Raw genomic sequence first — 42246 nt, forward strand, 5'->3', positions numbered from 1 at the left:
CTCCCGGCCCCACCGCCACCGGTCCGACCCGCCAGCGTGACGACCGGCGCGATCCCGGTGACGAACTACGAGGCCTACGAGTCGGCAGCCACCGACGTCAAGAGCACCCACCCTCGATGCGGCATCGACTGGAAGGTCATCGCCGGCATCGGTCGCGTCGAATCCCACCACGCCGACCAGGGCAACGTGACGCCCGACGGTGCGCTGCGCAGTGCGATCTTCGGCCCGCGCCTCGACGGCTCACTCGGGGGCAACGAGGTCATCAACGACACCGACGGCGGTTCGCTCGACGGCGACCCGGTCTACGATCGCGCGGTCGGCCCCATGCAGTTCCTGCCCTCGACGTGGAAGATGTACGCCGCCGACGGCAATCACGACGGGAAGTCCGACCCCCAGAACATCTTCGACGCCGCACTCACCACCGCGAACTACCTCTGCGACGAGAACCTCGATCTGCGCGACTCGTCGTCTCTGGTCACCGCGGTTCTGCGGTACAACAATTCGATGGACTACGTGAACAAGGTCCTCGGATTCGCCCGCGAGTACTGATCGCGCCCACCGCCCCCTGAGGTGCGCAGCGCATAAGCGACCCCCCGACCCCTGAGGTGCGAGGAGCGCAAGCGACGCCCCCACTGCTCCCTGAGGCGCGAGGAGCGCAAGCGACGAGCCTCGAAGGGCCGGCGACTGCCCTACTTCAGCTCTGCGTCAGAAAGGCCTGCAGCGCAGCCGAATACATGGGTACGTCGGCGGCACCCATGAGCTCTCGCGCCGAATGCATCGCGAGTTGTGGCGCACCCACGTCGACGGTCGCCAGTCCGGTGCGCGACGCGGTGATCGGCCCGATCGTCGATCCGCAGGGCAGGTCCGCGCGGTGGACGTAGCGCTGCATCGGCACGCCGGCCGCATCGCACGCCAGCGCGAAGACCGCCTCGCCCATGGCGTCCGATGCGTATCGGAGGTTCTGGTTCACCTTCAGGACCGGCCCGCCGCCGATGGAGATCCGGTGTCCGGGCTCGTGACGCTCGGGATAGTTCGGGTGCGTGGCATGCGCCATGTCGCCCGACAGGCAGATGCTCGCGGCCATGGACCGCAGGAAGTCCGCGCGTGATCCGCCCCGCGCCAGGACGATTCGCTCACAGATCGAACCCAGGAAGTCCGACGCCGCGCCTCGTTCGGAACCGCTGCCGACCTCTTCGTGATCGAACAGCACCAGCATCTTCGTGTGGTTCGACGACCCGGCGTCCAGCAGCGCCCACAGCCCCGCATAGCAGGTGCCCTGATTGTCGAGACGTGGTGCGCTGAGCAGGTTCTCGTCGGCGCCGATGATCGCCGACGGGGCGATGTCGTGGGTCATCAGTTCCCAGCCGAGGAGCGAGTCGGGATCGATCCCCGCGTACTCCGCCACCCAGTCGAGTACAGGCGGTGCGGCGTCGTCCAGACCCCACACACCGTTCACGTGGCGCTGTGGGTCGAGTGCGACGCCCTTGCGGTCCTCGGACAGGTGAATGGCGAGCTGCGGCACGCGAACCACGGGCTCGGTCACGTGCACCAGCGTGTGTGCGACCCGATCCCCGGAGCGATACGCGAGCCGACCGGACAGCCCGAGATCGCGATCGAGCCACGAGTTCAACCAGGCCCCGCCGTACGGCTCGAGTGCGATCATCGCGATACCCGCCGACGACCGATCGGGATGCTGCTTCAGACGCAGGTTGGGACTGTCGGTGTGGCCGCCCACGATCCGGAACGCCGACGACTCCCCGGCCTCCCAAGCGATGATCGATCCGCCACGGATCACGTAACACCGCGCCGAAGTGCCGCCCAGGTCGGCACCGGACCACTCCTGATCCTCGAAAAGCCGCGTGTACCCGGCACTCTCGAGTTCCGCGGCGACCGTCGCGCACACATGGAAGGGCGAGGGCGAGGCGTCGATGAACTGACCCAGCCCGCGTGCGGTCGCGGTGGTCGGCAGTGTCGGGGATGCGGACATCTGTGCTCCGGAGGTGGGGCGCCGCGTACTCACACCGAGGCGAGGACCGAGTCGATCACCGAGTAGAAGAGGCCGAGACCGTCGTCGCTCGGACCGGTGAGCGGCTCGGTGGCGTGCTCGGGGTGCGGCATCAGGCCGACGATCCGCCCGTTCGGGCTGGAGATACCGGCGATCTCGAGGGCCGAGCCGTTGGGGTTGCGCTCCGGGAACCGGAACACGACCAGGCCCTCCCCTTCGAGTTCCTCGAGCTTGCGCTGCGAGGCCACGTAACGACCCTCGCCGGACTTCAACGGGATCAAAATCTCCGCGCCCTGTTCGAACCGGGTCGTCCACGCCGTCGTGTTGGACTCCACACGCAACCACTCGTCACGGCAGATGAAGTGGAGTCCCTCGTTGCGGGTCAGCGCACCGGGCAGCAAGCCGGCCTCGCACAACACCTGGAAACCGTTGCAGATGCCGAGGACCGGCATCCCCTTGCCCGCCGCCTCCACGACCGAACCCATCACCGGGGCGAATCGCGCGATGGCCCCGGCACGGAGGTAATCGCCGTACGAGAAGCCGCCCGGCACGATGATCGCGTCGACTCCCTTGAGGTCGGCGTCGCCGTGCCACAACGACACCGGCTCGGCACCGGCGAGCCGGACCGCGCGTGCGGCGTCGACGTCGTCGAGGGTTCCGGGGAAGGTGATGACCCCGATACGTGCTGTCATGGCTGCCCTCTACTCCGCGACGCGCGAGACGTTGAAGTTCTCGATGACCGTATTGGTCAGGAGTTCCTCGGCGATGCGCTCGAGAGTCGTGTCATCCACCGAATCGTCGACCTCGAGTTCGAATCGCTTGCCCTGACGGACGTCGCCGATACCGCTGAACCCGAGCCGACCCAGGGCACCGACGATGGCCTGGCCCTGCGGGTCGAGAATCTCGGCTTTGGGCATCACGTCGACCACCACTCGCGCCATGGACCGCTCCTCAAATGTCTGCTGGTCGGTTGTCGCCTGATCGGTGATTCCCGATCAGTTCACGCCGGTCAGCTTACCGGGTACGCCAAATCGCCTCAGAGCACGGATTCGATGGCGGCGATGACCGTCGGGTCGGTGGGCTCGGTGCGCGGACGGAAGCGGTTGACGACCTCACCGTCGGCGTTGACGAGAAACTTCTCGAAATTCCACTGGATGTCGCCCGCCTCGCCGTCGGCGTCGGCGTGCCGGGTGAGTTCGGCGTACAGCGGGTGACGATCGTCGCCGTTCACGTCGGTCTTCTCCAGCAGCGGAAACGTCACACCGTAGGTCGCCGAGCAGAAGGTGGCGATCTCCTCGGCGGTGCCGGGCTCCTGACCCATGAACTGGTTGCAGGGCACACCGACGACGGTGAGGCCCTTGTCGCCGTAGGTCTTCGCGAGCTCTTCGAGGCCGGCGTACTGCGGCGTGAGTCCGCACTTGCTGGCGACGTTCACCACGAGAAGCGGTCCGCCGAAGTCGTTCAGCGAGACGTCGGAGCCGTCGAGTCCGGAAACCGGGATGTCCTTGATGTTGGCCATGAACGCAAGATTAGACGGCCGACGCGGGCCCGACGGGAGACGGGCATCACAGCGCTCGTCACCTATGCGCAAGGTCACCCATAATTGCGTTCCTGCAATAGTTGCATCGGGGTTAGCATTTTCGGGTGCCCGGGGAGTGTGAAGTGAGCAGCGGCGCCGAGGAATCGGTGAACGCCGCGTCGTCGGCACTCAACACATTCCTGGACCGGCTCATCGACCTGAGCCGGCCCGAGGCCCTGGAAAGTCTCGCAGCCACGGAGATCACGTTCTCCCAGTTGCGAATCCTCTCCGCGCTCGGTTGTCACACCGGACCGATGTCGGTCAACGCCATCGCCGAACAGGTGCAACTGTCCCTGGCGGCCGCTGGCCGGACGGTGGACAAGCTGGTCTGCGGCGGCCTGGTCGACCGTCGCGAGGATCCGACCGACCGCCGGGTCAAGCGCATCTCCCTCACCGACGGGGGCCGGCGCTACCTGGAGACCCACCTCGCGGTGAAGCACGAGACCGTCCGGCATTTCGTCGCCAACCTGCCGGCCGACATGCGGGACGAGCTCTGCGCCGCACTACGTCCGATCGTCGACGACGCCGTCGACCACTTCTGTCTGCCCGATCGAATAGGAACACCCGAATGACTTCATCCACCGGTGGCCACCTGCACGAAGGCCCACCAGACACCAAGCTGGACCGGCACGTCCTGCTGGTCGCCGGCGTGGTCGTGCTCGGCGCGATCATGTCGATCCTCGACGTCACCGTGGTCGCCGTCGCGCAGAACACCTTCCAGCAGGAGTTCGGCACCGACGCCGCAGGAGCCGCCTGGACGGCGACCGGCTACACACTCGCCCTCGCCGCCGTCATCCCGCTGTCGAGCTGGGCGGCCTCGCGATTCGGCACCAAGCGGGTGTATCTCGTCTCGCTCGTGCTGTTCACGCTCGGTTCGGTCCTGTGTGCTCTCGCCCCGAACATCGGCGCGCTCGTCGCGTTCCGTGTGATCCAGGGTCTCGGCGGCGGCATGCTGATGCCGGTCGGCATGATGATGCTGACCAAGGCCGCCGGCCCGGAACGTGTCGGTTCGGTCATGGCGGTTCTGGGCATCCCGATGCTCCTCGGCCCGATCTCGGGTCCGATCCTGGGCGGCGTGCTCATCGAGCAGCTGAGCTGGCACTGGATCTTCCTGATCAACGTCCCGATCGGCGTGATCGCCCTCGTCTACTCGTGGATCGTCCTGCGTGACGACGCCGAGACCACGCGCCCGTCTTTCGACGTCGTCGGTCTGCTCCTGCTGTCACCCGGCCTCGCGCTGTTCCTGTTCGGCATCTCCTCGAGCGCCGAGCACCGCACCTTCATGTCCGGGACGGTGCTGATCCCGATGATCGTCGGTGCGATCCTGATCGTCGCGTTCATCCTCCATGCACTCCGCAAGAAGAACCCGCTGCTCGATCTGCGGCTGTTCGCCAATCGGACGCTGAGCGTCGCCGTCGTGACGATGGTGCTGTTCATGGTCGCCTTCTTCGGTGCCGCACTGTTGTTCCCGCAGTACTTCATCGGCGTGCGTGGCGAGTCCACCTTGGCCGCGGGCCTGCTCCTCGCCCCACAGGGCATCGGCGCGATGGTGACGATGCCGATCGCGGGACGACTCACCGACAAGATGGGTCCGGGCAAGTTCGTACTGGTGGGCATCGTCCTGATCGTGCTGGGACTCAGCACGTTCATGTTCCTCGGCGCCGACACCTCCTACTGGCTGATCTGCGGTTCGCTGTTCGTCCAGGGCCTCGGTATGGGTATGACGATGATGCCGATCATGTCCTCGGCGCTGGCCACCCTCAGCAACAAGCAGGTGCCCGACGGATCGACGCTGCTCAACGTGATCCAGCAGTCGGCGACGTCGATCGGCACCGCGGTGATCTCGGTGATCCTGGCCGCCAGCCTGGCGAGCAAGCCAGAGGCCGGTCTCGCGATCATGGCGAACACCTCCGACGCACCGCTGCCCCCGGGCGTGCCGAATCCGCTGCCGGAGTCGTTCTTCGAGACCGCTGCCGACGTGTTCTCCAACACGTTCACCATCTCGGTGGTGCTGATCGTCCTGACGTTGATCCCGGCGTTCTTCCTGCCCCGCAAGAAGATCGCGTCGCCGCTCACCGAAGAGGACATGGACCGCGGTCCGATCATGATGCACTGACGCCAGTCAGAACTGGCACCACGAATGCACAGAGCCCCGCCGGCATCGCGCCGGCGGGGCTCTGTGCGGTTCTGTCGAACAATGGGGTCAGTCGTCGAGCGCGCCCGACTGCTGGAGGATCCACGCGAGCTCGAAGGCGACCTCTTCCCACTGCTTGTATCGGCCGCTGACGCCGCCGTGTCCCGCCGACATCTCGGTCTTGAGCAGGATCGGGTTTCCCGACGTCGACTTGTCCTGAAGCCGCGCAACCCATTTCGCGGCCTCGGTGAACAGCACCCGGGTGTCGTTCAGTGAGGTCAGCGCGAGGATGGGCGGATACGGCTTCGCCTCGACGTTCTCGTAGGGCGTGTAGGTCTTCATGTACTCGTAGACCTTCGGATCGTGGAGCGGGTCGCCCCACTCGTCCCACTCGATGACGGTGAGCGGCAACGACGGATCGAGGATCGAGTTCAGCGCGTCGACGAACGGAACCGACGCGAGGATGCCGTTGAACAGCTCCGGGGCCAGATTGGCCACCGCGCCGACGAGCAGTCCGCCGGCCGAACCACCTTCGGCGACCATCTGCTGCGGTGTCGTCCACCCGGCTTCGACGAGATGGCGACCGGCTGCGACGAAGTCGGTGAAGGTGTTCTTCTTGCTGAGTTCCTTGCCGTTCTCGTACCAGTACCGGCCCATCTCACCGCCGCCGCGGATGTGGGCGAGGACGAAGACCATGCCCCGGTCGAGCATCGACAACCGGGCCACCGAGAAATACGGATCGATGCTCGCCTCGTAGGAGCCGTAACCGTAGAGCAGGAGTGGGGCCGGCCTGGACGCGTCGGTCTCCTTGCGCCGCAACACCGACAGCGGGATGCGGGTGCCGTCGTCGGCGACCGCCCATTCGCGGGACTGCACGTAATCGGCCGGGTCGTAACCACCGAGGACCGGTTGACGCTTGAGGAGTGTGCGCTCACCGGTGGCGACGTCGAGCTCGAACAACTCGGCCGGCTCGATGAAGCTTCCGTACCCGATCCGGAGTTTCGGAGCACTCCACTCCGGGTTGGCCGCGAGACCCGCCGAACTCAACTCCTGGTCGAAGGCGACCTCGGCGAAGTCCGACTCCGACGGCATGCCGTCGATGTCCCGCAGGTCGGCGATCGCCAGACGCGGCAACGCATCCCGTCGGTACGACAGCACGAGGTAGTCGGCGAAGGCGTCGAGGTCCTCGATGCGTCGCTGCGGGTCGTGTGCGATGAGTTCCCGGCGGGCGGAGGGGTCGTCGACGGGTGCGAGGTCGATGGCGAAGTTCTCCGCCTTCTGCCCGTCGCGGACATCGTTGTGGACGATGACGAGGTAATCGTCACCCCCGATGACCGCATGCTCGACGCTGTACTCCACACCGTCGACACGTGGTGCGACACTCACGAATTCACCGGTCGGATCGTCGGCGGGGAGCAGGTAGCTCTCCGAGGTGATCTTCGATCCGACCCCGATGACGAGATACTTGTCGCTGCGCGTGGTGCCCATGCCGACCCAGAACCGCTCGTCGGGCTCGTGGAAGACCTTCACGTCGTCGGTCCCGGCACCGATGTCGTGGCGCCACACCGTGTCCGGACGCCACGCGGCATCGACCGTCGAGTAGAAGACGTGTCGGGCATCGGCCGACCACACCGCACTCCCCGAGGTGTCGGCGACCTCGTCGGGCAGAAGGTCACCGGTGCGAAGATCCTTGATGCGCAGCGTGTATCGCTCGTCCCCGACGACGTCGGTGCTGTAGGCGAGCCAGTTCCCGTCGTCGCTGACGGTCAACGCGCCCAGACTGAAGAAGTCGTGCCCCTCCGCCTCCACGTTGGCGTCGAGCAGGATCTCCTCGCCGGGAAGCGGATCGTCGCCGACCTCCGGGGGTACCCAGTCGTCGTCGGAGCGAATGGGGCACCGGCAGGACGTCGCATACTGCTTGCCCTCGTGGGTGCGACCGTAGTACCAGAACCGCCCGCGCCGGTTGGGCACCGACATGTCGGTTTCCTTGGTGCGGCTCTTGATCTCGGTGAAGATCTGGGAGCGCAGATCGGCCAGCTGCTCTGTGTGCGCTTCGGTGAACGCGTTCTGCGCCTCGAGGTAGGCGATCACCTCGGGATCGTCCTTGTCGCGCAACCACTCGTAATCGTCGACGAAGGTGTCGCCGTGGTGGATGCGCTCGGTGGGAACCTTCTTGGCCACCGGCGGGGTCACCTCGCGGACGCTGGCATCGTTCTTCTCGTCGGTCACGAGACCACCTCCGCATCGGGCCAGTCGGCAAAGGACTTCTGCGAGATCCACTCGTAGGCATCGATATAGCGCTGCCGCGTGCGGTCCACGACGTCGTCGGGCAACTCCGGCGGCGCCTCGTCCGACGCTCTGTCCCAACCGGATTCGGCGCTCGTGAGCCAGTTCCGCACGATCTGCTTGTCGAAGCTCGGCTGCACCTTGCCCGCCTCGTAGGTGGCGGACTCCCAGTAGCGAGACGAGTCGGGGGTGAGCACCTCGTCGGCGAGAACGAGATCGCCGTCGGGTCCGCGACCGAACTCGAACTTCGTGTCGGCGAGGATGATTCCGCGTTCGGCTGCGACCGCCGCGCCGCGCCCGTAGATGTCGAGGGTCGCCGCGCGCAGAGCCTGCGCCAACTCCTCCCCTTCCTGCTCGACGACCCGCTCGAAGCTGATGTTCTCGTCGTGCTCGCCCTGGGCGGCCTTGGTCGCGGGCGTGAAGATGGGCTCGGGGAGTCTGCTCGCCTCCGTCAGTCCCGCCGGGAGCTCGACACCGCACACGGCGCCGGTGGCCTCGTAGTCGAGCAGACCCGAGCCGGTCAGGTAGCCACGGGCGACACACTCGACCTGCACCATCGGCAGTCTGCGCACCACCATCGACCGCCCGACGACGCGAGCCGGGATCCGCTCGTCGTCCGGGCCACCCGCGAGGTGGTTGGGCACACCGAGCTCGTCGAACCAGAAGAAGCTCATCGCCGTGAGGATGCGTCCCTTGTCGGGGATCGCGGGACTCAGGACGTGGTCGTAGGCGGAGATCCGGTCGGACGCCACCAACAGCAGGGTGTCGGCGTCGATCTCGTAGATCTCGCGGACCTTCCCCGACGCCAGATGGCGGTAGGACTGCAGTTCAGGACGCATGGACTCGACCCTAGAGGGTGGGGCGCACCCGCGGGGCGGCAGGGACCTTCCGCCGGTGCGCGTCGGCGGGCCCCTCTGACATCCTGGACCGATGGACGCGTCGCCCCACATCACCATCACCTACTGCACCCAGTGCAACTGGCTGCTGCGGGCGTCGTGGATGGCATCGGAGCTGCTGAACACCTTCGGTACCGATCTCGGCTCGGTCACCCTCGTCCCCGGCACCGGCGGGGTGTTCGTCATCGACGTGGACGGGACGCGGATCTGGGATCGAAAGAGCGACGGCGGGTTCCCCGGCGCCGCCGAACTCAAGCGACGCGTTCGCGACACCGCGCTTCCGGACTGGAATCTCGGCCACTCCGACGCCGCCGCCCCCGAGTGACCCTCACTCGACAGGTGCGCTACCTGACACCGATCAGCGCTAGCTAGAACTAGCGCACGTGGCACCGAAGTAGCGCTTCTGCGGAGACCCATTCACTGCGTCGCCCGCTCCCCCCGCGCACACCTCAGCGAACAGGGGCACGGCCCTTAGAGAATCGGCGCCGGGGCGTAACCGGCGGCGTCGGGGTACTGCCCGATGATCTTCTCCGCGGCCGCGATGACGTCGGCGACCTGTTGCTCGGCCGCTCCCACGAAGGCGGTCTTGTCGGCGAGCAGTGCGTCGAGCTGCGCACGGTCGAGCGGGAGACGCTCGTCGGCGGCGAGGCGGTCCAACAGGTCGGGTTCGCGACCCTCTTCGCGCATCGCCAGAGCAACCGCGACGGCGTTCTCCTTGATCGCCTCGTGGGCGGTCTCGCGCCCGACCCCCGCGCGCACCGCGGCCATGAGGACTTTGGTGGTCGCCAGGAACGGCAGGTAGCGGTCGAGCTCGTTGGCGATCACCGCGGGGTAGGCGCCGAACTCGTCGAGGACCGTCAGGAAGGTCTCCATGAGTCCGTCGATCGCGAAGAACGCGTCGGGGAGCGCGACCCGACGCACCACCGAACAGAACACGTCGCCCTCGTTCCACTGGGCGCCGGCCAACTCGGCGGCCATCGACCCGTAGCCGCGCAGGACCACGGCGAGTCCGTTGACGCGCTCGCAGCTGCGGGTGTTCATCTTGTGCGGCATCGCCGAGCTGCCGACCTGGCCGGGCTGGAAGCCCTCGGTCACCAGTTCGTGACCGGCCATGAGCCGGATGGTGTGCGCCAGCGAGGACGGCGCGGCAGCGATCTGCACCAGGGCCGAGACGACGTCGTGATCGAGCGACCGCGGGTAGATCTGGCCCACCGAGGTGAAGGAGCGGGCGAATCCGAGGTGGTCGGCGACGCGCGACTCGAGATCGGCGAGCTTGACGGCATCGCCGCCGAGCAGGTCGAGCATGTCCTGCGAGGTCCCCATCGGTCCCTTGATCCCACGCAGCGGGTAGCGGTCGATGAGGTCGCGCAACCGGGTGAGCGCGATCATGAGTTCGTCGGCCGCCGAGGCGAATCGCTTGCCCAGGGTGGTGGCCTGGGCCGCGACGTTGTGGCTGCGGCCGGCCATCACGACCGACGAGTAGTCGGCGGCGCGGGCGACGATGCGAGCCAGCACCGCGACACCGTGGGCGTGGACATGCTCGAGCGATCGCAGGATCTGCAGCTGCTCCACGTTCTCGGTGAGATCGCGGCTGGTCATGCCCTTGTGGATCTGCTCATGGCCGGCGAGGGCGTTGAACTCCTCGATGCGCGCCTTCACGTCGTGGCGGGTGACCCGTTCGCGGTCGGCGATCGAGGCGAGGTCGACCTGCCCGACCACGCGCTCGTAGTCGGCGATGGCGTCGGCCGGGACGTCGATGCCGAGGTCCCGCTGGGCCTTGAGCACCGCGATCCACAGTTGCCGTTCGAGTTCGATCTTGGTGCTCGCCGACCACAGCTCGGTGAGCTCGGCGGAGGCATAGCGGCTGGCCAGGACGTTGGCAATGGCAGGCTTCGACACCCGCCCAGTGTAGGTGGCCGCCGATCAGATCCTCAAAAACCGCCGCAGGGACCCGAGCCCGGCCACGGGATGGGTCAGAACGCCACGCAGGTGCCGTTGGAGCCGTAGCCCTGGCGGACGCGGACGAACGTCGGCTGCGAGACCTTGCCGTTCTGCACCGCGTACAGATACTTGTCACCGATGCGATGGGGCACCCAGGTGGTCGACGCCAGCGCGCCCTGCGGTAGGTCCCGTCCGACCAACCGCGGCGGAACACCGGCCCTGACCTCGTAGAACTCGACCCAGCCCGACGAATTGACCGGCATCGTGAGCGGATACGTGCACCCGGTGCCGTAGACGGCCGACGAGAACGCCGCGGACGCGTCGACACGGCCGGCCGGAGCCGCCTGCGCCGACGGTGCGAGCGCCGTCCCGACGAGACCCAGCGCGGCCAGAACCGGTACGACGAGAGCCGCGACGAACCCGGCCCGCGGTCGTCGTCGACGAGGCCTTGATCCCCCGCGACCGCGCTGCGCCATCGACACGCGATCCACGATTTCTCTCTCCGCCGACATCCGATCCCCCGACATCCGAAACCTCCCGCCGAATGGTGACCTGAGGCCCCATCGTGTCATCGGCCGTCGCCTCGTGCGGCCCTTTCGGGAGCTTTCCGGGGCGGGCGGCCGCGAGCCCGTCACTCCCGTGGCGCCAGGACGTCGACGACGTCGAGCAGGGCGTCGCGCACCGCGTCGACGGGCCGGACCGCCGTCTGCCCCAGCGCACCGACGATGGCACCGTCCTCGATGCCGATCAGCTGGGCGATGTGGACGGGGTCGGCCACGCGATGCGACTTGACGAGCACCTCGCAATGGTGAAGCGCGAGCGACTGTCCGCGGACCGCGACGACCTCGCGCAGACGCGGATAGCGGGCGGCGAGGGCGATCATCTCGTATCGCGCGGACAGCTGCTGGATCGTCGTGTCCGATCCCACGAAGACGTCCGCCAGCGCGCTCGCGGTGGCGCTGCTGCCACGGTGTCGACGCGGAAGAGCGTTGCAGCGCGCGGCGACTGCGATCTCGTCGTGGCTGCACAGGTTGGCGGCGGCCTCGGCCATCAGGTCGTCGAGCGAGCCGAAGTAATAGGTCGTCGACGCCAGCGGGAGCTGTGCACGTTCGGCGACCGCGCGATGGCGCACGGCATCGAAGCCGCCTTCGAGCAGCAGTTCACCGGCGGCCTCGATCAACCGAGACCGCCGACGCGCACCCTTGGGTGTCGCCGCCGACGTCATCATGCGTTCATGCTGCCAAAGGGCCGGTACCGCCGTATTGCTTTTACCAAAGCAGCGCGCGCGCAGTCGCATTCCCGTATAAGAACGTGCAATCCTCGGCGGGATCGCGATCCGATCGCGAACGTCAGTCGGACGTCGGACACGGGGTTTGGCCCGCCCCGCCCGCGGTTACCGTGAGCCCATGCAGTTCGACGGCCTCCACGCTGTCGCCGATTACTCGGCGCTCTACACCTGCCTGCGGCAGGTCGCGTTCGCCGACTTTCTCCGCGAACGCCTCGGCACGTTCGCCGTACGGTGCGACCCGACCGAGCGAACGGTCGACTTCACCTCCCTCGACGCCACCGGCCCGGCCGGGCGTCGCGTGGTGCGGTCGCGCGCCACCCTCATCGCGGTGATCGAACCCGCGGCGATCGTGTGGGGCTGGGCTCATCCCCGAGGGGATCCGTCCGGACCCGCATCCGCCTTGCGGGAGGCGGGCGCCCGGTTCGGTATCGACGACTTCGCCGTCCCGCGAATAGAGTTGCCGCCGAAGCTGTCTCGCGACGAAGCCGCGGACCGGCGCACCGAGGCCGTCGACGTCGTCGCCGCAGCGGCGGTCGAGAGCACCGGCATCAGCCCCTACTGCACGGCGCGCCTCGACGACGGGGAGAACAGGGTCGACGGCAAAGGCAGGGTCGACGGGGACACCGGTCAGGGCGGCGACCTCGCGGTGTTCCTGCTCGACGACATAACCCTCCCCGAGCCGAGCTTCGCCGACTTCGCGACCCGGATGCCGTCGATGATGAGATCACTTGCCGTCAACGATCATCGGGTCGCAATCCACGGCATGGCGGCGCGCCAGGGCTGGCACATCAATTGGCGCGCCGGTACCGACGGCGGGCGGTCCCCGATCTGCGACGTCACCGACGGTGTCTCCGTCGCGCACGTCGAGTTCGACCGTCGTGCCCGCCCCGTCGACTTCAGCTGCGACCTCGCGGGGCGGTCCTGACCGACCGCCGGCGACACATTCCGCATGCGACCATCGTCAGATGCCGACCGCCGACCGCGACATCCCTCTCCTCTCCCGGGCGATCGAGCTCGCCGCACAGGCCCGCGCCCGGGGTGACCATCCGTTCGGGTCGTTGGTGGCCGCGCCGGACGGCACCGTGGTCGCGGAGGGACGCAACTCGGTCGACACCGATCGAGACCCCACCGGCCATGCCGAGACCAACGCGGTCCGGGCCGTCGGCCACCTGGACCCGGCCGAATTGTCCGCGTACACGCTGTACACCAGCACCGAACCCTGTGCGATGTGCGCCGGCGCGATCTACTGGGCGGGCATCGGAACCGTGGTGTACGCACTCGGTGAGGACGAGTTGCGGTCGATGACCGGCGACGACCCGGCCAACCCCACGCTCGCGGTGCCCTGCCGTCAGATCTTCGCCGCAGGCACCCGGGACATCGCCGTGCGCGGTCCGTACCCGCTCGACACGGCGCGCGAGGTCCACGCCGGGTTCTGGCACCCCGGCTCCTAGGGCGGCCCACCGTCGTCGAGTTCACCGATGCGCGTCTCGCGCAGCGCATCGACACTGCGCTCGGTGTCCCCCGAACAGACCCCATCAAGGGCGAGAATGAGACGGATCTCTCAGGTGCGGGCGCGCCCGCGGGCGTGACGTTGCCACGAGGCGGGGGTCGACGATTACCCTGTTGACTCGATGACCGACGTGCCACTCCACCCCCGCGACACCGACGAGCGCACCGCTGCCCGATCCGGGCACCACGCTGCTACCCGCGTCGGGCGTCGCGCCGTGCTCGCAGCCGGTCTGGGTGCGGCGACGCTCGGGGTCGCGGCGTGCGCCGACTCTGCTCCGCCGACCTCGGTGCAGGCACGCAACATCGAGGGCCGCGCGGACGACGAACTGCCCGTCGAAGCGTCTCCCCCGCCCGTCACGGGTGGCCCACCGCTGGTCACCGGGAGCTTCCGTTCCGCGCGGATGGGCGGGCGCGACACCCGGTGGGCCGTCGCCCGGCCGAACGGGGTGACCGGCAGACTGCCCGTCGTCGTGGTGCTGCACGCGCTGAACACCAACGAGAAGTCGATCTTCGGGCCGAAGCTCGAGATGCAGACGGTGATGCAGCAGTACGTCGACGCCGGGAATGCGCCGTTCGCGCTCGCTGCCGCCGACATCGGCCGCAACTACTACCACCGACGCACCGACGGCACCGACGGCGGTGCGATGGTTCTCGACGAGTTCCTGCCGATGCTCGCGAGCGATCCCGACCTGAATCTGTCGACAGACCGGATCGGGTTGTTCGGATGGTCGATGGGCGGATACGGCGCCCTGCGGCTCGCGGCGATGCTGGGGTCCCCGCGCGTCGCGGCGGTGGCGGTGAGCTCGCCCGCGATGTGGGCCGACCCGCGCAACTTCCCGCCGCGCGCCTTCGACAGCCTCGCCGACTACCAGGCCAACTCACTGTTCGGTGCCCAACCCAAGTTCGCGAAGATCCCGCTCCTGATCAACATCGGTTCGAGCGACCAGTTCTACACCTACACCCGCCAGTGGGCGGCCGGCCTGCGTCCCCCGGCTGCCTTCGGCACCGCGGCGGGCGGTCACACCAACCGGTACTGGCGCAGCGTCCTGCCGGAGCAGGTCGAGTTCCTCGGCCGCAATCTCGCCGTCTGACCACACCCTCGCTCACCGAATCCGTTCCCGCTCAATCGATTTCGGTGAGCGGGAACGGATCATGTGAGTGAATCAGATGCTGATTCGACCCTCGAGCGCATTTCGGCCGATGTCGGTGCGGAAGTGCGAGCCGGGGAGTTTGATCTTCTCGATGCGCGCGTAGGCCTGTTCGCGGGCCTCGGCGAGGTCGTCACCCGTACCGACCACGGCGAGCACACGTCCGCCGGCCGAGACGATCGCACCGTCGGCGTTGCGTGCGGTCCCGGCGTGCAGCACGCCGGCGGCCTCGGCACCGGTGATGACGTCGCCGGTGCGCGGTTTGCCGGGGTAGTACTCGGCGGCCACCACGACCGTGACCGCGGCACCCTCTCGCCATTCGAGTGGCGGCAGGTCGGCGAGAGTGCCGGTCGCCGTGGCGTGCAACGCCCGGCCGAGCGGCGACTCGAGCAGGGCCAGCACCGCCTGGGTCTCGGGATCGCCGAAGCGACAGTTGAATTCGACGACGGCCGGTCCGTCCTGCCCGATCGCCAGACCGGCATACAGCAGCCCGGAGAACGGAATCCCGCGTCGAACCATTTCGGCGGCAACGGGTTTGACGACCTCGTCGACGATGCGCGCGGTCATCTCGGCCGGCAGCCAGGGCAGCGGGGTATAGGCACCCATGCCGCCGGTGTTGGGGCCGGCGTCGTTGTCGCCGACGCGTTTGTGATCCTGCGCGGGCAGCAGCGGCACCACGGTCTCACCGTCGACGAGACAGAACAGCGACACCTCCGGCCCGTCCAGGAAGCTCTCCAGCAGGACGGGGTGGCCGCTCTCGAGACATTCGGCGGCGTGGTCGCGGGCGGCGTCACGATCGGTCGTCACCACCACACCCTTGCCCGCCGCGAGGCCGTCGTCCTTGACCACCCAGGTGGGACCGAAACGGTCGAGCGCGGCATCGAGACGACCCGGGTTGTCGACGACCTCGGCATGCGCGGTCCGCACACCCGCCGCGTTCATCACGTCCTTGGCGAAGGCCTTGGACCCCTCGATCTGTGCGGCCGCCGCACTCGGGCCGAAGGTCGCGATCCCCGCGGCGCGCAGGGCATCGGCGACCCCGACCACCAACGGCACCTCGGGCCCGATGACGACGAGATCGGCGCCGACCTTCTGCGCGAGCGCCACGACCTCGTCGCTCGACACGGCGTCGACGGCGTGGTTGGTGGCGATCGCCGCGGTGCCGGCGTTACCGGGGGCGACGTGCAGATCGGTGACCGACGGGTCGTTCCGGAGGCCGATGAGAAGGGCATGTTCGCGGCCGCCCGAGCCGATCACGAGTACGCGCACGCCCATGACTCTAAACCGTGGCCCTCCAGAGGCGTCCGGGGTGCCGGACGGGCGCGGCCCCGATCAGCCGCCGTCGCTGCGCAGGGTCGCGAGGGCGCGGTCCCGGCGCCGTGCACCGACCACCTCGTCGACGACGACCATGGCCACCGGCGCCAGCGTGGCGATCGCGATCGTCACGATCACCGACACACCCGCGGCGCACAGGATCATCGCCGACGCGAGCACGCCGATGACCGCCAGCGCCTGGACCACGCTGATCGGGTCGAATCCGAGCAGGTAATCGGAGAGCACGACGATGCCGAGGCAGTAGACCGCCAGCGGTGCGACGACGCTGGCGACGACCACCTCGTCGGAGACACTGGCGTGGTGTTCGAGGTAGAGCGCCGCGACGTGCAGCCCCACCCCCACGCCGACCGCTGACATGAACAGCACGATGTGCCCGTAACCCCACGGGAATGCCTTCTCCCGGTGGGCGTGCAGCACCTCGCCGCTGGGGATCGCGCTGTAGATCCACCACATGGCGAAGGTCGCGGTCATCGTCGTGAAGCCGAGGAGCGCGGTCTCGAAGGTCCACCCGAACCCGGCGACCTGCGCCCCCAGGAGCGCGACGACGCCGACCACACCCTCGCCGAGGGTCACGATCGTCAGGAGTCCGTACCGCTCGGCGATGTGATGGGCGTGCCAGGGCGTCCGCCCGGTCCGGGTCTCGGCGATGTAGGGGCCCATCATCTCGATCAGGACACCGATGAGCATGCCGCAGACCGTCATCAGCAGCGGCATGTCGGCGACCAGCACGATCACCCACCACACCTGCGCGAGCACTGTCGCGCCCGCATAGACCAGACAGGCACGACGGTGCCGTTCGCTCTGCGACGCCGCTCTCAGCCACTGGATGACCATGCCGACGCGCATCACGATGTAACCGAGCACGAGGACGCGGTTGTCGATGTCGCCGCCGGCGGCGACGGAGGTGAAGACCGCGGGCATGCCCACCGCGATGATGGCGACACCGATCATCTGGATCAGGGTGACCAGGCGGAAGACCCAGTCGTCGGTGTCGAACGCCGACGCGAACCAGGCGAAGTTGATCCACGCCCAGATGGCCGAGAAGGTGCAGAGGAAGAAGCCGATGAAGGTCGCCGCGTAGTGGCCCTCGGCGAACTGGTGGCCGGCCAGGGTCGTCGCCACGGAGAAGCCCACCACGAAGACCAGGTCGTAGAACAACTCGAGTCCGGTCGCGACGCGACCGTCCTGGTGCGGATCGCGACCGGTCATCGGCAAGATGCGAGACCGAGGTGCCCGGGATCGAGGCGGGTCGGATCGGGTGGCCGGACCCGTGCCGCGGTCGAGTGGTCTCGTGGGATCGTCGCCCGTTGTCACATCGCGACTCTAGATCCTGTCCACCCGAACGCAACGAGGGGACGTGCCGGGTGCACGTCCCCTCGTTGCCGAACCGCTCCCCGCCGACGACGGGGGCGGTGTCAGCCGGCGGGCTGGGTCAGGTCGTACATCGTCACACCGTCGACGGTGACCGCGGTGTAGTTCTCCTGCACCCAGCTGCTGATCTGCGACGACGGGGTGGACGAGTCGCCGCCCATACCGCCACCGCCCATACCGCCGCCACCGATGAAGTAGTGGATCTTCTTCGCAGCGACGAGCGCCTGAAACTCGGCCAGTGTCGGTGAGGGGTCGCTGCCGTTGAAGCCACCGATCGGCATGACCGAGTGTCCGGTCTCCAGTTGGTACCCCGAGGCGGACTGCGATCCCACGGCTGCCGCAACCCAGGTGTAGTCGTCGGCATCGGCACTGAGTTTGTCGACCATCGCCTGCGACGGGGTCGAGCCGCGCAGCAGACCGCCGCCACCGTCGCCGCCGCGGCCCATGCCGCCGCCCGGCCCACCGACACCGGGCGCGCCACCGGGCATCGCCTGCTGTTGCCGACCGGGGCCGCCCTGTCCACCGGGTCCACCCAGTCCACCGGGACCGCCCTGTCCACCGGCGCCACCGAACGGGCCGCCCCGACCACCCGGTCCACCGGCTCCGCCCGGCCCGAACTCGCCCTCGACGCGGGGTCCTGCAGTGACGATCGACCCGCTCTTCTCGGTGGCGATGGTGTCCACGGTGTACGCCACCGGACCTGCCAGGCCCGCGAAGATCGCACCGATCAGCGCGGCTGCCGCGACGCTCCGTCGATCGGCGAACACCATCGCGACCGCGGCCACCAGCCCGACGACCAGCACAGCGAACCGAAGCCACGGCACGAAGTCCGGCGTCCGGTTCAGCAGGACGAATCCCCAGATCGCGGCGATCGCCACCGAGATCCCCAGGGCTGTCCGCACCCACCGCCGGTCGCGATGCGACCAACACACCGTCGCACCCCCGGCGACGACCGCAGCCACCGCCGGGGCGAGGGCCGCCGTGTAGTACTGGTGGAAGATGCCGGCCATGAAGCTGAACACCGCCATCGTGACCAGCAGCCACAGGCCCCAGACGACGAGGTAGGCACGCCGCGGATCGGTGCGCCGGGCCCTGCCGATCAGCACGAGCGCGACGGCGGCCAGCACGAGTCCGGTCGGGATCAGCCAGGCGATCTGCCCGCCCTGCGCCGGTTCGAACATCCGCAGCCAGCCGGTCTCACCCCACGCCCCGCCGCCACCGCCGGGGCCACCCGCGCCCATGCCCTCGGCGGCGTTACCCCCGCCGGGGACGACCGCGCCGGTCTCGTTGCCGCTGAGCCGGCCGAACCCGTTGTACCCGAGCGTCAGTTCGAGTATCGAATTGTTCTGCGAGCCACCGATATACGGCCTCGATGACGCGGGCCACAACTCGACGGCCAGAATCCACCAGCCGGCACTGACGACCATGGCGCCGAGCGCGGCGAACAACTGCGCGATCCGTCGCCCCCATCCGCGCGGTCCGAACGCCAGGTAGGTCACCGCCAGCGGCGGCACGACCAACATCACCTGCAGCTGCTTGGTCAAGAAGCCGAAACCGACGAAGACCCCGGTGAGCACCAGCCAGCGCCAACGACCGTCCTCGAGACCCTTCATCATCGTCCAGACCGCCGCGACCATCAGCAGGATCAGGAGCGCCTCGGGGTTGTCGAAGCGGAACATCATCGCCGCGACCGGGGTGACCGCCAGGACGGTGCCGGCGAGTATTCCGGCCCAGTGGCCCAGGTACTTTCGCGTGACGAGGTAGAGCAGGGCCACCGAGGCGACGCCCATGAGCGCCTCGGGAACGAGGATGGACCAGGAGTTGACGCCGAAGATGCGGGCGCTCAGACCCGGTATCCACAGCGAGGCAGGCGGTTTGTCCACCGTGATCGAGTTCGCCATGTCCGACGACCCGAAGAACCACGCCTTCCACGACTGCGATCCGGCTTGGATCGCCGCGGAGTAGAAGGAGTTCGCCCATCCGTTGATGGACAAATTCCACAGGTAGGCGATCGCGGTGCCGAGCAGCAGCGCGGCCAGCGACAACCACCGAACCCGTTGGCTTGTCGGCGTCGGTGTCGGGTCGCCGGTGGACCCCGGCGGGCCGGATGGTGTCACCGGCGGCGCCGGCGTGACTGTCGTACTCATGCCGCAACCTCCGCGGTAGGGCCGGATGCCTTGCGGAACACCCAGCGAAGACCGACGAACCGGGTGAGCGTCGCCACCAGATTCGCGGTCACGAGGATCATCAGTTCGATGTGTTTGGTCGCGTCCGGCGCGACCGAGTGGAGTACCAGCAGGGCTCCGGATGTGACGAGCCAGCCGAACACGAACACCCCGAGCCCGAACAGCTGGTGGCGCAACGCATTGTCGCGACCCCGGATGCCGAAGCTGAAGCGGCGGTTGGCCGCGGTGTTGAGCACCGCGGTGATCGCGAGTGCCAAGCCGTTGGAGATCTGGGCTCCCAGAAAGGCGTGCAGGGCCAGGAACAACACCGCATACGCGAGCGTCGAGGCGAGCCCGACCACGCAGAAACGTGCGAGCTGCCCCACCAGGCCGTGGGGCACACCGTCGATCTGCGGTCCGGCGGCGCGGTCGCGGCCGATGGAGGCCCGCAGCTGCGCGATGGGCAGTCGCCCCAACGCGAGCGCGAGGCCTACTCGCGCACACCCTTTCAGATCCGCGATCGCGGTCGGCACGATGTCGACGGTGCTGTCGGGATCGTCGATCCAGTCGACGGGCACCTCGGCGATACGCAGGCCGATCTGCTCGGCGAGCACGAGCAGCTCGGTGTCGAAGAACCAGCCCGTGTCGGCGACGAAGGGCAGCAGCTCGCGGGCGATGTCGGCGCGCATCGCCTTGAAACCGCACTGGGCATCGGAGAACCGGGCGCCCATCGCGGTGCGCAGCATCAGGTTGTAGGAACGGGAGATGAACTCGCGTTTGGGTCCGCGGATCACCCGGGACGACCGGTTGAGCCGAGTGCCGATGGCGATGTCGGAGTGCCGCGACACCAGCGGTGCGATGAGCGGCATCAGCGCGTTGAGATCGGTTGACAGGTCGACGTCGCAGTAGGCGACGATCTCGGCGTCACTGGCCTGCCACACCGCGCTGAGCGCGCGCCCCCGACCCTTCGCCTCGAGATGGACCACACGGATGCCGTCGATCTCCGCGGCGAGCGCGACGGCGATGGCGAGCGTGTCATCGGTACTGGCGTTGTCGGCGATCGTGACCCGCGACGGGTACGGCACGTGCAGCCGAAGATGGTCGGTCAGGCGCCGAACCGACGAGGCGATGTCGGCCTGTTCGTTGTAGACGGGGATGACGATGTCGAGGACCGGATTCGACGTCGAGGAGTCGGCGAGGGTGTACATCTGCGCCGTCCGGCCCGGCGGTGCTTCTGGGATCATGCGACCACTGTGGAATCCAGAACTCGTGCCGCTCTGCGTGCACGCTGTCAGGTTGCTGTGAGCGGTTGCGCTCGAGTGGTGACACATGTGGACGGCCTGACCTCGGTGTCCGTGGTCGCCATTACATTGGGCCGCATGACCGCCACCCTCGCTCCCGACCAGCTGACCGTCGCCAACCGTGTCATCACCAGCCTGGCCGGCGAAGGCGCCAGATTGCGCGAGGACCAGCTCCGCGCAGTGACCGCGCTGGCCACGACGCCCGACGCGTCGTCGACGGGCGCGCGGGTGCTCGTCGTCCAGGCGACCGGATGGGGCAAGTCGGCGGTCTACTGGAGCGCGACCGCGATCATCCGCGCGGGCGGCGGCGGCCCGACCCTGATCGTGTCGCCGCTGCTGTCGCTGATGCGCGATCAGGTCGCCGCGGCCGGGCGCGGTGGCCTGTCCGCGGCCACCCTGAACTCGTCCAACGTCGATGAGTGGTCGGCCATCGAGGCGCAGTTGCGAGCGGGCGACCTCGACGTCCTGCTCGTGTCGCCGGAGCGGCTCGCCAACCCTGGATTCGGACGTCGGGTCCTCGACGCGCTCGCCGGCAGCCTGGGTCTGCTCGTCATCGACGAGGCGCATGCCGTGTCCGACTGGGGTCACGACTTCCGGCCGGACTACCGCCGGGTCGCCGACGTGCTGCGCACGGTCAACCCCACCACCCCCGTCCTCGCGACCACCGCGACCGCCAACGCCCGCGTCACCGAGGACGTCGCCGCGCAACTCGACGCCGGCAGCACCTCCGGGCCGACCCTCGTGCTGCGCGGGCCGCTTGCACGAAAGTCATTGCACCTCAACGTGCTCGACGGATTGTCTCCCGTACAGCGTTACGCGTGGGTCGCGCAGTCCCTCCACCAGCTCCCCGGTTCGGGCATCGTGTACGTACTGACCGTCGCCGATGCGGACCGTCTCGTGGAGGCCATCCGCGCCGTGCACGGGGACGCCCTGCCGGTAGCGGCGTACACCGGGCAACTCGACGCCGATCGCCGCCACGAACTCGAGGATGCGTTGTTGCGCAACGAGGTCAAGGCGCTGGTCGCGACGTCGGCACTCGGGATGGGTTACGACAAGCCCGATCTCGGTTTCGTCGTACATGTCGGTTCGCCGCCGTCACCGGTCTCCTACTATCAGCAGGTCGGCCGTGCCGGGCGTGCGCTCGACGACGCCGTGGTGATGCTGTTGGCCTCGCAGACCGACGACCGCATCTGGGACCACTTCGCCACCGCGACGATCCCCGACCCGGACAAGATGCGCGACCTGCTCGCCGCGCTCGAGGACGCGGGCGAGCCGCAGTCGGTGGTGCAACTCGAGGCCGCCACCCGATTCCGGCGCACCCGTATCGAGCTGATGCTCAAACAGCTTGCGGTGGACGGGGTCACCGACCGTACCCCCGACGGGTGGGTCGTCACCGGCACACCGTGGAGCTACGACGCCGAGCACTACGACGGCGTGCTGGCCGTCCGCCGTCGGGAAGCCGACATCATGCGGTCCTACATCGCGGGACGCACGTGCCTCATGCGGCTGTTGACCGAGTCGCTCGACGATCCGCAGGCGGCAGACTGCGGCCGGTGCTCGGTCTGTCGGGGAACGCTGAGCGAGGGACTCTCCGGGACCGTGGACGACGAGGTCGTCCGCACGGTGACCTCCACGCTGCGCCGCAGCGCACAGACGCTCGAACCGCGCAAGATGTGGCCCGGCGGCGACTTCGGCCGTCGCGGACGGATTCCCGCCGACCTGCTCGCCGCCCCCGGCCGGGTCCTCGCACACGCCGACGCCCCCGAGTGGGTTGAGGTGCTCGCCGCGGCCCGCAACGGAGACGAGCGGGCGCTGGCCGAACTCGGCGATGCCGCGGTGGCGACGCTCTCCGCGTGGGTCCGCGAGACGGGCGTGCGCGCGGACCTCATCGTGTCGCTCCGGCTCACCGGAACCACGCTCGCCGAGACACTTGCCGAGCATCTGCGCGCCGTGGGCAAGCGCGACGGCGGCACGTTCCCGGTGCGTATCGGGGACCCACCCGCCGATGCGACGGGCGCCGTCGAGGCGGCCTACTGGCGTGACCATCTCGGTGATCCGCCGGAGGTCTCGGGCCGCAACGTGATGCTCGTCGTCGACGCCAACGGCTCCGGATGGCCGATCACGCTGGCCGCCGCCGCGCTCCGCGAGGCGGGCGCGACCGCGGTCCTCCCGCTGCTGATCCATCGGACGGTCTGAGGCCCCGATCCGGAAGAACCGCGAAACCACAGACCCCTGAGGTGCGAGGAGCGCAAGCGACGAACCTCGAAGGGTCAGTCGGCGACGTACTCGCCGTAGCCGAGCGAGCGCAGGCTGGCGCGGATCTTCTCGGCCGCGGCGTCGAGGTCTTCGGGGCTGGCGTTCTTGTTCGCATTCGCCAGGTCGAAGGTCTCGAGCGAGAGCGCCGGGAAGACGTGGACGTGCACGTGCGGAACTTCGAGACCGGCGATCAGCAAGCCCATCCGCGGGGCGTCGAACGCGTCCTTCACCGCGCGGCCCACGTTCTGCGCGACCTCGCTGAGGTGTGCGAACGCGGCGGCATCCATCTGCTCCCAGTGGTCGACCTCGTTGCGCGGCACCACGAGGACGTGCCCGGGGGTCACCGGCTCGATGGTGAGGAATGCGACGGCCTGACCGTCCTTCCAGACGAACCGACCCGGGAGATCGCCGTTGATGATCATGCTGAAAACCGATGCCATGGGTCCGAGTCTAGGGGGTCACCCGTGCGCCCGGCGGTCGGAGATGCGGAGCCGGCGAGTGTTGTGACCGAGGGTGTCGGAGGTCCATGACATCCTTTCGGTGTGAGTGGGCCAGATACATCCCGATCGGGACGCAGCGTTCGATCCGCAGTCGGATCCAGCGACGTCCTCGCCCGCGCACAGCGGTTTCCCCGGCTGCGATACATGGGGTCGAAGTACCGGTTGCTCCCCCACCTCGAACGCACCTTCGCCGAGATCGGCGGGTCCACCGCGGTCGATGCGTTCTCCGGGTCGGGCGTCGTGTCGTATCTGCTCAAGGCGCAGGGTTTCGAGGTCCTCAGCAACGACTTCCTCAACTTTCCGCACATCATCACCCGGGCCTCGGTGGCCAACTCGAGTGTCCGGCTCGAGCCGGAGTTGGTGGACGAGATCTGCGGTCCCGCCGCCGACGACCGCGACTACATCTCCCGCACCTTCGACGGCCTGTACTTCACCACCGAGGACAGGGCATTCCTCGACTCCGCGTGGTCACACATCGACGCGTTGCGCGGCTACCGCCGCGACCTGGCGATCTCAGCCCTCGTCCTGTCGGCGGCGCGTAAACAGCCCCGCGGGGTGTTCACGTTCACCGACTCCACCCGGTACGCCGACGGCCGTCGCGATCTGACGATGTCGCTGCGCGACCACTTCCGGCTCCGCGCGGCGGCGGACTACAACGCGACGGTCTTCAGCAATTCCCGCACCAGCCGCAGCGTCCGCGGCGACATCTTCGATCTCGAACTGCCGTGGGCGGCACCGCCCGATCTCGTCTACCTCGATCCCCCCTACGCGCCGCCGACCGACGACAACGACTACATCAAGCGCTATCACTTCCTCGAAGGGCTCTCGGCGTACTGGCAGGGCATGAGCATCATGGAGAACACGAAGACCAAGAAGCTGCCCAAGCGGTTCACCCCGTTCGCCTACAAGCGCACCATCGAGGATGCATTGCTCCGAACGTTCGAACACTTCGGGGACGCGGGCGCGATCGTGCTGTCGTACTCGTCGAATGCGTTGCCGGGCAAGGACCGTATCGTCGACCTGCTCGGCAAGGTCAAGCCGTCGGTCGAGGTCATCGCGATCGATCACAAGTACAGCTTCGGCACACATGCCGCGGCGACCCGTCGTGACGTCAGCGAGTACCTGTTCATCGGACGGGACTGACCGGACCGGACACGACGAGATCATGAGCAGCGCCGGCGACTTCGACGACTACCTGAAATCGTTGGGACGCTTGACGTCCCACGTCGATCCGACGACGGCCACGCCGGAGGCCGAACGGATCGTCGCCGCCACCGCCCGCCTCGGCGGGCTCCTCGACACCGACATCACCGGGCTGGCCGCCTGGGTTCGTGACAATCCCACCGACGTACCCGTCCTCGGGCTGGCGGTCGGACTCTCGCAGGAGAAGCTGAAGAACGCCCTGCGCGACCGGTTCGACACCAGCGGTTGGCATGCGCTGGCGCGCACTCAGCCCGTCGAGCTCGTGACCTGGCTCGACGCCGAGTTCGACCTCGTCCGGATGCTGCGGACGCAGCTGACGCGCACCTTCACCTTCGCCGACATCCTGGTCGCGCGAGCGGGTACCAGGGCCACCGCCACGCGCGCGGGGGCATCGGGCCGGCGCATCGAAGACGAGATCGAGGACATCGCCCGCGACATCGGACTCGAGTACGTCACCCGGTCCCGGTTCGCCGGCCGCAACGGGCGGACCGCTCCGGCCGACCTCATCGTCGGGGATCCCGCATCCGCCGACATCGTCGTGGCGGCAAAGGGATTCGATTCGACGGGCTCGAAGCTCACCGACGCCGTCCGCGAGATCGAGGAGATGGCCGAGGTTCGCCTGCCCACCCAGCTGGTGCTCGCGGTGATCGACGGCATCGGGTGGAAGTCACGACAATCCGATCTGCGCCGCATCCACCAGTTGTGGGCGACCCGGCAGATCGACGGGATGTACACGCTCGTCGGACTGGCCCGGTTCCGAGAGGACGTCACCGAGTTCGCCAAGCTACGACGACTGATCGACTGAGCCGAGTCTTTCGTTCATGATTTCCTGAATTCAGAATCCGATGTACTATTGCCGCCATGGACATGGTGGTCTCCACACATCGCGATGCGTTGACGAGATTCGGCCACGCGCTGTCGGATACGACGCGGACGCAGGTGCTGTTACGGCTCCGAACCGGTGCGGCCTACCCCGCCGACCTGGCGGAGACGATCGGTGTCTCGCGACAGACACTCTCGAATCACCTTGCGTGCCTGCGCGGTTGCGGCCTCGTCGTCGCAGTCCCAGAAGGACGTCGGACGCGCTATGAACTCGCCGACGAGAAGATCGCGCACGCCTTGGAAGACCTGCTCGGCCTCGTGCTCGCCGTCGACCCGGCGTGCTGCGCCGACGCAGCCACGGACGAGTGCTGCTGATGGCGTCCGAGCTCGGCCTGCCGTCGATGCGAGGATCCGCACGCGCGGACGACAGACGACGGGCGCTCCAGCGGAGAATCCGATGGTTCGTCGCCGCGACCATCACCTACAACGTCCTCGAAGCGATCATCGCGATCGGCGAGGGCATGCGGGTCTCGTCGGGTGCGCTGATCGGTTTCGGTCTCGACTCCGTGATCGAGGTGTCCTCCGCGGCCGCGGTCGCCTGGCAGTTCGCCGCCGCGGATCCGCAACGACGCGAGAAGACGACGCTGCGCATCATCGCGTTCTCGTTCTTCGCACTGGCCCTCTACGTGACAGTCGACTCGCTCCGGACCCTGTTCGGTGCGAGCGACGATGCCCGACACTCGACGATCGGGATCACGCTGGCGGCGATCAGCCTGGCGATCATGCCGGCTCTGTCGTGGGCCGAACGCCGCGCGGGCCGCGAGCTCGGCTCGCTGAGCGCAGTGGCCGACTCCAAGCAGACTCTGCTGTGCACCTACCTGTCCGCGGTGCTACTGGTCGGCCTCGTACTCAACAGTTCGCTCGGCTGGTCGTGGGCAGACCCGGCCGCCGCACTCGTCATCGCGGCGATCGCCGCGCGTGAGGGGGTCAACGCCTGGCGGGGTGACGCCTGCTGCGCGCCGGGCGTCGGCCCGACCGCCGCGGTCTCTCCGTCCGATCACGGATGCGACTGCTGCGCTGACGGTGCGGACACCCGGGCCTGAGCCCTCAGGGCTCGCCGGCCACACGCGCCAACGGCAACCGCACCCAGAAGGTCGCGCCCGCACCAGGACTCGTGTCGACACCCACCCGGCCGCCGTGCGCCCCGACCAGCGCGGCGACGATCGACAAACCGAGGCCGTTTCCACCGCCGGCGCCCCGATACCGTGACTGATCGCCGCGGTAGAAGCGTTCGAAGACGTGCGCGGCGTCCTCGGCCGTCAGCCCCGGTCCCGTGTCGGCGACGGTGAGCACCACCTCGCCGGGGTCGGCACCTTCCTCCACAGCCACCCCGACCGTGACGGTGGCTTCCGGTGGCGTGTGGTCGATCGCGTTGCCGATGAGGTTGCGCAACACCTGGACGAGGCGAGGTGCGTCGCCGGAGACGACGGGCGGCTGGTCTGCGGCGTGGATGGCGAGCCGGATCTCGCGGGAGGGTGCGGTGACGCGCGCACTCTGCACGGCATCCGCCGCGAGCGCGAGTAGATCGACCGGTGCGGTGTCGAGCGGGCGCTGGGCATCGAGGCGGGCGAGCATCAGGAGATCTTCCACCAGCAGGTTCATCCGACCGGCTTCGTCGTTGATGCGGCGCATGGCGTCGGTGACCTCGGGTACATCAGCGACATCGGGGCCGCCGCGTTGCGAATACAACTCGGCGAAGCCCTTGATGGACGTCAGCGGGGTCCGCAGCTCGTGGCTGGCGTCGGCGACGAAGCGTCGCATCCTTTCCTCCGACGCGCGCGCCTGCTGCTCGGACGATGCGGTGGCCGAGAACGCCTGCTGGATCTGCGCGAGCATGCGATTGAGCGACTCCGACAGGCTTCCGACCTCGGTGTTGGGCGGCGCAGCCGGAACCCGTCGCGTCAGATTGCCATCGGCGATCTCGTGCGCGGTCTCCTCGACCCGCCGCAGCGGACGCAGGCTGGTCCGCACCAGCAGGTAGCTGAGCAGGCCGATGAGCAGTAGGACGAGGGCACCGATGGCGAGCTGCAGGCGGATCAGCCTGCTCACGGTGTCGTCGATGTCCGACATCGGCGTGGCGACGATCGAGCGCCCGAAGGCGTTGCTGTGCTTGATGACCCGCCATTGCGGTCCGTTGCCGTCCGCGGACGGCACGGTGACCGGGCCGGCGTCGTCGCCGGTGAGCGAGTCGAGGTCGGGCGCGTCGTCGAACTGGTTGTAGACGCTGTCGGTCGACACTCCCCCCGGCCCGTAGACGATCGACTCCACGTAGTACGGCGAGGGCGGGCGTCGCGGGCCGGGCGGGCCCGGTCCGTCGCCGACCAGCCCGCGCGGCTCGGCCCAGGTGCGCACGGCGTTCTCGAGTCCGTCATCGGTCCGGGAGATCAGGTCCTGACGCATCGACGAGGTGACGGCCAGACCGGAGGCCAGCAGACCGACGGCCACCAGTAGGACGGTCAGCGCCACGAGTGACAACCGAAGCGGGACACCGCGTCTGCGGACCGTTCGCGCACGCTGGGGCGACACCGCAGTGTCCGGCTCAGTCACGGGGCTCACGCATGACATAGCCCACCCCACGCAGAGTGTGGATCAGGCGCTTGTCTCCGGTGTCGAGCTTCCGGCGGAGGTAGGACACATAGGATTCGACGACGTTCACCTCGCCGCCGAAGTCGTAGTTCCAGACGTGATCGAGGATGCGCGGTTTGGACAGCACCGTGCCCGCGTTGACCATGAAGTACCGCAGCAGGGTGAATTCCGTCGGCGAGAGCTGCACCAGTTTCCCGGCCTTGAACACCTCGTGGGTCTCGTCGTCGAGTTCGATGTCGGCGAAGGTGATCCGCGACGACGCGCGTCGCTGATCGTCGAACCCGCTGCGGCGCAGCAACACCTGCAGACGTGCGACGACCTCCTCGAGGCTGAACGGTTTGGTCACATAGTCGTCCCCGCCGATGGTGAGACCGTTGATCTTGTCCTCCAGCGAATCCCGGGCCGACAGGAACAGAGCCGGCGCATCGACTCCGTCGGCGCGGAGTCGGCGCAGCAGTCCGAAACCGTCCATCCCGGGCATCATCACGTCGAGCACCAGGACGTCCGGCTTGCTGGTGCGGCAGCGGTCGAGCGCGGCGGGACCGTCGGCGGCGGTCTCGACGTCGTACCCCTGGAACTTCAACGACACCGACAGCAACTGCCGGATGTTCTCCTCGTCGTCGACGACGAGGACCTTCGCTCCGCGCGTGCTGCTCTGCTTCGACGGTTCACTCACACCATCAGACTCCCAGCGTGTCCTGGTACCTCACTGTCGGCACGCTGGGAGGTTGCTGTGAGGGTTGACCTGCGACGACGGCCGTTCCCGTGCGTACCGGCATGCCCACTTCGTCAGGCATCCGGTTCACCGTACGCCGCGGCGATCTCCTCTGCCCCGCGCCAGCGTGTGAAGGTCGGACTCTGCGGCCAGCCGGCGGGCGAGTCCTGCCATTCTTCCTGGCGGCCGTACGGCAACACGTCGAGCAGCCCGAACACGAACCCGAGTTGTTCGGTGCCGCGTCCGGCCGAGTGCCAGGTGCGGTAGACGGTGTCGCCGTCGCGGAGGAAGACGTTGACCGCGAACCCCTCTCCCTGCGCGGCGTCGACGTCGGCCGAGAACGTCGTACCGGCCGAGGAGTACCAGTCCATCCGGTTGCCGACCCGCCGTTTGTAGGCGAGCGCCTCCTCGATGGGCCCGGGGGTGATGATCACGAAGCGGGCGTCGTAGTCGGCGAGGTAGTCGAGTCGGCTGAACTGAGTGGTGAACCCGGTGCAGCCCGGGCATTGAAAGGTTGCACCGTCGTTCCACATGTGGTTGTAGACGATGAGTTGTGAGTGCCCGTCGAAGACCTCGGCAAGACGGATCGGTCCCTCGGCTCCGGTCAGGGTGTAGTCGTCGAGCTCGACCATGGGGAGTCGACGACGCTGGGCCGCGATGGCGTCGAGTTCGCGGGTGGCCGCCTTCTCGCGTCTGCGCAGGTCGGCCAGGGCTGCTGCCCAGGTCTCGCGGTCGGTCACGGGCGGTCGTGCGTCGGTCATGACGATGCCTTTCACTCCGGTGGCAGAACGTTCACAGAGGCAGACCGGACGCCGGGGCGGAAGTCATCGGCGCGGCGCCGGCGACGTCTGTCGACCGGAGCGCCCGCGCTAGCGGGACAGGTCGTACACATGCTGGAGTCGACGCACGTGTTCACGAACCTCGTAGAGTTCCCGACGTGCCGCCCGCTGCGCCTTCTCGCCGCCCCGGCCGGCCTGCAGACTGTCGACCAGCGAGTCCGCAACGCGCTCCAGCTCGTCGACCATCACCCGGGCCTGCGCCTGTGCGACGGGATCGACAGGTCGTCGCGACTGAACCATGGGCGTCATCGTAGGTTCTCCGATCGTTCACCGCTGCGCATCACCATCGGTGCTTGGTCGAGCATCGGTAGCGGTGCGGTGAACCCGTCCGCACGTCGGGCCTGGCACCCGGCGGTTCCTACGTCATGGCCGATCCGGCCTCTGTCCCGCCGCACGTCGGGGAGTGAACCTGCCGGATCACGCACCACCCGCCGTCGCGAACTCGACGCGTGGGACACCGCCCACCCACCATCCTTCTGAGCGCTCACCGCTCCAGACGGTCGGCGAGTGCGCGGATGCGTGCGGCGATGTCGTCGCGGATCAAGCGCATCCGTTCAATGCCATCGATGCCGTCGACCGAGGGCTCGACGGTGTCCCAGACCTCGATCTCGACTCCCTCGGGTGCCGCGACCTCGGCGGTCCCGACGACCACGACGAGATCCGCAGCGCGCATCAGATCGTCGGTGAGCTGACGGGGCCGGTGGCCGGCGACGTCGACGCCGACCTCGGCGAGCGACCGGGCCGACAGTTCGTTGACGTGGCCGCCGACCTTCGCGCTCGTCCCGGCCGACGATGCCGCGATCCGGTCGGTCACCGTCGGCGAGAGGTGTTCGGCCATCACCGATTTGCCGCGGTTGCTCACGCAGACGAACAGCACGTCGATGGGTTCAGGCACGGCGGACGGACTCCTCGGTCGGTGCGACGGTGGCGGTGAACCGTGTGCGGAGTGCGAGCGACACGTAGACCAGGCCGACGAGCACGGGCACCTCGATGAGCGGACCGATGACCCCCGCGAGGGCTTGCCCGGAGGTCGCACCGTAGGTCGCGATCGCCACGGCGATCGCCAACTCGAAGTTGTTGCCCGCGGCGGTGAACGCCAGCGTGGTGGTGCGCGCGTAGCCCAGCCCCATCGCGGCGCCGAGAACAAACCCGCCGCCCCACATCACGGCGAAGTAGATCAGCAGCGGGAGCGCGATCCGGGCGACGTCCCACGGCGCCGAGGTGATCTGTTCCCCTTGCAGCGCGAAGAGCACGACGATGGTGAACAGCAGACCGTAGAGCGCCCACGGCCCGAGACGCGGCAAGAACGACGCCTCGTACCAGTCGCGACCCTTGACCCGTTCGCCGATGCGGCGGGTGAGGTAACCGGCGACCAACGGGATGCCGAGGAAGATCAGCACCGACTTCGCGATCTGCCACGGCGAGGCGTCGATCGTCGTCTGGTCCAGGCCGAGCCAACCCGGCAGCACCGAGAGGTAGAACCAACCCAGCACGGCGAACATGACCACCTGGAACACCGAGTTCAGCGCGACGAGGACGGCCGCGGCCTCGCGGTCGCCGCACGCCAGGTCGTTCCAGATGACGACCATCGCGATACACCGGGCCAGCCCGACGATGATCAATCCGGTGCGGTACTCGGGCAGGTCCGGGAGCAGCAGCCAGGCAAGCGCGAACATCAACGCCGGGCCGAGGATCCAGTTCAGCAGCAGCGACCCCAGCAGCAGACGACGATCGCCGGTCACCGAGTCGAGCCGGTCGTAGCGCACCTTCGCGAGAACCGGATACATCATGATCAGCAGTCCGAGGGCGATCGGCAGCGAGATGCCGTCGAGTTCCACCGACGCCAGCGCGTCACCCACACCGGGCACGATGCGGCCCACCAGCAGGCCGGCGACCATCGCCGCACCGATCCACACCGGCAGGAACCGATCGAGCATCGACAGTTTGCCGGCGACCGCGGTCTCGGTGGCGGTCACTGCGATACCTCACACGACGGGGGTACCTCACACGATCGGGACTCCCCCACGACCGCCGCGAGGTTCCCCAACAGGTTCGACAGCTGTTGCAGCGCTTCGGTGTTCACGCGGTAGTACACCCAAGTCGCTCGACGTTCGCTCGTCACGAGCCCCGCTTCGCGCAGCACCTTGAGGTGGTGCGAGATGGTCGGCTGCGAGACGTCGAAGGGCCCGGAGATGTCGCAGACACAGGCCTCCCCGCCCGGGTGGGCGGCGACCTCGGACAGCAGGCGCAACCGGACCGGGTCGGCGAGGGCCTTCACCACCGGGGTGGCCGCCTCCGCCTCGGCAGCGCTCAGGCCTCTACCGGCCGGCAACAGCAGGTTCTGGTTAGACACTCATCGATATTGACCGATGTCGATTCAGAAGTCGAGCCGGGAGCCGTCACAGCCCGCGCGCGTACGGAGCGGCATATCCGGTCTTGAGTGGCTCGTCCCCGAGCCATGCCGCGAGTTCCTCGGCACGTGCATCGAGTGCGCGCCGGGCCGCCCGCGTCAACGGCTCCAGCGGGATGATGTCGATCGACGAGTCCGCCCGGCGGAACCACCCACCGACGATGCGTCCGTCCCACCACGCGGTCTGGCCGCCGTTCCCGGCGGAGTCGAAGATCTGGGGCGCGTGCGACCCGAGGTAGAACGCGCGCTCCTTGTGGCCCATCGTCGTCGGATCGAGTTCGGGTAGCAGCACTGCCCGCGGCTCGACCGGATCGTCGAGGTCGGTGTCACCGGGTACGTCGTCGGGCAGGACGTGGCCGATGCCGCCTCCCTCCAGGTCGACCTGCACGGTCTCGAGGTCGGCCAGCGCAGCGCGGACGGCGGTCTTGGTCGACCCCAGCCACCACACCATGTCCGTCTCGGTGCCGGGACCGTAGGTTCGCAGCCACCGTTCGATCAGTGCCCGGTGCCCGTCGTGGACGGTCATCGACGGCACCGGCTCCCCGAGCCACCGCTCCATGGACGTCCACGCCGGTCGCGACAGATGCCACCCCAGACGATTGGGTCCGCGGACGATCTCCCCCGCCGCGTCGAGCATGTTTAGTACCCGTGGTCCCATCGGGGCGCGCCCCGCCCACTTCGTCCCCTCCCCGTGCGTGATGTAGCCGTCGAGCACCGGCAACCGCTGCCGGAGCTCGGTGGAGGTCAGCGACTCACCGTCGGCCAGTTCGGCGAGGACCGCCTCGCGCGCCCGCTCGATCCACCCCTCCGGGTCGTCGTAGTCGGGGCTGCGCCGCAGATCCCGCAACATGTTCGTGCGCTCGGACGCGGAGATGCGTGGGCCGAGCGCTCCGATCGCCTCGACGAGGACGTCCCGGGGGAAGACGAACAGCGTTCGCCGCATCGCCAGGTGCTTGACGACCGCCCGGTCGTCATAGAGCGCGGCGTCGAGATGCTCTCGCCGGAACTCGGAACCGAGACGCGCCCACGCCGACAGGTAGACCGTCGACGGTGTGGTGGCGTGCAACCCGACCATGGTCGACGCGGCGTCGACGACGGACTGGGCCCGAGACTCCGGATCGAGGTGTGCGCGACGCATGAGTCGAGCACGACGCTGCGCGTCGGTGATCTCGGGACGCGAAGTGTCGGTGATCTCAGGGCGCGGTGTCATCGCGACGCCCCCGGCATGAGTCGCATGTGCAGATCGTAGTGAGGAGGCCCGACGAAGAGGCGCGGGCACACGAACACAGAACTGGAAGAGGAGGAGGGGACGCGGGTGCCGGAGTCCGCCGACCCCCGTCGAGAAGAGTCCGGCACCCGCGCGGTTGTGTGGACCGGACGACACACAGCCCCCGACGGGCAGTGCTCGCCGAGCACTTCCGTGTGTCCTTCGATCGACGCAACCTGTGCGCTGTCCCGACCCCCGTCGGGATGCGCCCCAACAGCACACCCCAGGACGGCACCACACTCCAGTGCCGGACGGAAAGGGTCGGTATTCGCGCAGGTCACGGCGCGAACGGACTCTCCGGACCGGACACGGCGGTTCCGGATCCGGACCGAGACACCAGGTCGGGCCCCCGCAGGCCGACGCCGTGCGACCGGTCCGGGAGTGGCCGTCACCACACCGGGTGGGCAATGGTGGCGCCCGCCGATCGGCTCACGCATGATGGTGCGGACGATCTGTCGGGGCGAGCATGGGATCAGGTGAGTGGAATTCGGTGAAGCGCTCGCGCGCCTGTTCGTGCAAGCGGGTCGCCCCACCCTCCGGGCTTCCGCGGCGCGCGCCAAGGTGTCGGCGCAACGCATCAGCGACTGGCGCAACGGGCGGCACCTGCCGCGTGACTTCGCCACCGTCGAGCCACTCCTCGTCTGGCTGACGTCGCGAGCCGTGGCCGCGGGAGCCGTCGATGTCCTCACGATCCCCCAGTGGCGAGAGATGTGGGACCGTCGTGCCCCCGACGACGCCCGCACCGAGCCGCCCCCGGTCCAGCACACCCGCCCGTTCGCCGGGCTCGCCACCCTCACCGCCGCGGACAGCGAGCTGTACTTCGGCCGCGACGACCTCGTGGGCACACTCGTCGACACGATCCTCGCCGCACGCGAGGGACCGCCTCCCCTGGCGCCGGCGTCAAGGCTCGTCGTCGTGACCGGAGTGTCCGGGTCGGGCAAGTCGTCGCTGCTGCGCGCCGGCCTCGCGCGGGACCCGAGATCCCCCACTCCGCGGCTCGGCGAGATCACCCCCGCGGGTCTCGTCATCGCCACCCCGTCCGACGACACCCCGTCCGACGACGATCGCGATTCGGCCAGGCACGATGACGCGGTCATCGTCATCGATCAGTTCGAGAACGTCTTCTCCCTCGAGGAGTCGCTGCGGGCCGCCACCCTCCTCGAGGTCGAGGAACTCGCCGCCGACACGGTCGTGGTCGTCGGGGTGCGCGCGGACTTCTTCAGCCAGTGTGTGGAACACCCGTTCCTCGCCGACGCCTGGCAGAGCCGGTGCGTGATCGTCTCCGAGATGACGCGGACGCAGCTCCGGGAGGTCATCACCGCCCCGGTCCGCCTCGCCGGCGGCCGCATCGAGCCGGGCCTCGCCGACGTGATGATCACCGATCTGTACGAGGCGTCGACGGTGGGCGACCGCGCCGGCCGCCTGCCGCTGCTGGCACACGTCCTGCAGGCGACGTGGTCGCGGCGGTCGGGTAACCGGATGACCCTGTCGGGGTACCGGGCCACCGGCGGCATCGCACGTGCGGTCGCCGACACCGCCGAGGCCACCTGGGAGGCCATCGACCCCGCGCATCGCGATCTCGCTCGCGCGGTCCTGCTCGCACTCGTCCACGTCGGACCCGCGGGGATCGCGCTCCGGGTGCCCCTGTCGACCACCACCCTCACCGGACGGTTCCCGCCCGAGGTGGCCACCGTCATCGACGCGTTCGCGCAGGCTCGTCTGCTGACCGTGTCGACCGATTCGGTGATGCTCGTCCACGACGTCGTGCTCACCGCCTGGCCACGGCTGGCCGAGTGGATCGCCGACGACTCCGACACCCACCGGTGGCGACAGCAACTCGACTCCGACACCGAGGCGTGGCTGAACAACCACCGCGGCCGGTCGTTTCTCTACACCGGGTCCCGCCTCGACGAGGCCACCCGTCACCGCGCGGCGCTGAACAGTGATTACCTGCACCTGCTCAGCCGCGAGAACGACGCGTTCCTCGACGCCGCGGTCGCCATGCAGCAGCGGCGACGGCTGACGCGGGTCGGCGCGGTGGCGGTCATCGTCGTCCTCGCCATCGCGGCGACCATCACCGCGGCGATCGGGTTCCGCCAGGCACACGACCTCCGTGAACAGCGCAATGCCGCCGAACGGTCCGCGCTGCTCTCCCACATCGACAGCCTGCAGGCCTCCAACCCCTCCCTGGCGGCGCGTCTGCTCCTCATCGCCCATCGGATCTATCCCGACGACGCCACCGTGGCCAGCCGCTTGCGCGGCGCCGCGACCACCCCGCTGGTCACGCCCGTCGCCGGACACACCGGTCCCGTCTACGACCTCGCCTTCGACCGGACGGGGCGCCACCTGGCGTCGGCGAGCGGAGACCGGACCGTACGGATCTGGGAACGTGCCGACTCCCCGGGCTACCGTGAGCTCGCGGTCCTGCGCGGCTTCGGCAACTACGTCACCAGCACCGACTTCCACCCCACCCGGCCGGTCCTGGCCACGAGCAGCGGCGACGGCTCGGTCCGCATGTGGGATCTGACGGACGCGTCGAACCCGCGGGTGGCGATGACGGTCTCGCCCGGGCACGGCACCGTCTACATGGTCCGTTTCTCCGCGGACGGGCAGACGCTCGCCGCCTCGTCGGACGACGGCACCATCACGGTCTATGCCGTGTCCCCCGACGGGGCGATACGCGAGACCGCAGTGCTCCGCGGACACACGGCCGCCGCCCGCACGCTGGCGTTCAGCCCCGACGGCCGACTCATGGCCAGCGGCGGCGACGACCGGACCGTGCGGCTGTGGACCACCGGGGAGTCGCCCCGACCGGCCGGGCGGACGCTCACCGGGTTCCCCAGCATCACCCATGCCGTCGCATTCGGCCCCGACAGCCGGTCGCTCGCGGTCACCGGGGACAGCCCGAACACCCAACTCTGGGATGTCGCCGATCCCGCCGACCCGCGTCCGTTGAGCACGTCACTGCCCAACAGCACGGCCGGTTCGTGGTCGATCGGATTCGACCGGTCGGGTTCGCAGATCGCGTCCGCACGCGCCGACGGTCTCGTCCGCGTCTGGAACACGTCGAACCCCACGTCCCCGACTCTCCAGTGGGCGTTGCAGACCACATCCGAGCAGGGTTCGGTGCGCACCTTCGCCGCCCGGTTCGACCCGGCGGGCGAACGGCTCGTCTCGGGTCGGTCCGACGGCACGATCGACGTGTGGCGCCTGCCCGATCGCAGCGAACCCGACCGCGGCGGCACGATCACCGGCCTGGACACCGATGCGTCGCAACGCCTCCTGGCAACGGTCGGCGCGGACACCACCCTCAACCTGTGGGCCATGGGGTCCGAAGGGCTCGCTCTGCGATCCCGGACGCCGATCCAGCGGCGCGTCAACGATCATCCGCGGGTCAGCCTCAACGGCCCGGGAACGCTCGCCGCGACGGCGAACAACAACGGCGGTCTGGTCGAACTGTGGGACGTCGCCGATGCCTCGGCACCCAGACGGGCCGCTGCGCTCGAGGTCGGGACGCGGTACTCGTTCCCGGTGGCGTTCGCACCGACCGGCAACGTCCTGGCCACCGGCGACACCGACACCACCGTCGCGCTCTGGGACACCTCGACGCCCGGCGCACCCCGCAGGCTGGGGCTGCCGCTGCGGGGCCCGTCGGATCTGATCCGCGACGTGGCCTTCAGTCCCGACGGTTCACGACTGGCGGTGACCTCCGACGACAAACGCGTCTACCTCTACGACCTCACGTCGGGGCGCGACCTGCCGGTCGCGGTCGTCGACGACGAGACACCGATCGCGCAGGCGGCATTCGACGACAGCGGCGACGTGCTGGTCGTCGCCGCACGAGACCTGTCGACGTGGCGGCTACCGCCGCGGGGCACCGACGGCAGGCCCGAGGAGCTCGATCGGCGCGAGGACATGTTCGCCTCGACCCTGTCGATGGCTCCGAGCCGTCTCGCGGTCGGCACCGCGACCCATGAACTGATCAGCTTCGCGCTCGACGACGACGGCCGGTTGACCGATCCGCTGCCGGTCGGGACGCTGCTCGCGACCACCGACACCACGACGACATGGCAGGTCCCGGATCGACTCCCGTCCGACGAGGAGATCATCTCCGGTGGCGACACCACCGGCAACGTCTACCTGCACACGCTCGACCTCGACGACGCCCGGGCCTGGATCTGCGCGAGCACCGCGCCGATCACCGACGCCCAGCGCGCGGCCTACCTGCCGCACGTCGACGTCCGCGCGAATTGCGGCTGAGGACAAGCGGTCTCGGCGCGCTCAGCGGAAGCCGAGCACCTCGTCGCCCCACGCCTCCCACAGATCGCCGTCGAGGTTCTGCACGACGCGGTCCTCGGCATCGATGCGCAGCACCGGACGGTGACCGGAGTCGTAGGTCGGCCAGTGGTCGCCGAGCGACCCGGCGTCCGGATCGAGTCCGTGCGCGAACGCGGTCCAACGCCGCATCATTCGCTCCGACACCGCTTCTCCTGGTTTGCGGCCGCCGAGGAGGAACGTGATGTCGCGCGAGTTGGCCCCGAGGTTGCCCCACACGTAGGGGACCTCGGTGGCGTGTGCGGCCCCGAGTCCGAGGAGCCGGAACATCCTGGTCGTCCAGTCGTAGCGGTAGACGTACACCGGCGCGCGACGGGCCTGCGCCTCGGCGAGCCAGAGCGTGGGCATCCGGAAGGCGACGTCCCGCGCCACCCCGAGCCCGGTGACCTTGGGGCGCAGGCCCGAATATGCGGACAGCACCTGAGCCCGCTCGGGAAGGACGACGTCGGGGTATTCCTTCGCCATGCCGGCGAACATGCGCTCGATGTCGGCGGTGGTGATCGGCATCAGCGGGGACTTCATGTACTTGAAGAGGTTGGCCTCGTCGCGGTTGGTGCCGATGATCAGCGGTACCGGGTGCGCGCGTCCGGCGCGGTAGACGTCGAGCGGGTGCTCGGGCAGCAGGTCGCCGTCGATCACCGGGGCGAAGGCGATGGTGCCCGGGGTCTCGGCGGGGACCTTCTCGAACAGTTCGGTGGTGATCGCCGCGCATTGCGCGCCGTCGAGGCCCTCGAGTCCCGCGATGACGTCCGCGGTCTCGGTGTCGGCGGGGTCGATTCCCGCCACGGCGAGTAGTTGACCGGCGACCCTGGCGGCGCGTTCGGCGCCGTACATCGAGGTCACCGGTGAACTCTGCGCGATGGCACGGCCGAACAACCCGGCGGCGGCCGGCATCGTCAGCAGCGCCGTCACGAGTCCCGCCCCGGCCGACTCCCCGAACACCGTCACCTTGTCCGGGTCACCGCCGAACCCGGCGATGTGATCGCGCACCCAGGCCAGGGCCGTCAGCACGTCACTCAGTCCGACGTTGGACTCGAAGCGCGGATCGATCGACGACAGGTCGGCGAAGCCGAGTACGCCGAGCCGGTAGTTGAGCGTCACGACGACGACGTCACCGCCGGCGGCGAGATTCGAACCCTCGTAGAACGGCTGACACCCTGAGCCGAGGACGTAGGCGCCACCGTGCAGCCACACCATGACGGGCAGCCCGACGGCGTCATCGGCGTGCTCCGACGACCCGGGCGGCGTCCACACGTTGAGGAACAGACAGTCCTCGTCCATGACTGCGCCGGGGCCCAGCTTGACCGCCGGGTTGACCACCTGGGGGCACACCGAGCCGAAGGTCGAGGCGTCGACGATGTCGACGGGTGCATCGTCCGCGGTGAGCGGAACCGTGCGTCGCCAGCGGAGTTCGCCGACAGGTGGTTGCGCGTATCGGATGCCCCGCCAGACGTCAGCTCGTTCACCGGCGATGCCGCGGTACGTCCCGACGCCGGTGCGTGCCAGCGGCGCTCGCGAGGCGGCCCCCGTGGAGTGCGAGACGGTGGAGGTGCCCGGTTCGTCGTGCTTCATCCGTCCATCGTGCACCGTGAACACGTTCCGACTGCCCGAAATATCGCGCGTCGCCTGGGTAAAGTGACGTCATGGAAGTACTACGCAACGTCGTAATCCTGCTGCACATCGTCGGGTTCGCGGTGACCTTCGGCGGCTGGGTCACCCAGCTGGTGGCCCGGGAGTTCCGATTCATCCGCGTCATGGACTACGGAATCCTGCTGTCACTCCTGACCGGGCTGGCCCTCGCAGCGCCGTGGCCTGCGGGCATCGACCTGAACTACCCGAAGATCGGCATCAAGCTCGTGATCCTGGTGGTCCTCGGCGCCATCCTGGGCATGGGCAGCGCCCGGCAGAAGCGGACCGGCGAACCCGTCCCGCGGCCGCTGTTCTGGGCGGTCGGTGCGCTCTCGCTGCTCGCGGCGGGTCTCGCCGTCATCTGGTGAACGAAACGGCAGCGGCCGCACCGCTTCGGAGTCGAGTCGGTGCGGCCGGGTCGTGTGGAGCCCCCTGTCGGGATTGAACCGACGACCGCTCGCTTACAAGGCGAGTGCTCTACCACTGAGCTAAGGAGGCGTGCGTGCGCGAGTATATCGACCGCGCACCCTGTGGCCTCACCGGCACCCCGGCACCCGGAGGCCCCGCAGTCAGCCCGCGACGGCCGCGACCGCCTCGATCTCCACGAGCTGATCGTCGTAGGCCAGGACGGAGACGCCGAGCAGGCTGCCCGCGGGTTTGTGCTCGCCGAAGGCCTCGGTGACGGCCTCCCAGGCGACCACCAGATCCGCCTGCAGATGTTCGGCGACGAACACCGTGACCTTCGCGACGTCGGCGAGCGCGGCGCCGGCCTCGGCGAGCGCGGTCTCCAGATTCCGCATGCACTGCAGCGCCTGCTCACGGACGTTGCCGGGCGCGACCGTCGCACCGTCGTCGTCGATCGGGGCGGCGCCCGCGGTGAAGACCAGGCTTCCGGGAGAGACGGCGGCGCTACGGGTGTGGCCGCCGCGGGGACCGAAGATCTGCACAGAGGACATGGTGCGATCCTAGAGGCGTCGCCGTCGGCGGTCGGTCGACCGAGAGCCTCATGCGCTGTGGGCCGCGTCTCCTGTCAGGATTGAGGCGACGTCCGCTCGCCGGGAGGTGAGCAACCCTTCTTCCGACCCGAGGAGGCCTGCGTGCGCGAACAGCTCGGCCGTGTTCTGCGTCGCCTGACCGGTAGCCGCCAGGCGACGATGGACACGATCGAACCCGGCAGCATCATGGTGTCGCCGCGCAAACCGATCGAGCCGTTCGACGTCGCGGCGATCACCGAGGTCCTCGACCTCGCCACCAAGATCGGTGCCGTCCTGCTCGATTCGGGCACCGGCGCGATCGACACCCAGACGCAGATCAAGTTCGTCGCCGGGGTCTACGGGCTCGAGGACGTCGATGTCGACGTCACCTACAACACCATCGTCGTCAGCGCCCGTCGTGGCGCCACGCTCCCCCCGATCACGACCATGGAGCAGGTCTACTACCGCTCGATGGACTTCACGCGCCTGGCGCAGGTCGACCGGCTCGTCCGGCGTATTCGCGACTCGTTCATAAGCCCGTCCACGGCGCACCGGATGGTCGACGAGATCATCACCGCGCCGCACCCGTATCCGCACTGGCTGGCCACGATGGCCTGGGGAATCATGGCCTCGGGCATCTCGGTGCTGCTCGGTGGCCAGTACCTCGTCGCTGCGCTGGCGTTCGCGACGACGGTCGTGACGGTCACCGTCAACCGCACCCTCAATCGCATCGGCACCCCGGTCTTCTTCCAGCAACTGGTCGGCGGTTTCATCGCCGTCGTCCCCGCCGCGCTGGTCTTCGGGGCCGCCGAGAGACTCGGTGTACAGATCGCACCCTCGCAGGTCATCGCGGCCGGCATCGTGGTCCTGCTGTCCGGACTGTCCCTCGTCGGGTCGGTACAGGACGCCATCACCGGCGCGCCCATCACCGGTGTGGCCCGGTTCTTCGAACTCCTGCTGATGACCGGCGGCATCATCGCCGGCGTCGGCGTGGCCATCCGCATCCTCGAAGCCGTGGGCATCTTCTTGCCGACCATCACCACGACGACGAGTTTCGCGGTCGTCGAACTCCCGATCCGGGTCGCGGCCGGTGCGGTCGCGGCGTGTGCCTACGCACTGGCCAGTTACGCCGAGACACGCGCGCTCGGGGTGGCTTTCCTCGGCGGCTTCATCGGTACGGCCGTGGCCGCGTCGGCGACCTTCACCGACATCGGCGACGTCATCGCGAACGGAGTCGCGGCAGCGCTCGTCGGGCTGATCGGCGGCCTGCTCGCCCGCCGCGCGCTCACGCCACCGCTCGTGGTCGCCGTCGCGGGTATCACGCCACTCCTGCCCGGTCTCGCCGTCTATCGCGGCCTGTACGGAATCCTCGGCGACCAGACACTCGACGGTTTCACCTGGATCGCCAACGCGCTGGCCATCGGCTGCGCACTGGCCGCGGGAGTCACGCTCGGCGAGTTCGTCGCGCGCTCGCTGCGTCGTCCGCAGCTCCCCCCGCGACCGGACTGGCGACTGCGCAGGCGCATCGCGCTCCGCGAGGCCCGCGAGGCGCGCGAAGCCCGCCGGGCAGGTGCGGCGCGGCAGGCCCGCGAGAACCGGCGACGCCCGCAACCGCCACGGGTCCGGCCGTTCCAGGCGGCCTCACCTCAAGCCCCCTCACCGCAAGCACCCTCACCCCAGCAGCCCCCGCCC

39 protein-coding genes and 1 tRNA gene are annotated in these 42246 nt (G+C 68.7%); 15 read left to right on the forward strand and 25 right to left on the reverse strand.

The genetic code is table 11. The features are described 5' to 3' along the window. On the forward strand, positions 1-549 hold a 549-nt coding region (locus MAY35_RS21530), incomplete at its 5' end, for a lytic transglycosylase domain-containing protein (protein ID WP_238423325.1). A gap of 145 nt (positions 550-694) precedes the next feature. On the opposite strand, the gene MAY35_RS21535 is transcribed toward MAY35_RS21530, so the two are convergent. From MAY35_RS21535 to MAY35_RS21550, 4 genes are all read right to left on the reverse strand, one after another. Next, a complete protein-coding gene (locus tag MAY35_RS21535; protein WP_238423326.1) occupies positions 695-1987 on the reverse strand; it encodes a M18 family aminopeptidase in 1293 nt (430 codons plus the stop codon). A 29-nt stretch (positions 1988-2016) separates the two neighbouring features. Next, entirely contained in the window at positions 2017-2697 is a 681-nt protein-coding gene (purQ, locus tag MAY35_RS21540; RefSeq protein WP_238423327.1) for a phosphoribosylformylglycinamidine synthase subunit PurQ, read from the reverse strand. A 9-nt stretch (positions 2698-2706) separates the two neighbouring features. Beyond that, positions 2707-2946 (reverse strand): phosphoribosylformylglycinamidine synthase subunit PurS, encoded by a 240-nt coding sequence (gene purS / locus MAY35_RS21545; protein WP_004020746.1) that lies wholly within the window; start codon positions 2944-2946, stop codon positions 2707-2709. A 95-nt stretch (positions 2947-3041) separates the two neighbouring features. Further along, positions 3042-3524 carry a glutathione peroxidase gene (locus MAY35_RS21550; RefSeq protein ID WP_238423328.1) on the reverse strand — a complete coding sequence of 161 codons (483 nt, stop codon included), beginning with the start codon at positions 3522-3524 and terminating at the stop codon, positions 3042-3044. Positions 3525-3649: 125 nt separating this feature from the next. Between MAY35_RS21550 and MAY35_RS21555 the strand changes: the two genes are divergently transcribed. Together MAY35_RS21555 and MAY35_RS21560 are read left to right on the forward strand one after the other, a co-directional pair. After that, on the forward strand, positions 3650-4156 hold the full coding sequence (locus MAY35_RS21555; RefSeq protein WP_374237997.1) for a MarR family winged helix-turn-helix transcriptional regulator: 507 nt from the start codon (positions 3650-3652) through the stop codon (positions 4154-4156). Further along, a complete protein-coding gene (locus MAY35_RS21560) occupies positions 4153-5700 on the forward strand; it encodes a DHA2 family efflux MFS transporter permease subunit (protein WP_238423330.1) in 1548 nt (515 codons plus the stop codon). Before MAY35_RS21555 ends, MAY35_RS21560 begins: the two co-directional genes overlap by 4 nt. Before the next feature lie 87 nt (positions 5701-5787). Here the strand turns inward: MAY35_RS21560 and MAY35_RS21565 are convergent, their stop codons facing one another. Continuing rightward, on the reverse strand, positions 5788-7947 hold the full coding sequence (locus MAY35_RS21565; protein WP_238423331.1) for a S9 family peptidase: 2160 nt from the start codon (positions 7945-7947) through the stop codon (positions 5788-5790). Continuing rightward, positions 7944-8843 (reverse strand): phosphoribosylaminoimidazolesuccinocarboxamide synthase, encoded by a 900-nt coding sequence (locus tag MAY35_RS21570; RefSeq protein ID WP_238423332.1) that lies wholly within the window; start codon positions 8841-8843, stop codon positions 7944-7946. Before MAY35_RS21570 ends, MAY35_RS21565 begins: the two co-directional genes overlap by 4 nt. Before the next feature lie 91 nt (positions 8844-8934). On the opposite strand from MAY35_RS21570, the gene MAY35_RS21575 reads away from it, so the two are divergent. Continuing rightward, the gene (locus MAY35_RS21575; RefSeq protein ID WP_238423333.1) at positions 8935-9225 is read left to right on the forward strand and encodes a SelT/SelW/SelH family protein; all 291 of its coding nucleotides are present in this window, start codon (positions 8935-8937) and stop codon (positions 9223-9225) included. A gap of 146 nt (positions 9226-9371) precedes the next feature. On the opposite strand, the gene purB is transcribed toward MAY35_RS21575, so the two are convergent. From purB to MAY35_RS21590, 3 genes are all read right to left on the reverse strand, one after another. After that, entirely contained in the window at positions 9372-10799 is a 1428-nt protein-coding gene (gene purB / locus MAY35_RS21580) for an adenylosuccinate lyase (RefSeq protein ID WP_238423334.1), read from the reverse strand. A 74-nt stretch (positions 10800-10873) separates the two neighbouring features. Continuing rightward, the gene (locus MAY35_RS21585) at positions 10874-11317 is read right to left on the reverse strand and encodes a hypothetical protein (protein WP_245404377.1); all 444 of its coding nucleotides are present in this window, start codon (positions 11315-11317) and stop codon (positions 10874-10876) included. 155 nt (positions 11318-11472) lie between these two features. Next, positions 11473-12066 (reverse strand): TetR/AcrR family transcriptional regulator, encoded by a 594-nt coding sequence (locus MAY35_RS21590; protein WP_238423359.1) that lies wholly within the window; start codon positions 12064-12066, stop codon positions 11473-11475. Between the two features lie 181 nt (positions 12067-12247). Between MAY35_RS21590 and MAY35_RS21595 the strand changes: the two genes are divergently transcribed. The 3 genes from MAY35_RS21595 to MAY35_RS21605 all read left to right on the forward strand — a co-directional run bounded on the left by MAY35_RS21595 (position 12248) and on the right by MAY35_RS21605 (position 14729). Beyond that, positions 12248-13054, forward strand: coding sequence for a DUF6882 domain-containing protein (locus MAY35_RS21595; RefSeq protein WP_238423336.1), 807 nt, complete (start codon positions 12248-12250; stop codon positions 13052-13054). A gap of 40 nt (positions 13055-13094) precedes the next feature. Next, positions 13095-13580 carry a nucleoside deaminase gene (locus tag MAY35_RS21600; protein WP_238423337.1) on the forward strand — a complete coding sequence of 162 codons (486 nt, stop codon included), beginning with the start codon at positions 13095-13097 and terminating at the stop codon, positions 13578-13580. A gap of 180 nt (positions 13581-13760) precedes the next feature. Beyond that, positions 13761-14729: an alpha/beta hydrolase family protein gene (locus MAY35_RS21605; RefSeq protein WP_238423338.1), complete on the forward strand. Its 969-nt coding sequence runs from the start codon at positions 13761-13763 to the stop codon at positions 14727-14729. Positions 14730-14801: 72 nt separating this feature from the next. Here MAY35_RS21605 and purD read toward each other — a convergent pair whose 3' ends face one another. From purD to MAY35_RS21625, 4 genes are all read right to left on the reverse strand, one after another. Next, positions 14802-16055 (reverse strand): phosphoribosylamine--glycine ligase, encoded by a 1254-nt coding sequence (gene purD / locus MAY35_RS21610; protein ID WP_238423339.1) that lies wholly within the window; start codon positions 16053-16055, stop codon positions 14802-14804. Between the two features lie 63 nt (positions 16056-16118). After that, a complete protein-coding gene (locus MAY35_RS21615) occupies positions 16119-17330 on the reverse strand; it encodes a low temperature requirement protein A (RefSeq protein ID WP_238423340.1) in 1212 nt (403 codons plus the stop codon). A 206-nt stretch (positions 17331-17536) separates the two neighbouring features. Next, positions 17537-19639: a glycosyltransferase family 39 protein gene (locus tag MAY35_RS21620; protein WP_238423341.1), complete on the reverse strand. Its 2103-nt coding sequence runs from the start codon at positions 19637-19639 to the stop codon at positions 17537-17539. Continuing rightward, complete coding sequence (locus MAY35_RS21625; protein WP_238423342.1) at positions 19636-20901, reverse strand: bifunctional glycosyltransferase family 2/GtrA family protein; 1266 nt, start codon at positions 20899-20901, stop codon at positions 19636-19638. Before MAY35_RS21625 ends, MAY35_RS21620 begins: the two co-directional genes overlap by 4 nt. Positions 20902-21036: 135 nt before the next feature. Between MAY35_RS21625 and MAY35_RS21630 the strand changes: the two genes are divergently transcribed. Beyond that, positions 21037-23154 (forward strand): ATP-dependent DNA helicase RecQ, encoded by a 2118-nt coding sequence (locus tag MAY35_RS21630; RefSeq protein ID WP_238423343.1) that lies wholly within the window; start codon positions 21037-21039, stop codon positions 23152-23154. A gap of 74 nt (positions 23155-23228) precedes the next feature. On the opposite strand, the gene MAY35_RS21635 is transcribed toward MAY35_RS21630, so the two are convergent. Beyond that, the gene (locus MAY35_RS21635) at positions 23229-23654 is read right to left on the reverse strand and encodes an HIT family protein (RefSeq protein ID WP_238423344.1); all 426 of its coding nucleotides are present in this window, start codon (positions 23652-23654) and stop codon (positions 23229-23231) included. A 102-nt stretch (positions 23655-23756) separates the two neighbouring features. Between MAY35_RS21635 and MAY35_RS21640 the strand changes: the two genes are divergently transcribed. From MAY35_RS21640 to MAY35_RS21655, 4 genes are read left to right on the forward strand one after another with little or no spacing between them, the layout of a single operon-like run. Further along, on the forward strand, positions 23757-24857 hold the full coding sequence (locus MAY35_RS21640) for a DNA adenine methylase (RefSeq protein WP_374237998.1): 1101 nt from the start codon (positions 23757-23759) through the stop codon (positions 24855-24857). Positions 24858-24879: 22 nt separating this feature from the next. Next, a complete protein-coding gene (locus MAY35_RS21645) occupies positions 24880-25722 on the forward strand; it encodes a hypothetical protein (protein ID WP_238423345.1) in 843 nt (280 codons plus the stop codon). Positions 25723-25778: 56 nt separating this feature from the next. Beyond that, positions 25779-26114, forward strand: a complete 336-nt coding sequence (locus tag MAY35_RS21650; RefSeq protein ID WP_238423346.1) for a helix-turn-helix transcriptional regulator — start codon at positions 25779-25781, stop codon at positions 26112-26114. Continuing rightward, positions 26114-26842 carry a cation transporter gene (locus tag MAY35_RS21655; RefSeq protein ID WP_238423347.1) on the forward strand — a complete coding sequence of 243 codons (729 nt, stop codon included), beginning with the start codon at positions 26114-26116 and terminating at the stop codon, positions 26840-26842. Before MAY35_RS21650 ends, MAY35_RS21655 begins: the two co-directional genes overlap by 1 nt. A 4-nt stretch (positions 26843-26846) precedes the next feature. Here the strand turns inward: MAY35_RS21655 and MAY35_RS21660 are convergent, their stop codons facing one another. The 8 genes from MAY35_RS21660 to MAY35_RS21695 all read right to left on the reverse strand — a co-directional run bounded on the left by MAY35_RS21660 (position 26847) and on the right by MAY35_RS21695 (position 33559). Continuing rightward, on the reverse strand, positions 26847-28364 hold the full coding sequence (locus MAY35_RS21660; RefSeq protein WP_374237999.1) for a sensor histidine kinase: 1518 nt from the start codon (positions 28362-28364) through the stop codon (positions 26847-26849). Then, a complete protein-coding gene (locus MAY35_RS21665) occupies positions 28339-29061 on the reverse strand; it encodes a response regulator transcription factor (protein ID WP_238423349.1) in 723 nt (240 codons plus the stop codon). Before MAY35_RS21665 ends, MAY35_RS21660 begins: the two co-directional genes overlap by 26 nt. Before the next feature lie 113 nt (positions 29062-29174). Then, entirely contained in the window at positions 29175-29861 is a 687-nt protein-coding gene (locus MAY35_RS21670) for a DUF899 family protein (protein WP_238423350.1), read from the reverse strand. A 108-nt stretch (positions 29862-29969) separates the two neighbouring features. Continuing rightward, positions 29970-30179 (reverse strand): hypothetical protein, encoded by a 210-nt coding sequence (locus MAY35_RS21675; RefSeq protein WP_238423351.1) that lies wholly within the window; start codon positions 30177-30179, stop codon positions 29970-29972. Between the two features lie 244 nt (positions 30180-30423). After that, entirely contained in the window at positions 30424-30834 is a 411-nt protein-coding gene (locus MAY35_RS21680; protein ID WP_308192487.1) for a low molecular weight phosphatase family protein, read from the reverse strand. Then, on the reverse strand, positions 30827-31915 hold the full coding sequence (arsB, locus tag MAY35_RS21685; RefSeq protein ID WP_308192488.1) for an ACR3 family arsenite efflux transporter: 1089 nt from the start codon (positions 31913-31915) through the stop codon (positions 30827-30829). The genes MAY35_RS21680 and arsB overlap by 8 nt, the downstream gene beginning before the upstream one ends. Beyond that, positions 31912-32292 (reverse strand): helix-turn-helix transcriptional regulator, encoded by a 381-nt coding sequence (locus tag MAY35_RS21690; RefSeq protein ID WP_238423352.1) that lies wholly within the window; start codon positions 32290-32292, stop codon positions 31912-31914. The genes arsB and MAY35_RS21690 overlap by 4 nt, the downstream gene beginning before the upstream one ends. A 46-nt stretch (positions 32293-32338) precedes the next feature. After that, positions 32339-33559 (reverse strand): winged helix DNA-binding domain-containing protein, encoded by a 1221-nt coding sequence (locus MAY35_RS21695; RefSeq protein ID WP_238423353.1) that lies wholly within the window; start codon positions 33557-33559, stop codon positions 32339-32341. Positions 33560-34096: 537 nt separating this feature from the next. Between MAY35_RS21695 and MAY35_RS21700 the strand changes: the two genes are divergently transcribed. Further along, on the forward strand, positions 34097-37876 hold the full coding sequence (locus MAY35_RS21700; protein ID WP_238423354.1) for a WD40 repeat domain-containing protein: 3780 nt from the start codon (positions 34097-34099) through the stop codon (positions 37874-37876). Positions 37877-37897: 21 nt separating this feature from the next. Here MAY35_RS21700 and MAY35_RS21705 read toward each other — a convergent pair whose 3' ends face one another. Further along, entirely contained in the window at positions 37898-39523 is a 1626-nt protein-coding gene (locus MAY35_RS21705; RefSeq protein WP_238423355.1) for a carboxylesterase/lipase family protein, read from the reverse strand. 71 nt (positions 39524-39594) lie between these two features. Here MAY35_RS21705 and MAY35_RS21710 point away from each other — a divergent pair, with 71 nt between their 5' ends. Beyond that, complete coding sequence (locus MAY35_RS21710) at positions 39595-39948, forward strand: Fe-S protein (protein WP_238423356.1); 354 nt, start codon at positions 39595-39597, stop codon at positions 39946-39948. Positions 39949-40003: 55 nt separating this feature from the next. Here MAY35_RS21710 and MAY35_RS21715 read toward each other — a convergent pair. Both MAY35_RS21715 and MAY35_RS21720 read right to left on the reverse strand, forming a co-directional pair. After that, positions 40004-40078 (reverse strand) — tRNA-Thr (locus MAY35_RS21715). Between the two features lie 71 nt (positions 40079-40149). Beyond that, positions 40150-40536 carry a RidA family protein gene (locus MAY35_RS21720; protein WP_238423357.1) on the reverse strand — a complete coding sequence of 129 codons (387 nt, stop codon included), beginning with the start codon at positions 40534-40536 and terminating at the stop codon, positions 40150-40152. Between the two features lie 141 nt (positions 40537-40677). On the opposite strand from MAY35_RS21720, the gene MAY35_RS21725 reads away from it, so the two are divergent. Next, positions 40678-42246 (forward strand): threonine/serine exporter ThrE family protein (locus MAY35_RS21725; RefSeq protein ID WP_238423358.1); only part of this gene is annotated, 1569 nt, incomplete at its 3' end.

Origin of the sequence: Gordonia sp. 'Campus' (assembly GCF_022206305.1) — a bacterium.
GTDB lineage: Bacteria > Actinomycetota > Actinomycetes > Mycobacteriales > Mycobacteriaceae > Gordonia.

Bases quoted from the DNA above. Each gene is read 5' to 3' on its own strand.
- MAY35_RS21600 (WP_238423337.1), top strand. From the start codon at position 13,095: ATGCCGACCGCCGACCGCGACATCCCTCTCCTCTCCCGGGCGATCGAG.
- MAY35_RS21660 (WP_374237999.1), bottom strand. From the start codon at position 28,364: ATGTCATGCGTGAGCCCCGTGACTGAGCCGGACACTGCGGTGTCGCCC.
- MAY35_RS21535 (WP_238423326.1), bottom strand. From the start codon at position 1,987: ATGTCCGCATCCCCGACACTGCCGACCACCGCGACCGCACGCGGGCTG.
- MAY35_RS21675 (WP_238423351.1), bottom strand. From the start codon at position 30,179: ATGGTTCAGTCGCGACGACCTGTCGATCCCGTCGCACAGGCGCAGGCC.
- MAY35_RS21710 (WP_238423356.1), top strand. From the start codon at position 39,595: ATGGAAGTACTACGCAACGTCGTAATCCTGCTGCACATCGTCGGGTTC.
- MAY35_RS21630 (WP_238423343.1), top strand. From the start codon at position 21,037: ATGACCGCCACCCTCGCTCCCGACCAGCTGACCGTCGCCAACCGTGTC.
- purQ (WP_238423327.1), bottom strand. From the start codon at position 2,697: ATGACAGCACGTATCGGGGTCATCACCTTCCCCGGAACCCTCGACGAC.
- MAY35_RS21570 (WP_238423332.1), bottom strand. From the start codon at position 8,843: ATGCGTCCTGAACTGCAGTCCTACCGCCATCTGGCGTCGGGGAAGGTC.
- MAY35_RS21625 (WP_238423342.1), bottom strand. From the start codon at position 20,901: ATGATCCCAGAAGCACCGCCGGGCCGGACGGCGCAGATGTACACCCTC.
- MAY35_RS21645 (WP_238423345.1), top strand. From the start codon at position 24,880: ATGAGCAGCGCCGGCGACTTCGACGACTACCTGAAATCGTTGGGACGC.
- MAY35_RS21720 (WP_238423357.1), bottom strand. From the start codon at position 40,536: ATGTCCTCTGTGCAGATCTTCGGTCCCCGCGGCGGCCACACCCGTAGC.
- MAY35_RS21590 (WP_238423359.1), bottom strand. From the start codon at position 12,066: ATGACGTCGGCGGCGACACCCAAGGGTGCGCGTCGGCGGTCTCGGTTG.
- MAY35_RS21670 (WP_238423350.1), bottom strand. From the start codon at position 29,861: ATGACCGACGCACGACCGCCCGTGACCGACCGCGAGACCTGGGCAGCA.
- MAY35_RS21550 (WP_238423328.1), bottom strand. From the start codon at position 3,524: ATGGCCAACATCAAGGACATCCCGGTTTCCGGACTCGACGGCTCCGAC.
- MAY35_RS21575 (WP_238423333.1), top strand. From the start codon at position 8,935: ATGGACGCGTCGCCCCACATCACCATCACCTACTGCACCCAGTGCAAC.
- MAY35_RS21585 (WP_245404377.1), bottom strand. From the start codon at position 11,317: ATGGCGCAGCGCGGTCGCGGGGGATCAAGGCCTCGTCGACGACGACCG.
- MAY35_RS21605 (WP_238423338.1), top strand. From the start codon at position 13,761: ATGACCGACGTGCCACTCCACCCCCGCGACACCGACGAGCGCACCGCT.
- MAY35_RS21655 (WP_238423347.1), top strand. From the start codon at position 26,114: ATGGCGTCCGAGCTCGGCCTGCCGTCGATGCGAGGATCCGCACGCGCG.
- MAY35_RS21635 (WP_238423344.1), bottom strand. From the start codon at position 23,654: ATGGCATCGGTTTTCAGCATGATCATCAACGGCGATCTCCCGGGTCGG.
- MAY35_RS21705 (WP_238423355.1), bottom strand. From the start codon at position 39,523: ATGAAGCACGACGAACCGGGCACCTCCACCGTCTCGCACTCCACGGGG.
- purS (WP_004020746.1), bottom strand. From the start codon at position 2,946: ATGGCGCGAGTGGTGGTCGACGTGATGCCCAAAGCCGAGATTCTCGAC.
- MAY35_RS21595 (WP_238423336.1), top strand. From the start codon at position 12,248: ATGCAGTTCGACGGCCTCCACGCTGTCGCCGATTACTCGGCGCTCTAC.
- MAY35_RS21650 (WP_238423346.1), top strand. From the start codon at position 25,779: ATGGACATGGTGGTCTCCACACATCGCGATGCGTTGACGAGATTCGGC.
- MAY35_RS21615 (WP_238423340.1), bottom strand. From the start codon at position 17,330: ATGACCGGTCGCGATCCGCACCAGGACGGTCGCGTCGCGACCGGACTC.
- MAY35_RS21695 (WP_238423353.1), bottom strand. From the start codon at position 33,559: ATGACACCGCGCCCTGAGATCACCGACACTTCGCGTCCCGAGATCACC.
- MAY35_RS21560 (WP_238423330.1), top strand. From the start codon at position 4,153: ATGACTTCATCCACCGGTGGCCACCTGCACGAAGGCCCACCAGACACC.
- MAY35_RS21620 (WP_238423341.1), bottom strand. From the start codon at position 19,639: ATGAGTACGACAGTCACGCCGGCGCCGCCGGTGACACCATCCGGCCCG.